Genomic DNA, 57671 nt, shown 5'->3' with positions numbered 1-57671 from the left:
CGGAAAGGGCAACCAGAATAGAGGTGCCGAGGTCAGGTTGTGCAGCAACCAGCAGCGTCGGCATGAAAATCAATACCAGCGCGATGGCGGTATTCTTCAACGACGGTGGACAGACGTCACGGTTGATAAAGCGCGCGACCATCAGTGGGACGGCAATTTTAGCGATTTCTGAGGGCTGAAAACGCACAATACCCAAATCCAGCCAGCGCTGCGCGCCTTTGGAAATGGCGCCGAAGGCGTCTACCGCGACTAACAGAATAATGCAAAAGATATAGAGATAAGGCGCCCAGCCTTCATAAACCCGGGGCGGAATTTGCGCCATTACCACCATGATGACCAGACCCATTGCGATCTGGCCGACTTTGCGCTCCATCATGCCAATATCCTGGCCGCTGGCGCTCCAGATGACTAACGAACTGTAGACCAGCAGTGCCAGTAAGATAAGCAACATTGTGGGATCGATGTGAATTTTGTCCCAAAATGTTTTTTTGTTCGGATTATCCGTCACGATTATTGGTCCTCAGCTGCTGCAACCGCGGGGTTTTCTGCTGGCAGATTGGTGTTGTTGTCGCCCAACATAATGTGGTCAAGGATTTGGCGCATAATGGTGCCTACCGCCGGACCTGCTCCGCCGTTTTCAAGGATCATGGCGACAGCGACCTGGGGTTTATCATAGGGTGCGAAGGCCGTCATCAGCTTGTGGTCACGTAAACGCTCGGCGATCTTATGCGCGTTATAGGTTTCATTCGCTTTCAGGCCAAAGACTTGTGCGGTACCGGATTTCGCCGCAATTTTGTAGGGTGCGCCAGCAAAATACTTGTGTGCAGTCCCGTTCGGGCGGTTCGCTACGCCGTACATACCATCTTTCGCGATTTCCCAGTAACCAGAATGAATATCGCCAACGGGCGGTTCTTGTGGCTGTACCCACGGTACCTGTTTGCCGTTTTCTGCCGTGCTCATCAACAGATGTGGGACTTTTATCAAACCGTCGTTGATAAGGATCATCAGCGCTTTACTCATCTGGATTGGGGTTGCTGTCCAGTAACCCTGACCGATGCCGACCGGAATGGTATCACCCTGGTACCATGGCTTTTTAAACCGTTTTTGCTTCCACTCGCGGGTTGGCATATTACCGGAGCGTTCTTCAGCAAGATCGATGCCGGTATATTTGCCGTAGCCAAATTTACTCATCCACTCTGAAAGTCGGTCAATCCCCATATCATAGGCGATTTGATAGAAAAACGTATCCGCGGACTCTTCCAGAGAGCGGGTGATGTTCAGATGACCATGCCCCCATTTTTTCCAGTCTCGGTAACGTTTCTCAGAGCCAGGTAGCTGCCACCAGCCCGGATCGAACAGGCTGGTATTACGGGTGATAACGCCTGCACTTAACGCAGAAACCGCAACGTAAGGTTTAACCGTTGACGCTGGAGGGTAAACGCCCTGCGTGGCGCGGTTAACCAATGGGGTGTTCGGGTCATTGAGCAACGCGGAGTAATCTTTGCTGGAGATGCCATCCACAAACAGGTTCGGGTCATAGCTTGGCATGGACACTAGCGCCAGTACACCGCCGGTACGTGGATCGGTAACCACCACGGCAGCGCGACTGCCTGCCAGCAACGTTTCAATGTACTGCTGAAGTTTCAAATCAAGGGTAAGATAGATATCATGCCCGGCCTGCGGCGCCACTTCTTTAAGCTGGCGAATGACGCGGCCACGGTTGTTCACTTCAACCTCTTCATAGCCGGTCTGACCGTGAAGCACGTCCTCGTAATAACGTTCAATACCCAGCTTGCCGATGTCGTGCGTCGCCGCGTAGTTGGCCAGCTTGCCGTCTTTGTCCAGGCGATCCACGTCTTTATCGTTGATCTTCGATACGTAGCCGATCACGTGAGTCAGTGCTGAGCCGTATGGGTAATAGCGGCGTTTATAGCCTTTAACTTCGACGCCCGGAAAACGATACTGATTAACGGCAAACCGTGCGACCTGAACTTCAGTCAGGTTGGTTTTTACCGGGATAGAGGTGAAGCGATGTGAACGGGCGCGCTCTTTTTTAAAGGCGGCAATGTCGTCGTCCGTTAGATCGACGACGCTACGTAGCGCGTCGAGCGTATCCTGAATGTTGTCGACCTTTTCCGGCATCATTTCTATTTGATAGATGGTGCGGTTAAGGGCGAGCGGAATTCCGTTGCGGTCATAAATGATGCCGCGGCTGGGGGCGATAGGCACCAGTTTGATGCGGTTCTCGTTCGAGCGAGTCTGGTAATCAGTGAAGCGAACGATTTGCAGATTATAAAGGTTGGCGATTAGCACGCCGGTTAGCAGCAAAATCCCCAAAAAAGCGACCAGCGCCCGGCGCACAAACAGCGCGGACTCAGCCGAATAGTCGCGAAAAGAATTCTGTAGTTTCATCCGCTGCTTAATCTACTCAAGAATCAATGATCACTCACGGTGATAAGGATGGTTGGTGGTAATGCTCCACGCCCTGTACAGACTCTCCGCGACCAGAACTCGAACAAGAGGGTGAGGGAGGGTTAACGCAGAGAGTGACCAGCTTTGTTCCGCTGCCGCTTTACAGGCCGGTGAGAGGCCTTCCGGCCCGCCAATCAGCAGGCTGACATCACGACCGTCCAGTTTCCAGCGCTCTAGTTCGGTCGCCAGTTGCGGCGTATCCCAGGGTTTTCCCGGGATATCAAGGGTGACGATGCGGTTTTTGCCTGCGGCGGCCAGCATCTGCTCACCCTCTTTGTCGAGAATGCGTTTAATGTCCGCGTTCTTGCCGCGTTTTCCTGCCGGGATTTCGATCAGCTCAAAGGGCATATCTTTCGGAAACCGACGCAGATACTCGGTAAATCCGGTTTGCACCCAGTCAGGCATTTTCGTACCGACAGCGACAAGTTGCAGCTTCACGCATTAACTCCAGAGTTTTTCCAGTTCATACAGGCGACGACTCTCTTCCTGCATTACGTGGACAATCACATCGCCGAGGTCAACGACGATCCAGTCAGCGACATTCTCGCCTTCTACGCCGAGCGGCATCAGGCCAGCAGAGCGGGACTCCTGAACAACGTGGTCTGCAATAGACATAACGTGACGGCTGGAAGTACCGGTGCAGATAATCATGCAATCAGTAATGCTGGATTTGCCCTGAACGTCTAAGGCGATGATGTCTTGACCCTTCAGGTCATCAATTTTGTCGATTACAAAATCCTGGAGTGCTTTACCCTGCAAGTGTTCCCCCTGGGTGAAAAAGAGTTAAAAACGTCTGTTAGTATACCTGAACCAGAGGCGATATCGGGACAAATGTCTCCGAAAGCGCTTGTGAAGTGCGCTATCATCCCACCCCACGCCACAGAATGCATCGCCATTTTTGTAAAACAATTTTTGCAAAGCTCTGAAGGGCAGGGAAAGTCAGGTTGCGGAGAATAACAGCCTGTCATGGGGTGTCAATGGGAGAGAGGCCCTTCAACAGAAAAAACAGCGCTTTCACTCGCCTTCACGCCATACGGCCCGGCTATTGAGTACTTTCAGAACCGCAAAATCGTCACAAAAATCAATGGCGCTCCAGCAGCCTTGTTCGACGCGGAAATGCCACATTGCTGCGGCTGGCATGGAAAGCAGGCGGGCTATCAACACACTCAACACGCCCTGATGACTGACTACCAGCAGGTTTTGGCTCGCTTTATATTCAGTAAGTTGGGTAATAAAGCGTTCCACTCGCTGGGAAAACACCTGAAAACCTTCGCCATTGGTGGGCGTCGCATTCTGCCAGTCGTTACACCACACGGCGTAATTTTCGGCATCTTCGTGCGCCAGATCGCGATGGTGGCGCATTTCCCAGTCGCCAAAAAACATCTCATTAAGCTCAGGCATATTACGCACGGGAATCTCGCGATCGCCTAAGATCAACTGCGTTGTATGGCGGGCGCGCTCAAGCTCGCTGCACAGAACGTTATCGACAGGGACATTGCGTAATAGTGTACTCAGCGTTTGCGCCTGAGCTATTCCCCTTTCTGTTAGCGGTGTGGGGGCGTGGCCGCTATATAAACCCGCGACATTGGCTTCTGTTTCGCCATGACGCACTAACCAGAGTCTCATGTTTCCCTCGTAAGGCTATTCGCGCAAAATATGATGTTTGCCCTGATTGCACAGAGATTTTTCACTAAAATATCCTTTTTTATGTGGAGCGGCACGATGTCTTTATTCAAGAGCGCGCATGGCGGTAATACCCGAGAAGCCGCCGAACTGTTGGGCATCTCGCCTGAGCAATTGCTGGATTTTAGCGCGAATATTAATCCACTGGGTATGCCAGCAGGTTTAAAACGCGCAATTATCGACAATATGGACTGCGCGGAGCGTTACCCGGATGTCGATTACGCGCAACTGCACGCAGCGCTGGCGGAGCATCATCAGATTCCGGCCTCGTGGATCCTTGCGGGAAACGGTGAGACCGAGTCTATTTTTACCCTGGTAGATGGCCTGAAGCCACGTCATGCGATGATCGTGACCCCCGGGTTTGCGGAATATCGTCGGGCGCTGCAATGGGGAGACTGTACGATCCATGAATTTGCGCTGCGCGAAGACGATGGCTGGCAGCTTACCGATGCGATCCTCGATGCGTTAACCTCAGAGCTGGACTGCCTGTTTCTCTGCACGCCCAACAACCCCACCGGGTTACTACCGGATAACCGCCTGCTACGTGAGATTGCCGCACGTTGTAAATGGCTTGGGATCAATCTTATCCTGGATGAAGCGTTCATCGATTTTATAGCCGGGGAACCGGGGTTTATTCCGCTGCTGCATGAGAACCCGCATATTTGGGTGCTACGCTCTCTCACCAAGTTTTATGCGATACCGGGGCTGCGTCTGGGATATCTGGTCAACAGTAACGAGCAGGCCGTTGCACAAATGCGCAGCCGACAAATGCCATGGTCAATTAATGCGTTTGCTGCTCTGGCAGGCGAGATTATTTTATGCGACAGCGCTTATCAGCAGGCGACGTGGAAATGGCTGGAACAAGAGGGAGCGCGGTTTGAGCAACAGCTACAAAACCTGCCTGGCCTGACGGTGTATCCCGGCCAGGCAAATTATCGTTTATTACGCTGCGATCGCGCGGATATTGATTTGCAACGGATGTTGCTGGAACAGCATGTCTTGATTCGCAGTTGTGCCAATTACCCTGGGTTGGACGCGCGTTATTACCGGGTTGCTGTTCGCAGTCAGGAAGAAAATGACCGCCTGCTGGCGGCATTAAACAACACGCTTAGCGGTACAACCCCTGCTGATTGATATAGTCAAGCACTGCGCCTGGCATCAGGTCGTCGCACGGCTCGCCTTTTTCCAGGCGCTCGCGAATGAGCGTGGCGGAGATGTTGAACCACGGCGTTTCGGCCAGGTAAATTTTCCCGCAAGGCAGGTTGTGCAGGTCATCCGGAGAATGAGTCAGATGATCCTCCAGCCATTGCTGGTGCTTTTCCTGCACCATTTCGAGCGGATAACCCGGACGTCGGCACACGATGAGATGGGTATTGCCCAGAATCGTGTGGTAGTCGTGCCAGGAAGGGAAGGTCAGCAGCGAATCCTGACCAATGATAAACGCTAACGGCACGTTCGGGCCTTGCTCTTCGCGCCACTCTTTTAGCGTTTGCGCGGTGTAGGAGGCGGTATCGCGTTTCAGTTCGCGTTCATCCAGGGAAAACAGCGGTTTATCAGCAATGGCCAGTTCAACCATGCGCTTACGTTGCTCACTGGATGCTTCAGGCTGTGCGCGATGTGGTGGGACGTTATTGGGCATGATGATGACCCGGGAAAGGCCAATCAGATTCGCCAGAATTTCAACCGGTTTAAGATGACCATAATGCACCGGATCAAAGGTGCCGCCGAACAGAGCCTGCAATGATTTCATATCAACCATCAATAAAAACATCGGCCAGTGATTTATGGCAGAGCAAAAGGGAAAGTCCCTCAAGTTCAGCCCACACTGACTGACCATAGTCTTGTTTAAGCGTAATTTCTGTACGCGTTAACAGCGTTACTGCCTGACGTAGCTGTGCCGGGTTCAGCCGGTTTAGTGCATCACCCATCATGCCCCGGCGATTTTGCCACACCCGGTGTTTATCAAACAACGTGCGCAAGGGGGTATTCGCCGACTGCCGTTTTAGGTTGACCAGCAACAGCAATTCACGCTGTATCGTACGCAGCAAAATAACCGGCTCACTGCCTTCCAGACGTAGCTGTTGCAGAATGTGCAGCGCGCGTTTGCTTTTGCCCATCAGCAGCGCATCCACCCAGTGGAACGGGGTAAAGTGCGCGGCATCGTTAACGGCTTTCTCCACGCGAGGTAGCGTTAGTTTGCCGTCAGGCCAAAGCAATGCTAACCGTTCCAGCGCTTGCGCCAGTGCTAACAGGTTGCCTTCATAGCAATAGCACAATAGCTGATTGGCTGCGTCATCCAGTTGCAGGTTGTTAAGTTTTGCCCTCGCGGCGACCCAACGCGGGAGCTGCGCCTGCTCTGGCGTCTGACAGCTTACCTGAACCGCGTTATTCGCCAGTCCGGTACACCACGCGGCGTTCTCCTGCGCTTTGGTGAGTTTGTTGCCGCGAACAATCAGCAGCAGATCGTCATGTAACAGCGTGACGAGCGAAGCGAGTTGTTCGTTAATGGCAGCGTTAGGCCCATTTTCAGGCAGTTGCAGAAGTAGCGTTTGGCGGCTGGCAAACAGGCTCATCGCCTGGCAGAGCGAAAAAATCTCTCCCCAGTCGGTGCTGTTGTCCAGAGTGAAAGCGTGATGTTCTTCGAATCCTTGCGTTGCGGCAGCCTGACGGATGGCGTCCTGACTTTCCTGCAATAAAAGGGGATCGTTACCTAAGAGTAAATACGCCGCGCGCAGCCCTTCATTGAGCTGTGCGCGGAGTTGTTCAGGGTACAACTTGAGCATCAGTTACCCAGCGTGGTGGAAACACGCGCCGGAGATGACGCCGGCGTCGCGGCTTTATTTACCGCCGGTTCAGCATCAGCATTGGATGACTGAGTATCGGCCAGATGTACGCTTGGCAGCTTACGAATCAACTGTTCAGCCGCTTTGTCATACATCTCTTTGATGATCATGTCCTGCTCGTTATCTTTCGCCAGTGCAGCCTGCGGGTTGTCAAAGAACGAACGATAAACTTTGGCGCTGATTGGGTATATATCATGACCAGGAATCAGCACAGTAGCACTTACGGACAACACCATCTGGTATTCAGCCGTTTGACCGTTCTGGAATACCGACGCCGTATCCTGTGAAATGCTGACCGCGCCAAGACGTAAGGATGTTACGTCTTTACGCATTGTACCGTCTTCAAGCAGCGTCACACCGTTCAGACGCAGCTGGTTACGGACTGCACGGCTTAACGGGCCGTTCGGATCGCCAGAGTTCAGGATCATGGTTTTCATTGAGGGTGGAACCTGCGTAGTGCTACGCAGATGCCAGCCACACCCGGCGGTGACCAGCACCGCCAGAGATAACAACAATGTTGTCAGAAATCGCACGCTTCCTCCCGCGCTTAGCCAACGACCAGATTGAGGAGTTTACCCGGTACATAAATCACTTTACGTACGGTAACGCCATCAAGATATTTTGCCACCAGAGGCTCCTGGCCCGCACGTTCACGAACCTGCTCTTCAGTGGCGTTTACCGGAACGGTGATTTTGCCACGTACTTTGCCGTTTACCTGAACCACAACCAGCGTTGAGTCTTCAACCATTGCGGCGTCGTCAGCTACCGGCCACGGCGCGTTGTCGATATCGCCTTCACCTTTCAGCGCTTGCCACAGGGTGAAGCAAACGTGTGGAGTGAACGGGTTGAGCATGCGTACAACGGCAAGCAATGCTTCCTGCATCAGAGCTCTGTCCTGCTCGTCTTCCTGCGGTGCTTTCGCCAGCTTGTTCATCAGCTCCATAATCGCCGCAATTGCGGTGTTAAAGGTCTGACGACGACCGATATCATCGGTAACTTTAGCAATGGTTTTGTGCACGTCGCGACGCAGCGCTTTTTGATCTTCTGTCAGTGCTGCAACGTTAAGCGCCGGTGCATCACCCTGTGAAGTGTGTTCGTAAACCAGTTTCCAGACACGCTTCAGGAAGCGGTTCGCCCCTTCAACGCCGGATTCCTGCCATTCCAGGGTCATGTCAGCCGGAGAGGCGAACATCATGAACAGACGTACGGTGTCGGCACCATAGCGTTCAACCATAACCTGCGGGTCGATACCGTTGTTTTTCGACTTGGACATTTTGCTCATGCCGGTATACACCAGTTCATGGCCTTCTGCGTCCTTAGCCTTAACGATACGACCTTTTTCGTCGCGTTCAACGATGGCATCAACCGGAGAAACCCAGTTGCGTTCGCCGTTTGCGCCCACGTAGTAGAACGCATCGGCCAGCACCATCCCCTGACACAGCAGTTGTTTAGCCGGTTCGTCAGAGTTGACCATGCCCGCATCGCGCATCAGTTTATGGAAGAAGCGGAAGTAGAGCAGGTGCATGATGGCGTGTTCAATACCGCCAATGTAGATATCAACCGGCAGCCAGTAGTTGGCGGCTTTGGAATCCAACATGCCTTCCTGATACTGCGGACAGGTGTAGCGCGCGTAGTACCATGATGACTCCATAAAGGTATCGAAGGTGTCGGTTTCACGTAGCGCAGGCATACCATTAACGGTGGTTTTTGCCCACTCCGGGTCGGCTTTGATCGGGCTGGTAATACCGTCCATGACCACGTCTTCCGGCAGAATAACCGGCAGTTGATCTTCTGGGGTCGGCAGCACGGTGCCATCTTCCAGCGTCACCATCGGGATTGGCGCACCCCAGTAACGCTGACGGGAAACCCCCCAGTCACGCAGGCGGTAGTTAACTTTACGTTTACCCACGCCTTTATCGACCAGTTTGTCAGCAATGGCGTTGAAGGCAGCGTCGAAGTCGAGGCCGTCAAACTCACCGGAGTTAAACAGCACGCCTTTGTCGGTCAGCGCCTGTTCAGACAGATCCGGCTTTGCGCCTTCAGAAGTCAGAATTACCGGCTTGATGGTCAGGCCGTATTTGGTGGCAAATTCGTAGTCGCGCTGATCGTGACCCGGAACGGCCATGACGGCGCCTGTGCCGTATTCCATCAGGACGAAGTTTGCCGCCCAAACCGGGATTTCTTCGCCAGTCAACGGATGAACGGCTTTAAAGCCAGTGTCGACGCCTTTTTTCTCCATGGTCGCCATTTCGGCTTCAGCAACCTTGGTATTACGGCATTCGTCAATGAAGGCAGCCAGTTCAGGGTTATTTGCAGCGGCTTTCTGCGCCAGCGGATGACCTGCGGCAACGGCCAGGTAGGTCGCACCCATAAAGGTGTCCGGGCGGGTAGTGTAAACGGTCAGCGTGTTGTCGTAACCGTTCACATCAAAGGTGATTTCCACGCCTTCAGAACGGCCAATCCAGTTGCGCTGCATCGTTTTCACGGTGTCAGGCCAGTGATCCAGGTTATCCAGGTCACGCAGCAGTTCGTCAGCGTAAGCGGTGATTTTGATAAACCACTGCGGGATCTCTTTACGCTCTACTTTGGTATCGCAACGCCAGCAGCAGCCGTCAATAACCTGTTCGTTCGCCAGTACGGTCTGGTCGTTCGGGCACCAGTTGACCGCAGACGTTTTCTTGTACACCAGGCCTTTTTTGTACAGCTCGGTGAAGAATTTCTGTTCCCAGCGGTAGTATTCCGGGGTACAGGTTGCCAGCTCACGGCTCCAGTCGTAACCAAAACCCAGCATTTTGAGCTGGTTTTTCATATAAGCGATGTTGTCGTACGTCCACGGTGCTGGGGCGGTGTTATTTTTAACCGCCGCGCCTTCCGCAGGCAGGCCGAAGGCATCCCAGCCAATGGGCTGTAGGACGTTTTTACCCAGCATACGCTGATAGCGGGCGATCACATCACCGATGGTGTAGTTACGTACGTGGCCCATGTGTAGTCGACCAGAAGGATAGGGAAGCATAGACAGGCAGTAATACTTCTCTTTGCTCTCGTCTTCGGTAACTTCAAATGTGCGCTTCTCATCCCAGTGAAGCTGTACTTTGGATTCTATCTCTTCCGGGCGGTATTGCTCTTGCATGGCAGCCAGTGGTCCTGTTTTCAATACAGCTACAAACGTAGCTCTAGATGTGGTGTTTCAGATCCGCATAGCATAGCCCAAACGCCCGCGTCAAAACAGCCTTTCGCGCATTCAGCGTTGAATTCCTGCAAGGATAATTCTTGCACAAATTTACACACTCTGTGGGCAGCCTTGCAAAGCGTTGTGTAAATAACGTCTATTATTATAGACAGTTAACGACCCAGGAGGCGAAGCGATGAACAAGGTTGCTCAATATTACCGTGAACTGGTGGCTTCACTGAGCGAACGTCTGCGCAACGGCGAACGCGATATTGATGCATTGGTGGAGCAGGCGCGGCAGAGAGTTATGCAGACCGGGGAGTTAACGCGAACCGAGGTGGAAGAACTCACCCGGGCCGTCAGACGCGACCTGGAAGAGTTTGCTCTGAGCTATGAAGAGAGCCTTGATGAGGAGACCGACAGCGTCTTTATGCGGGTTATCAAGGAGAGTATCTGGCAAGAGCTGGCCGATATCACCGACAAAACGCAGCTTGAATGGCGTGAGGTATTTCAGGATCTTAGCCATCATGGGGTTTATCACAGTGGCGAAGTAGTGGGACTGGGAAATCTGGTCTGCGAGAAGTGCCATTTCCATTTAGCGGTTTACACGCCGGATGTGCTGCCGCTGTGTCCGAAATGCGGTCACGATCAGTTCCAGCGGCGACCGTTTGAGCCGTGATAATTAGGCGTGCTAATCGTTAATTGCAGGCCTGATAACATGCGCCACCATCAGGCCTGCAGTTTTTATGCGTAGTACCTTAAACGCTCCGCTAGCAGATCGACAAACCCTTCGCGATCCACGTCCACCATCACGGTGGCGTTTGGCTTATTGCCGCTCAGGAAGTAGTAATCCACCACGGTCATGCCCTGCGTGTATTTGCCCTGGGTTTCCACACCAACCCAACGCTCAACGGTAGTAAACAGCTCAGGTTTCAGCAGCCAGGCAACGGTGCAGGGGTCGTGCAGCGGCGCGCCAATGAATCCCCATTTTTCGTCTTTGTGGTATTCGAAGAAGAAGTCGAGTAGTTCAGCAACGATCGTTGAAACAGGATTGCCGATAGCGCGGAACCGCTCGGTATCTTCGCGATGAATTTGCGCTTTATGTGTCACGTCCAGACCAGCCATCACCACCGGAATGCCTGACTGGAATACAATTTCAGCAGCTTCAGGATCCACAAAAATATTGAACTCGGCGGCGGGCGTCCAGTTTCCGAGACCCATTGCCCCACCCATTATCACGATACGGGCGATGTTGGCGTGCAGTTCTGGATGGCTATTCAGCAGCAATGCCACGTTTGTTTGCGGCCCGGTGGAGACGATGGTCACCGGTTCCGGGCTTTCACGCAGTGTTTTCGCCATCAGTTCCACAGCTGTGCATGGCTGCTGCGCAAAGGTTGGTTCCGGGAGCGCCGGGCCATCTAACCCACTCTCGCCGTGGACGTTATCGGCAATAATCAGATCGCGCATCAGCGGTTTCACAGCGCCACCGGCGACGGGAATATCACTACGATTGAGCAGCGTTAGCATGCGCAATACGTTACGCAGCGTTTTGTCGGGCGTCTGATTCCCGGCAGAAGAGGTTATGGCTTTAACGTCCAGCTCAGGTGAGGCGAGGGCGAGAACAATTGCGATAGCGTCGTCATGACCTGGATCGCAATCAAACAGGATAGGAAGTGCCATTGTTGCTCCTTGTAAGTGGGACTCTGTGACAAGGTTAACGCTGGGCTGTATCTGTTTCGAGAAGTGAAGAGGTAAATCGTGAGATGGCGCGCACATGGCGATGCGCGCCAGCAAGATTAGTGCAGGATTTTTGCGAGGAAGTCTTTGGCTCGGTCTGATTTCGGATTGGCGAAGAACTCTTCTTTCGGCGAGTCTTCAACAATCTTCCCTTCATCCATGAAGATCACCCGGTTCGCCACTTTACGCGCAAAGCCCATTTCGTGGGTGACTACCATCATGGTCATCCCTTCATTGGCCAGTTCAACCATGACGTCCAGCACTTCGTTGATCATTTCAGGATCAAGCGCTGATGTCGGTTCGTCAAACAGCATGGCGATAGGATCCATACACAGCGCCCTGGCAATGGCGACACGCTGTTGTTGGCCCCCGGAGAGCTGAGCCGGAAACTTATCGGCGTGCGCTGACAGACCAACGCGTTCCAGTAACTTTTGCGCTTTGTCACGAGCAGGCTTTTTATCGCGCTTAAGCACTTTTACCTGCGCCAGAGTCAGGTTCTCAATGATCGACAGATGCGGGAACAGTTCAAAGTGCTGGAACACCATGCCAACGCGTGAGCGCAGTTTGGCCAGATCGGTTTTTTTATCATTTACCACGGTGCCGTCAACGGTGATGACGCCCTTTTGTACCGGCTCCAGTCCGTTCACCGTTTTGATAAGCGTTGATTTACCTGAACCTGACGGGCCGCAGACCACCACTACTTCACCTTTTTTCACTTCCGTGGAGCAGTCGGTCAGCACCTGAAAGTGACCATACCATTTAGAAACATTTTTCAGGGTAATCATTAAACTGTCCTTTTCTTCAAATAGCTGACCAACAACGATGCGCTCAGACTGAATACAAAATAAACGGCGCCAGCAAACAGGATCATTTCAACCTGCGTGCCGTCACGCTCGCCAATGGTGGAGGCGGTACGGAAGAAGTCTGCCAGACTCAATACATACACCAGCGAGGTATCCTGGAACAGTACGATGCCCTGAGTAAGCAGTAGCGGTACCATTGCGCGGAATGCCTGTGGCAGAATGATCAGCTTCATCGACTGCCAGTGGGTCATTCCCAGCGCCAGCGCGGCACTCGACTGCCCACGAGAAATACTCTGGATACCGGCACGGATAATCTCGGAATAGTACGCGGCTTCAAACATCGAAAACGCGACCATCGCCGAGATCAGGCGAATATCGGTTTTTGGCGACAGGCCCAACACGTTTTGCAGGAAGCCGGGCACAATCAGGTAGAACCACAGCAGTACCATTACCAGCGGAATGGAGCGAAATACGTTGACGTAGCCTTTCGCAAACCAGGCAATTGGCGCGAAGCTGGACAGACGCATGACGGCAAGGATGGTCCCCCAGACGATACCAATGACGACCGCTGTAACGGTGATTTTCAACGTGATGATCAGCCCGTCCAGCAGATACGGCAGGGAAGGGACGATAGAACTCCAGTCAAATTCGTACATTATTTGCCTCCCAAATTGCCAGGCAGGCGGATTTTGCGTTCGACGAGATTCATTACCAGCATGATGACGGCGTTAATCAATACGTAGGCCAGCGTGATGGCGGTAAACGATTCCCACGCGTGAGCGGAGTAATCCAGCAGTTTTCCTGCCTGCGCAGCCATATCCACCAGACCGATAGTGGAGGCGATCGCGGAGTTCTTCACCAGATTCATCATCTCTGAGGTCATTGGCGGAACAATCACGCGGTAAGCGTTTGGCAGCAGGACATAGCGATAGGCTTGCGGCAGCGTTAGGCCCATCGCCAGCGCGGCGTTTTTCTGCCCGCGAGGCAGGGACTGAATCGCTGCACGAACTTGCTCACAGACGCGCGCGGCGGTAAACAGCCCAAGACAAAGCATGGATGAGAGGAAGAACTGAATGTTGGGATCCAGTTCTGACTTGAACCACATGCCAATGTTTTCCGGCAGCAGTTCAGGAATGACCAGATACCAGGTAAAGAACTGGACGATGAGTGGAACGTTACGAAACAACTCAACGTACAGCGTGCCGATCCCGGAAAGGAAACGGTTTGGTACGGTACGTAATATGCCGAATAAAGAGCCTATGAGGAAAGCGATAATCCAGGCGGTGATAGATAACGCGACTGTGACCTGGAAACCACTCCAGAGCCAGCCGAGATAGGTGGTGTTGCCGAACGGGGCCTGTTGTAAAAAAATACCCCAGTTCCAGTTTATAGACATAAATCTACTCCAGAAAAAAAAGGGTAGCAGCGCTACCCTCGAAGATTGTTATTCGGCGTTTTGCGGTTTTCAGGCCTGATGGGGAACGACCATCAGGCTTATAGTCTGTCCGTACCGAATAGCAATCGAGAGGGAGGGGAAGCCTCCCATTTATTTTAGTTAGTTAAGCGCTTTATCATTCGGTTCTTTGAACAGGGCTTTCATCTCGTCTGACAGTTCGAAATTCATGTTCAGGTTCTTGGGTGGAATTGGATTTTTAAACCACTTATCAAACCATTTCTCAGCTTCGCCTGAGGTCTGAGCCTTGGCGATAGTGTCGTCCATCAGCTTTTTGAACTGCGGATCATCTTTGCGCAGCATGCAGCCGTAGGCTTCCTGAGACTGCGGTTTGCCGACGATCTCCCAGTTGTCTGGTTTCTTCGCCTTTGCGCGTTCGCCAGCCAGCAGTGCATCATCCATCATAAAGGCAACGGCGCGACCGCTTTCCAGAGTACGGAAAGAGTCACCGTGGTCTTTCGCGCTGATGATGCGCATATCCATTTTTTGTTCTTCGTTCAGTTTGTGCAGCAGTACTTCTGAGGTCGTACCCGAAGTCACGACCACGGCCTTACCTTTCAGGTCCGCAAAATCTTTGACGTCGCCGCCTTTTTTCGCCAGCAGACGGGTACCGACAACGAAAATAGTGTCAGAGAAAGCCGCTTGTTTTTGGCGCTCAACGTTGTTAGTGGTGGAACCACATTCAAAGTCGAAAGTGCCGTTTTGCAGCAGTGGGATACGGTTCTGTGATGTAATCGGGATCAGTTTCACCTGCAGATCGGGCTTGTTCAGCTTTTTCTTCACCGCTTCAACGATCGCGTTGGAGTAATCCTGTGAATAACCGACCACTTTTTGCTGGTTATCGTAGTAAGAAAACGGCACCGAGGATTCACGGTGACCAACCACGATCACACCGTTTTTGGCGATTTTGTCCAGCGTGCTGCCTGCCGCTGGTGCTGCGTCTTCTGCGTGCGCCAGACCGGCGGACATTCCCATGACCAGCATGGCAGTGGCGAGCTTACGTAATTGCATATCCAACTCCTTTATCGTCTGCGCCAGGGACGCATTGATACCCATTGTGATGTTGTTATTGTTTGCTACTAAAAAGTGCAGTCTTGTATGTGTTTGTTAACATTTAGTTTGGATGAATGTAAAGAATTTGATGTTTTATTGTTTATTTTTGCGAGGTGCGCCGCACCATTTGGGGGCAAAAATATCCTGTTGCACTTTCCAGGTGCTACCTATGCTCAACTTTGGTGCGACCAGGTTGCACATTCAGCCAAAACTACGTTTGCCTTGTAGAACAAAGCAATAGGCGTGCCAGAATGGGATGCGGGAATGTGTGTGGGCCGGATAAGCGAGGTATTATCCGGCCAGGGGAAGAAGGGTTACTTACGACGTTGACGCAGGCTCATTACCACCGCACCAAAGCCAAACAGTGCGGTCAGCAGCCAGAGCGGCCAGTTACCGGTACGGGCATAAGGGGTCAGGCCCGTCGTTGGCGTCACGCTGGTGGTCAGAACCTGACGGGTAAACTGCGGGATCATCGCCTGAATCTCACCCTGAGGACCAATCACCGCCGTAATACCGTTATTGGTGCTACGCAGCAGAGGGCGCGCCAGCTCCAGGGAACGCATCCGCGCCATCTGGAAGTGCTGCCACGGTCCAATAGACTTACCAAACCAGGCATCGTTGGAGATAGTTAACAAGTAGTCCGTATCCGGGCGGAAGTTATCCCGAACCTGTTCGCCAAGAATGATTTCGTAGCAGATGGCTGCCGTCAGCTTAAAGCCGTGCGCATGCAGTTGCGGTTGTACATAAGACCCACGGCTAAACGAAGACATAGGCAGGTCAAAGAACGGCGCTAACGGACGCAGGATCGATTCCAGCGGGACAAACTCGCCAAACGGCACCAGATGGTTTTTGTTGTAGCGATTGTTGGAATCGTAGCTGTACGGACTGTCTTTACCCAGCGTGATGATAGTGTTGTAGGTATCGTAACGATTCTGCTTGTTCAGACGTGCATCTACGATCCCGGTAATTAGCGTGCTGTTTTTCGATTTCAGCAAGTCATCCATCATGCTCAGAAAGCGCTGCTGGTTAATTTCCAGATCCGGAATAGCAGATTCTGGCCAGATGATGAGCTGTGATTTGCCCATCTCGGGCTGGGTGGCGTCGAGATAAATCTTCAGGGTGTTGAGTAACTGACCTTCATCCCATTTGAGTGACTGCGGAATGTCACCCTGCACCATCGATACCTGAGTGGTTTTTTCCGGCTCAAGCGTGTACCACTGGATATAGCGCAACGGAAAGGGCAGGGCAAAGAGCACCAGCGCGGCAATCAGCGGCTTCCAGTTACGCGTCACCAGCGCCAGCGCCAGCAGGCCGCTGACCATCATCAGCAGGAAGTTAATCGCCTCAACGCCCATCACCGGCGCCAGCCCTTTTAACGGACCGTCGATCTGGCTGTAGCCGAATTGCAGCCATGGGAAGCCGGTCAATACCCAGCCGCGCAGGAATTCAGTGATTTGCCAGACTACCGGCGCGGCAATCGCCACGCGTAGCCAGGTGGTTTTCGGCCACAAGCGCGCCAAAACGCCGGCAAACAGACCGGTATAAAGGGAAAGGTATGCGGCAAGCAGAACCACGAGGAAAACATTAACCGGGCCCGGCATACCACCAAACTGCGCGATGCTGACGTAAACCCAGTTAATACCTGAGCCAAACAGCCCTAGTCCCCAGAAGTAGCCGATAGCGGCAGACTGGAGCGGGCGACGGTTGAAGGTAAAAGCCTGCAGGCCCATCAGCGAAACGATCGCGGCGGGCCAGATATCATACGGAGAGAAAGCCAGCGTCCCGCAGGCACCGAATAATAACGCCAGCAGCAGGCGAATGCGCTGGCGTTCGATTAATGGGGCAAATGCCATGTAGTCTTAGATCCAGTTTCGGGTTTATTCGTCCAGTTTGGGCTGGGGTGAGTCGTCCGGAATTCTGACATGAACCTGAATAATACGACGGCTGTCGGCCATTGCCACTTTAAACTGGTAACCATCAATGTCGATAGTTTCCCCACGTGCGGGCAGATGACCAAAGGCCTGCATAACCAGCCCGCCAATGGTATCGACTTCTTCGTCGCTAAAGTGGGTCCCAAAAGCGTCGTTGAAGTCTTCAATCGACGCCAAAGCGCGGATAGTCCAGGTGTGGCGACTGAGCTGACGGAAGTCAATATCGTCTTCTTCGTCGTACTCATCTTCAATTTCACCGACGATCAGTTCAAGGATGTCTTCAATGGTCACCAGACCTGAGACACCGCCAAATTCGTCGATGACGATAGCCATATGATAACGCTGGGAGCGAAACTCTTTCAGCATGCGGTCAACCCGCTTGCTTTCAGGTACGACAACCGCCTGGCGTAACACTTTCTCCATGCTGAAGGCTTCGGCATCGCTGCGCATAAACGGCAGCAGATCTTTGGCCATCAGAATCCCTTCAATGTGATCTTTATCTTCGCTGATCACCGGGAAACGCGAGTGGGCAGACTCGATAATGACATCGAGACATTCATCCAGGGTCTGGTTGCGTTTCAGGGTAATCATCTGAGAGCGGGGGATCATGATGTCGCGCACGCGTTGGTCCGCAATATCCATCACCCCTTCGAGCATATCGCGCGTATCTTCATCGATAAGGTCGTTTTGCCCGGAATCACGGATCAGCTCCAACAGTTCGTCGCGGTTTTTGGGTTCACCGTGGAAAAGTTGGCTCAGTAACAGGGAAAAAAATCCCTTTTTGCTGTTTAAGGTGTCACTACTGTGTGAATTGTCGTCGCTCATGGCGTCGTATGGGTTCTCATGTTAGTTAATAGGTCGCTCAATGCGCGTAAACTCAGCGCATGGCTTTATGGGAAGCCCGGGCTGATGCCCGACGGCTTATTCCTTCTCGGCAATGTACGGATCCTCATAGCCCAGAGCAAGCATAATCTCAGTTTCGAGGGATTCCATTTCCTCCGCTTCACCGTCTTCGATATGATCGTAGCCGAGTAAATGCAGGCTTCCGTGCACCACCATGTGCGCCCAGTGGGCTTCAAGCGGCTTACCTTGTTCCTGCGCTTCCTTCTCGACGACCTGACGGCAGATGATCAAATCGCCCAGCAGCGGCATCTCAATGCCCGGCGGAGCTTCAAACGGGAAAGAGAGCACGTTGGTTGATTTATCTTTCCCGCGATAGGTCAGGTTTAGCTCATGGCTTTCCGCGTCATCGACCAGACGAATAGTTACTTCAGACTCTTCCTGAAACTGCGGGATCACCGCATCGAGCCACCCCTGAAACTGACTTTCTGTGGGTAAACCGGATTCGTCTTCACATGCCAGCTGTAAATCGAGAATAACCTGACTCATTTTTGTTCCTGCTCCTGAGCTTCGCGCTTGCGTTCTGCAGCCTGCTCGGCTTTGCGTTTCTGTTCTGCTTCTTCCCAGGCTTCATACGCCGTGACGATACGGGCCACCACCGGATGGCGAACCACGTCTTCGCTATGGAAGAAATTAAAACTAATCTCGTCGACCTCAGCCAGCACTTCAATGGCATGACGCAGACCGGATTTGGTGCTACGCGGCAGGTCAATTTGGGTGATATCGCCGGTGATAACCGCTTTGGAGTTAAAGCCGATACGGGTCAGGAACATTTTCATCTGTTCGATGGTGGTGTTCTGGCTCTCATCAAGAATGATGAACGCATCGTTGAGTGTACGTCCGCGCATATAGGCCAGCGGCGCAACTTCAATGACGTTACGCTCAATCAGCTTTTCAACCTTCTCAAAACCGAGCATTTCGAACAGCGCGTCATACAGCGGTCGTAAATAGGGATCGACTTTCTGGCTCAGGTCGCCAGGCAGGAAACCGAGTTTTTCACCTGCTTCCACTGCTGGACGGGTCAGCAGAATACGACGGATCTCCTGACGCTCAAGCGCATCGACCGCGGCAGCAACCGCAAGATACGTTTTACCCGTACCCGCAGGGCCAACGCCGAACGTGATGTCGTGGTCGAGGATATTCGCAATGTACTGCGCCTGGTTCGGCGTACGCGGTTTAATGACTCCGCGCTTGGTTTTGATATTCACCGCTTTGCCAAATTCCGGCACGCTGTCTGCGCTTTGCTCAAGCACACGCGCTTCTTTGATTGCCAGATGAATTTGTTCAGGCTCAATGTCCTGCGTCTGACCGCGCATGGGGGCGGTATCGACGTACAGGCTGCGTAAAATATCTGCCGCTGCGGTAACGCAAATTGGGCGACCTGTCAGTTTAAAATGGTTATCACGGCGGTTAATTTCGATGCCGAGGCGACGCTCCAGCTGTTTGATGTTGTCATCAAATGGGCCGCAAAGGCTCAACAGGCGGGCATTGTCTGCGGGTTCAAGGGTGATTTCGCGAGTGTCTATGTTCAAACTGTTCCTCTTATGCATGTCTTGCCGGACGTTGAACATTTACCGGCACCTAAGGAAATTATTCACGCCATGGGGGAAAGGCGCAAGCATTGCAATAAATATGGGGATGCCAGGGCAAATTACAAGGCTCGCCGGAGCAGCGAGCCAGGAAGTTTAGGCCCGATAGGCGTGGTGCCATCGGGCATTGTTTGCGTTTTTCAGCAGGATTAAGGCTGATAAATACCGACGCCCAGATCGTTTTCTTTGCGGGTACGCGCAATAACCGACTCAGGGGATTCTGCGATGCGCAGGCCCATTTCGTCTTCAGTACGTACCACTTTGCCGCGCAGGGAGTTCGTCCAGACATCGGTAATTTCAACATCCACAAACTTACCGACCATATCCGGAGTACCTTCAAAGTTCACCACGCGGTTATTTTCGGTACGCCCTGACAGTTCCATGATGCTCTTACGCGATGTGCCTTCAACCAGAATGCGCTGGGTCGTGCCGACCATACGACGGCTCCAGGCCATAGCTTGCTGGTTAATACGTTCCTGCAGAATGTATAAACGTTGTTTTTTCTCTTCTTCTGGTACGTCATCAACCATATCGGCGGCAGGTGTGCCTGGACGTGCAGAGAAGATAAAGCTGTAGCTCATATCAAAATTGACGTCAGCAATCAGCTTCATGGTCTGCTCGAAATCCTGCGTAGTTTCACCCGGGAAGCCAACGATGAAATCGGAGCTAATCTGGATATCCGGACGTGCTGCGCGCAGTTTGCGGATGATCGCTTTATATTCCAGTGCGGTATGGGTGCGCCCCATCAGATTCAGCACGCGATCTGAACCGCTCTGTACCGGCAGGTGCAGGAAGCTGACCAGTTCCGGCGTATCGCGATAAACTTCCACGATATCGTCGGTAAATTCGATCGGATGGCTGGTGGTGAAGCGGATACGGTCAATGCCGTCGATCGCCGCGACCAGACGCAGCAGATCGGCAAAAGATCCGATCGTGCCGTCGTAGTTCTCACCGCGCCAGGCGTTGACGTTTTGCCCCAGCAGGTTCACTTCACGCACGCCTTGCGCTGCCAGCTGGGCGATTTCAAACAGGATATCATCCGCCGGACGGCTGACTTCCTCACCGCGGGTGTAGGGCACCACGCAATAAGTACAATATTTATTACAACCTTCCATGATGGACACAAACGCGCTTGGACCTTCAGCACGCGGTTCCGGCAGGCGATCGAACTTTTCGATCTCCGGGAAACTGATATCAACCACTGGGCTACGAGTCGTGCTTCCACGCACTTTGTTGATCATTTCCGGCAGACGGTGCAGGGTTTGCGGCCCAAAAATAATATCGACATAGTGGGCGCGCTGGCGAATATGGTCGCCTTCCTGAGACGCAACACAACCACCGACACCGATGATGAGCTTGGGATTCTTCTCTTTTAACAGCTTCCAGCGACCTAACTGATGGAAGACTTTTTCCTGAGCCTTCTCACGGATAGAGCAGGTATTCAGCAGTAGCACATCTGCTTCTTCGGCCACGTCGGTCAGTTGATAGCCATGGGTGGCATCCAGCAGATCGGCCATCTTCGATGAATCGTATTCGTTCATCTGACAGCCCCAGGTTTTAATATGGAGTTTTTTGGTCATCGACTTGCTCTTGCGAAATTGTGGCTGAAATGCAGGGCGCATAGTGTACTGCTTTGGCGCGGTTGTGACCAGTATGACGGATGTCAGCCTCAAGGGGTAAAAAATCCTGTAAACTTAAGCAATACATGTAACAGGATAATTGACCATGACAAATCAACCAACGGAAATTGCCATTGTCGGCGGGGGGATGGTCGGCGGTGCGCTGGCGCTGGGACTGGCGCAGCATGGATTTACGGTAACGGTTATTGAACATGCCGCTCCTGCGCCATTTGTGATTGACGGACAGCCTGATGTCAGAATTTCGGCCATTAGCTCCGCGTCCGTGTCGTTGCTGAAAGGGCTGGGTGTCTGGGATACGATTCAGGGGATGCGCAGTCATCCTTACCGTCGTCTGGAAACGTGGGAATGGGAAAATGCCCATGTAATGTTTGATGCCGCCGAACTTAAGTTACCTTTGCTCGGCTATATGGTCGAAAACACGGTTCTGCAACAGGCACTCTGGCAGGCGCTGGAAGTTCACCCCAAAGTTACGCTGCGCGTGCCTGCATCGCTTCTCTCTTTGCATCAACATCACGATCGGCATGAACTTGAACTGGCAGACGGTGAAAAAATCAGCGCGAAGCTGGTCATCGGTGCGGATGGGGCCAATTCTCAGGTGCGTAAAATGGCCGGGATTGGCATTCATGCCTGGCAGTATGCGCAGTCCTGTATGTTGATAACCGTACAATGCGAGAATTCGCCGGGAGACAGTACCTGGCAGCAATTTACGCCTGACGGTCCGCGCGCGTTTTTACCGCTGTTCGATAACTGGGCCTCGCTGGTGTGGTACGACTCACCGGCGCGCATCCGCCAGTTGCAAGGCCTGAACATGCCCCAGCTGCAGACGGAGATCGCCAAACATTTCCCGTCTCGACTGGGCAACGTGACGCCTGTGGCGGCGGGAGCATTTCCGCTTACGCGTCGCCACGCACTGCAATATGTGCAGCCGGGCCTGGCGCTGGTGGGTGACGCTGCGCATACCATTCATCCGCTGGCAGGGCAGGGCGTTAATCTGGGATTCCGTGATGTGGATGCGCTGATTGACGTGCTGGTGAATGCGCGTAGCTACGGCGAGACCTGGGCCAGCCAACCGGTGCTGAAACGCTATCAGAATCGTCGTATGACTGACAATTTCATTATGCAAAGCGGCATGGATCTGTTTTACGCCGGTTTTAGCAACAACCTGCAGCCGCTGCGTATCATGCGTAATCTCGGGCTAATGGCTGCAGAGCGCGCAGGTGTGCTGAAGCGTCAGGCGCTGAAGTATGCGTTAGGATTATAATTCAGACAGGCCTATAGCAAACGTTGTAGGCCTGATAAGCGGAGTGCCATCAGACAATCAATCCAGGAATGCAGAAAAGCAAAAAGCTCGCCGAAGCGAGCTTTTTTTATATGGCTGGGGTACGAGGATTCGAACCTCGGAATGCTGGTATCAGAAACCAGAGCCTTACCGCTTGGCGATACCCCAACGGGCGCATCCACAAAATGGACGACTTCTTAAAATTGGCTGGGGTACGAGGATTCGAACCTCGGAATGCCGGAATCAGAATCCGGTGCCTTACCGCTTGGCGATACCCCAACAATTTTTTGACTTTATCGAGCGAGTCGACAGGCCTTTAATATGGTGGCTACGACGGGATTCGAACCTGTGACCCCATCATTATGAGTGATGTGCTCTAACCAGCTGAGCTACGTAGCCATGTACTACTTAATCTTCGATGGCTGGGGTACCTGGATTCGAACCAGGGAATGCCGGTATCAAAAACCGGTGCCTTACCGCTTGGCGATACCCCAATGACCGTTGCGGTGAACCGCTATATCGAAGAAAAAATGGCTGGGGTACCTGGATTCGAACCAGGGAATGCCGGTATCAAAAACCGGTGCCTTACCGCTTGGCGATACCCCATCCGTGCAACGCTTACGGGTGAATGGTGCGGGAGGCGAGACTTGAACTCGCACACCTTGCGGCGCCAGAACCTAAATCTGGTGCGTCTACCAATTTCGCCACTCCCGCAAAAAAGATGGTGGCTACGACGGGATTCGAACCTGTGACCCCATCATTATGAGTGATGTGCTCTAACCAGCTGAGCTACGTAGCCATCTTTTTTTCGCGTAACCTTATCGGCGTTGCGGGGCGCATTATGCGTATTGAGCCTTGAAGCGTCAACCCCTTTTTCATTGAAAATAGCTGGAATGTGACTGTTTGGTTAGGTTGCGAACAGCATGACGCAATATTCGGCAATTATTAGTTATTAATTGTTTTTTTGCACAGAAAACAGACATAAAAAAAGAGCCCCGCAGGGCCCTTTTCCAGGGATTAACTTATTTATAAGCGGATTGGTGTACGCCAACTGCACGACCTGAAGGATCGTTCATGGTTTTAAACGCTTCATCCCATTCGATCGCTTTGGCCGAAGAACAGGCAACCGACGGCCCGCCTGGTACACATTCTGCCGCGCTCGCAACCGGGAACAGCTCTTCGAAAATTTCACGATACAAATACGCCTCTTTAGATGATGGCGTGTTGTACGGGAAACGGAAGCTGGCGGTTTCCAGTTGTTGGTCAGAAACTTGTTCAGCAGCGACTTCTTTCAGTGTATCAATCCAACTGTAACCGACACCGTCAGAGAACTGCTCTTTCTGCCGCCATGCGACGCTTGCCGGTAGGTAGGATTCAAAACATTCGCGCAGAACATGTTTTTCCATTTTGCCGTTGCCGCACATTTTATCCTGCGGGTTGATGCGCATCGCCACATCAAGGAATTTCTTATCCAGGAAGGGCACACGAGCCTCCACGCCCCAGGCTGACATGGCTTTGTTGGCGCGAGCGCAGTCGAACATATGCAGCGCCTGTAGCTTGCGCACGGTCTCTTCATGCAGCTCTTTTGCATCCGGCGCTTTGTGGAAATAGAGATAGCCGCCAAACACTTCGTCCGAACCTTCACCCGACAGCACCATTTTAATGCCCATCGCTTTAATTTTACGCGACATTAAGTACATTGGCGTCGAGGCGCGAATGGTTGTGACATCGTAAGTTTCAATGTGATAAATCACGTCGCGGATAGCATCCAGACCTTCCTGCACGGTGAAGTGGATCTCGTGGTGCACGGTACCCAGATGGTTCGCCACTTCTTGTGCGGCTTTCAGATCTGGTGCGCCCTCCAGGCCGACGGCGAAGGAGTGCAGTTGCGGCCACCATGCTTCGCTACGTTCCTGATCTTCAACACGACGCGCCGCGTATTTTTTGGTGATTGCGGAAATGACCGAAGAATCCAGACCGCCGGACAGCAATACACCGTAAGGAACATCTGACATCAGGTGACTTTTCACCGCATCTTCCAGCGCCTGACGCAGCTCGTTTTTATCGGTAACGTTGTCTTTAACCGCATCATATTCAAACCAGTCGCGCTGGTAGTACTGACGAATTTCGCCGTCTTTGCTCCATAAATAGCTACCTGCCGGGAATTCTTTGATCGTGCGGCATACAGGAACAAGGGCTTTCATTTCAGACGCGACGTAGAAGTTACCGTGCTCGTCGTAACCCATATATAGCGGGATGATCCCAATATGATCGCGACCGATCAGATAAGCGTCCTGCTCGCTGTCGTACAGGGCAAAAGCAAACATGCCTTGCAGGTCATCCAGGAATTCTGGGCCTTTTTCCTGGTACAGCGCGAGGATAACTTCGCAGTCGGAACCGGTCTGGAACTGGTAGCGATCGCCGTATTCAGCGCGCAGCGCCTGATGGTTATAAATTTCACCGTTAACTGCCAGGATATGCGTTTTCTTTACGTTGTACAGCGGTTGAGCTCCGGCATTGACGTCGACGATGGACAGACGTTCATGCGCCAGAATGGCGTTATCATCGGCGTAAATACCCGACCAGTCCGGACCGCGATGGCGCATCAGACGAGACAATTCCAGGGCTTTTTTACGCAGTTCAACTGCGTCAGTTTTAATATCGAATACGCCAAAAATAGAACACATAACCTTCTCCGTTAACCTGTTGCGTGATGCTTTTTATGTTTGCTTGATAAAGAAAATGCCGCAAAGCGGGAGAGGGCGCAAGCGAATTACGGGTCAGAAAATAAAAAACGCAATGGTCATTGTGGATTGGTGAAAAAAGATTATGTAATGAACATTGTTATTGATGAATCAGCAATGAAATGGTGATTTTATTGAATGGATGGATTTTTCAGGCCGGGTAACTTGCAGGTGGTGTTATCCGGCCAGGGGGATTAAATGACGTCTATCTCAGCAACGGACGGGTAAATCCAGCTCGGTCTGAACGGCATGCTGTCGATGTCATCAAGCGTCGATACGCCAGACAATACCAGGATGGTTTCGAGACCCGCCTGGAAGCCCGCCAGAATATCGGTACGCAGGTTGTCGCCAACGATAACCGTCTCTTCCGAGTGCGCCTGCATTTTGTTGAGCGCTGCACGAATAATCCACGGGCTGGGTTTCCCCACATAAAACGGCTTACGGCCAGAGATTTTTTCGATACCGGCGCACAGCGCACCGCAGGCAGGATAAAAGCCACGGCCGTGAGTATCCGGGTTTGTGGCGATGAAACGGGCGCCGTTAGCCACAAAATAGGCGGCTTTATGCATCATGTCCCAGTTATAGGAACGCGTCTCGCCAACAATCACAAAATCCGGGTTCACGTCGGTAATCGTAAATCCGGCTTTATACAGTTCGTGGATCAGCGCTCCTTCACCTACCACGTAGGCCTTTTTACCTTCCTGGCGACGAAGAAAATCAGCGGTAGCCATGGCAGAAGTATAAAAGACGCTATCGGGGACATTCACACCTGCGGTGGCGAAGCGGTTGGCCAGATCTTGCCCGGTCTGTGAAGGGTAGTTAGTCAGCAAAACGAGCGGCAGACCTTTTTCCAGAATCCCGGTCAGAAATTCTGCCGCACCCGGTACGGCAACATTGTCGTGCATCAGCACGCCGTCGATATCACAAATTACATTCTTAATGGCCATGGACAATCCGACATTAAAAAAAGAAGGCATTACTATACACAAAATACACGACATCATTCGAGTTGCATCAAGGCGGCAAGTCTGCGAACCCCTGGAGCTTACTGAAGTAAGTGACCGGGCTGAGCAGATGCAGCTAACGCAGATGCAGCTAACGCAGAGGCAGCTTGAAGGATGACATGTATTAGCTTTCCAGCAAACGTTGCAGCAAAGTCCCGTTGAGCATTGCACGCTTCACCAGCGCAAAGGCGCCAATGGCGGAGCGGTGATCCAGCGTGGAACGAACCACCGGTAAATTGTGACGAAACGCCTTCAACGCCTGCGTGTTGATACAGCTCTCTATGGCTGGCAGTAGCACTTTATCCGCTTCGGTAATTTCGCCTGCAATGACGATTTTTTGCGGGTTAAACAGGTTGATGGCGATAGCGATGGTTTTACCCAGGTGTCGACCAACGTGCTCGATGACTTCTGCTGCCAGATTGTCGCCTTTATTCGCTGCCCTGCAGATGGCTTTGATACTGCAATCATCCAGCGTGAGCCGACTTGGATAGCCTTGTTTTAGCAAGTTTTGTACGCGGTGTTCGATAGAAGCATTAGCCGCAATGGTTTCCAGACAGCCGAAATTACCGCAGTGACAGCGCTCACCCAGCGGTTCTACCTGAATATGACCAATCTCACCTACGTTGCCATTGCGACCGATGAAAATGCGACCATTGGAAATAATTCCCGCGCCGGTTCCGCGGTGAACACGCACCAAAATGGAGTCTTCGCAATCCTGACTTGCCCCGAAATAGTGCTCGGCCAGCGCCAGACTGCGAATATCGTGACCGACAAAGCAGGTGACCTTAAAGCGTTTTTCAAGCGCTTCGACCAGCCCCCAGTTTTCAACCTGAATGTGTGGCATATAGCGAATAACACCGCTTTCAGGGTCAACCAGGCCTGGCAGGATGACGGAAATCGCAATCAGCTCGCGGATTTTCCGCTGGCAGCTCTCAATAAAGGAGGCAATGGTGTTGAGCAGCGCATACTCCAGCGTTTCCTGGGTACGCTCCGGGAGAGGGTAGTGCTCTTCAGCGACCACTTTACTGCTCATGTCATAGAGCGTGAGCGTGGTATCGTGACGGCCCAGTCGCACACCAATCGCGTGGAAATTGCGGGTTTCGGTGACGATGGAGATAGCGCGGCGGCCCCCGGTGGAGGCCTGCTGATCGACTTCTTTGATCAACCCGCGTTCGATCAACTGTCGCGTAATTTTGGTTACGCTGGCGGGGGCAAGCTGGCTTTGCTCGGCAATTTGAATTCGCGAGATTGGCCCATGCTGGTCAATCAGGCGATAAACCGCCGCGCTGTTAAGCTGTTTTACGAGGTCAACATTACCTATTTGAGCTTGTCCGCCTGGTGTCATTCTTTCTCTTACTCAGTAACGACCTCGTTGCCATTAACGATGGTCTTGATAATTTTAAAGTCGTGCGTGAACGCAGTCAGGTTGGCTACTTTGCCTGGCGCGATGCTGCCGAGTTGTTTGTCGACGCCAATGGCGCGAGCAGGGTAGAGCGTTGCCATGCGCAGGACTTCGTCGAGAGCGATATTCGCATGTTCGACCAGATTGCGTACGCCTTCAATCATGGTTAATGATGAACCGCTCAACGTACCGTTCTCATCAACGCACAATCCATTGCGGTAGTATATTGTTTTACCAGCGAAAATGAACTGTTCAATGTTTGCACCTGCTGGCGCGGTCGCGTCGGTGACCAGGCACAGCTTGTCGCCTTTCAGGCGCTTGGCATTACGAATGTTAACGTAGTCAACGTGCAGGCCATCGGCGATGATACCGCAGTAGATATCGGCTTCATCAAGAATTGCGCCCGCCAGTCCCGGTTCACGACCGGTAATGTACGGCATCGCGTTGAACAAATGGGTCGCAAAGGTGATGCCTGCGCGGAAGCCGATTTTTGCTTCTTTGACCGTTGCATTTGAGTGACCCGCAGAAACCACAATACCGGCATTCACCAGTTTGGTGATGACCTCTACCGGAACCATTTCTGGCGCCAGCGTCACTTTAGTGATGACATCGGCATTATCGCACAGGAAATCGACAAGCGCAGCGTCCGGTTGACGGACAAATCCCGGATTATGCGTGCCTTTTTTCACCAGATTCAGCCACGGACCCTCCAGATGAAGCCCTAATGCCTGATTCGGGTGTTTCGCCAGGTATTCACGCATGACGCGAACGCCCTGCTTCATCAGGTCATCGCTGGTGGTGATAAGCGTTGGCAGGAAGCTGGTGCAGCCCGATTTTTCATTGGCTTTCTGCATGATTTCCAGCGTTTCAACGGTTACGGCTTCTGCCGTATCGTTAAACTGTACGCCGCCGCAGCCGTTTAGCTGTACATCGATAAAACCGGGGGAAATAATGGCCCCATTCAGTGAGCGCTGTTCAATTCCTGACGGTAACTCAGCCAGTGGGCAAACGCTGTCAATCAGGCCATTGGCGACAACAATCGCATGGTCATCAAGAATTTCGTGACCGGTAAAGATCCGGCCCTGGGTTAAAGCATACATTCCGACCCCCGATTTCAAAAAATGCCGCCCTGCAACTCATCGACAGGGCGGAGACATCAATTACAGACCTTTAATATTTTCCGCTTCTAACTCGTTAAAGTATTTCAGCGTTTTCACTTTCAGTTCCATGGTGGAAGGCTCATCGCAGACCACAACGGCTTTCGGATGCAACTGCAGGCAACTGATGGTCCACATATGGTTAACATTGCCTTCAACGGCGGCTTGTAGGGCCTGCGCTTTCTGGTGACCCAGAACCAAAATCATCACTTCTTCAGCATCCAGCAGAGTACCCACGCCAACGGTCAGCGCATATTTAGGCACCTGGTTTACGTCACCGTCAAAGAAGCGTGAGTTAGCAACACGCGTGTCGTGAGTCAGCGTTTTGATGCGGGTACGGGAAGCCAAAGAGGAGGCCGGTTCGTTGAACGCGATGTGACCATCATTACCTACACCGCCCATGAACAGGTGGATTTTACCGTAAGAACGGATTTTTTCTTCGTACTGACGGCATTCTGCATCAATATCCGGCGCATTACCATTGAGGAGGTTGATGTTTTCTGCTGGAATATCAACGTGATCAAAGAAGTTACGATGCATGAAACTATGATAGCTTTCCGGATGTTCCTTCGGCAGGCCTACATATTCATCCATGTTGAAAGTGACAACATGTTTGAAGCTCACCTGGCCCGCTTTGTGCATTTCGACTAATGCTTTATAGGCTGTCAGCGGAGTACCGCCAGTCGGCAGGCCCAAAACGAACGGACGATCTGCCGTTGGTTTGAACGCGTTAATACGGTTAACGATATGGCGAGCAGCCCATTTGCCGACTTGTTCAGCGGTATTCAGGGGGATCAGTCTCATTCTTCACCTCAAAAGTAAATGTAAGCAATTGGCGGATTGAGTCTCTGTGCAGTATTAAGCGTAACCTGGTTTTGCATCGGTAAGGATCAATCCGTTTCGATTTTTTGAATGATAAAATAAGTTTTCGTAGTTAGCCAGTGAAAGGGAGGGTTAATAACGATATTTGGTGACTGGAATCACAAAAAACATGCTTTTAATTTGCGATACGAATTAAATTTTCACACACTCTGAATGTAGATGAATGGTTAATATCGTTGTTCCAGAATCTTGTTGTCAGGAATGGTCGCACAATAAAAATATGGCTTCAAAGAAGCCTAATCGGGGTCTCGTAGGGGGAATAAAATGAATATTTTAGGTTTTTTCCAGCGGCTGGGTAGGGCGTTACAGCTCCCCATCGCTGTGCTGCCAGTCGCGGCACTGCTGCTGCGATTCGGCCAACCAGATTTACTTAACGTACCCTTCATCGCGCAAGCGGGTGGGGCCATTTTTGATAACCTCGCGTTAATTTTCGCGATCGGTGTGGCATCCAGCTGGTCAAAAGACAGCGCAGGTGCGGCAGCGCTGGCGGGTGCGGTCGGTTATTTCATATTGACCAAAGCAATGGTTACCATTAACCCAGCCATCAACATGGGTGTGCTGGCGGGTATCATTACCGGTCTGGTCGGCGGCGCCGTCTATAACCGCTGGTCTGGTATCAAACTGCCTGACTTCCTGAGCTTCTTTGGCGGCAAACGCTTCGTGCCGATCGCCACTGGCTTTTTCTGTCTGGTGCTGGCTGCAATCTTTGGCTACGTGTGGCCGCCGGTGCAGAACGCCATCCACGCGGGTGGTGAGTGGATCGTAGGCGCTGGCGCGCTGGGTTCAGGTATCTTTGGTTTCATCAACCGTCTGCTGATCCCAACCGGTCTGCATCAGGTTCTGAACACCATCGCCTGGTTCCAGATTGGCGAATTTACTAACGCCGCAGGAACCGTATTCCACGGTGACATCAACCGCTTCTATGCGGGTGACGGTACTGCGGGTATGTTCATGTCTGGCTTCTTCCCGATCATGATGTTTGGTCTGCCGGGTGCGGCGCTGGCGATGTACTTCGCGGCTCCAAAAGCACGTCGTCCGATGGTTGGCGGTATGCTGCTGTCCGTGGCGATCACTGCATTCCTGACTGGTGTTACCGAGCCGCTGGAATTCCTGTTCATGTTCCTGGCTCCGCTGCTGTACCTCCTGCACGCAGTGTTAACGGGTATCAGCCTGTTCGTTGCGACACTGCTGGGGATCCACGCGGGCTTCTCCTTCTCCGCAGGTGCTATCGACTACGTGTTGATGTACAACCTGCCGGCAGCAAGTAAGAACGTCTGGATGCTGGTGGTGATGGGGCTGGTGTTCTTCGTTATTTACTTCGTGTTGTTCAGCGCGGTTATTCGTCTGTTTAACCTGAAAACGCCGGGCCGCGAAGATAAAGAAGACGATATCGTCACTGAAGAAGCGAACAGCAATACTGAAGAAGGTCTGGCTCAACTGGCAACCAGCTACATTGCAGCGGTTGGCGGTACCGATAACCTGAAAGCGATTGATGCCTGTATTACCCGTCTGCGTCTGACCGTTGCCGACTCTGGTCGCGTAAATGATGCGATGTGTAAACGCTTAGGCGCTTCTGGTGTGGTTAAGCTGAACAAGCAAACTATTCAGGTCATCGTGGGTGCAAAAGCTGAATCCATTGGCGATGAAATGAAGAAAGTTGTCGCGCGTGGTCCGGTGGCGGCAGCGTTTGGTGAAAGTGCGCCAGCGGCGGCAGCTCCAGTTGCAAAACCGCAGGCTGTCGCGAACGCGGTCACCGTTGAAGCGTTGGTTTCTCCTATTACCGGTGATGTGGTTGCACTGGAACAGGTTCCTGATGAAGCCTTCGCCAGCAAAGCAGTAGGTGACGGCGTGGCGGTAAAACCGACCGATAAAATCGTGGTTGCTCCGGCTGCGGGCACTATCGTGAAAATCTTCAACACTAACCATGCGTTCTGCCTGGAAACCGTGAAAGGCGCGGAAATTGTGGTCCATATGGGCATCGATACTGTAGCGCTGGAAGGTAAAGGCTTTAAGCGTCTGGTTGAAGAAGGTGCGGAAGTAACGGCAGGTCAACCGATTCTGGAAATGGATCTGGAGTTCCTGAACGCCAACGCACGTTCCATGATTAGCCCGGTTGTGTGCAGCAACAGCGATGATTTCGGCGCGCTGGTCATTAAAGCCGAAGGTCATGTGGTTGCTGGTCAGACACCGCTGTATGAGATTAAAGGTAAATAACTGCTCCTGAGTAAAGTAAGTTAAGTGCCTCAAGCGGCGGGGGATAATCCTCCGCCGCTTTTTTTTACAGCAAATACCCTCATATATCCTGCTGAAACACCTTTTTTGTGCAACTAATAGTTGTCTCCTGACGTCGCTTATAAGATCATGTTCCGTTATACGTTGTTTACGCTTTGAGGAATCCACGATGAGTGAGGCTGAAGCCCGCCCGAGTAACTTTATTCGTCAGATCATCGATGAAGATCTGGCCAGTGGTAAGCACACCACTATCCATACACGTTTTCCGCCGGAGCCAAATGGCTATCTGCACATTGGCCACGCGAAATCCATTTGTCTGAACTTTGGCATTGCGCAAGATTACCAGGGCCAGTGCAACCTGCGTTTTGATGATACGAACCCGGTTAAAGAAGATATCGAGTACGTTGAGTCGATTAAAAACGACGTTGAATGGTTAGGTTTCCACTGGACTGGCGACATTCGCTACTCGTCGGATTACTTCGATCAGCTTCACGCCTATGCGGTAGAGCTTATTAATAAAGGTCTGGCGTACGTTGACGAACTGTCAGCAGACGAAATTCGCGAATACCGTGGCACGCTGACTCAGCCGGGCAAAAACAGCCCGTTCCGCGATCGCAGCGTCGAAGAGAACCTCGCGCTGTTCGAAAAAATGCGTACCGGTGGTTTTGAAGAGGGTAAAGCCTGCCTGCGCGCGAAAATCGATATGGCTTCGCCATTTATCGTGATGCGCGATCCGGTGCTGTACCGTATCAAGTTCGCTGAACACCACCAGACCGGCAATAAGTGGTGCATCTACCCGATGTACGACTTTACCCACTGCATCAGCGATGCGCTGGAAGGCATTACGCATTCACTGTGTACGCTGGAGTTCCAGGATAACCGTCGTCTGTACGACTGGGTGCTGGACAACATCACCATTCCGGTTCATCCGCGCCAGTACGAATTCTCGCGCCTGAATCTGGAATACACTGTAATGTCCAAGCGCAAGCTGAACCTGCTGGTTACCGACAAGCACGTTGAGGGCTGGGACGATCCGCGTATGCCAACGATTTCTGGTCTGCGTCGTCGCGGTTATACCGCTGCCGCTATCCGTGAATTCTGCAAACGCATTGGTGTGACCAAGCAGGACAACACCATTGAGATCGCTTCTCTGGAATCCTGTATCCGCGAAGATCTGAACGAAAACGCTCCGCGCGCGATGGCGGTTATCGATCCGGTGAAACTGGTTATCGAAAACTACCCGCAGGGCGAAAGCGAGCTGGTCACTATGCCTAACCATCCGAACAAACCGGAAATGGGCAGCCGTGAAGTACCGTTTAGCGGTGAAATTTGGATCGATCGTGCAGACTTCCGCGAAGAAGCGAACAAGCAATACAAACGTCTGGTGATGGGCAAAGAAGTGCGTCTGCGTAACGCTTACGTGATCAAGGCCGAACGTGTCGAGAAAGATGCGGAAGGGAATATCACCACCATTTTCTGCACCTATGATGCCGATACCCTGAGCAAAGATCCGGCTGATGGTCGTAAAGTTAAAGGCGTTATTCACTGGGTGAGCGCGTCCCATGCGCTGCCGATTGAAATCCGTCTGTACGATCGCCTGTTTAGCGTTCCAAACCCAGGCGCGGCGGAAGACTTCCTGTCCGTCATTAACCCGGAATCGTTGGTCATTAAGCAGGGCTACGGTGAGCCATCGCTGCAGGCTGCGGTTGCAGGCAAAGCGTTCCAGTTTGAGCGTGAAGGTTACTTCTGTCTGGACAGCCGCTATGCAACAGCAGACAAGCTGGTGTTTAACCGCACCGTTGGTCTGCGCGACACGTGGGCTAAAGTCGGCGAATAAGTCGCAATACCTCCAGTCTAAACGCCGCGTCATGCGGCGTTTTTTCGCAAAAAACCGTACGCCAGGCTCCGTTTGCGGAGCGAATTAATTACATGTCTGTAATAATGGAATGGCTGAATATTTTTACGTTTAAATAACTTACCTCAATATGAAATAGGCTGAAACCGATTTCATCCTCATGGAAAACAAGCGATTTTTTCAACTTTTCAACGCTTTTTTATCTGTCGATGAAAATGTAACAGAAAGCAATCAAATATGTGCGGTTGCTCATACTATTACATACTCGTTACAGAAAGAGATTGATAATTCGCGTCGCGAAAAATAGTCTATTCATTGTAGTCACTGAGGTTTTCTTAGCGCTACTTTTTTTATTTTTTTCGCTGTCCGCTTTTGTCGGCAGCATTTTTATGTCAAAGAGGATTAACATATGCGTACGTTTAGTGGCAAACGTAGTACGCTGGCGCTGGCTATCGCCGGTATCACAGCAATGTCGGGTTTTGTTGTCGCTCCCCAGGTACACGCCGAAGGATTTATTGATGACTCTACCTTAACCGGCGGCATCTACTACTGGCAGCGTGAGCGTGACCGTAAAGATGTGACCGATCACGACAAATACAAAACCAACCTTTCTCACTCCACCTGGAATGCTAACCTCGACTTCCAGTCCGGTTACGCGGCTGATATGTTTGGTATTGATATCGCAGCATTCACTGCTATTGAAATGAACGAAAGTAGCGAAAGCGGCCATCCAAACGAAATTGCATTCTCTTCCAAAAATAAAGGCTATGACGAAGATTACTCCGGCGATAAGAGCGGGATTAGCCTTTATAAAGCAGCAGCTAAATTTAAATATGGTCCAGCCTGGGCGCGTGCCGGTTACATTCAACCAACCGGACAGACTTTGCTGGCTCCGCACTGGAGCTTTATGCCAGGTACCTATCAGGGTGCTGAAGCTGGCGCCAACTTCGACTATGGCGATGCTGGTGCGCTGAGCTTCTCCTATATGTGGGCCAATGAATATAAAGCACCGTGGCACACCGAAGTGGATAAATTCTATCAGGCCGATAAGAAAACCAGCGTAGATTACCTGCACTCAATCGGTGCGAAATATGATTTCAAAAATAACCTGTTACTGGAAGCAGCATTTGGCCAGTCAGAGGGCTACGTCGATCAGTACTTCGCCAAAGCCAGCTACAAATTCGATTTAGGGGGTAATCCGTTTACCACCAGCTATCAGTTCTACGGCGCACGTGACAAAGTTGACGATCGCACCGTGAACGATATTTATGACGGTACGGCCTGGCTGCAGGCGCTGACCTTCGGTTATAAAGTAGCGGAAGTGGTTGACCTGCGTCTGGAAGGTACCTGGGTTAAAGCGGACGGGCAGCAGGGCTACTTCCTGCAGCGTATGACCCCGACCTACGCTTCATCAAACGGTCGCCTGGATATCTGGTGGGATAACCGTTCTGACTTCAACGCCAACGGCGAAAAGGCAGTTTTCTTCGGCGCAATGTATGATCTGAAGAACTGGAACCTGCCTGGCTGGGCAGTGGGCGCGTCCTACGTTTACGCATGGGATGCCAAACCAGCGACCTGGCAGCTCAACCCGGATGCGTACTACGACAAAAACCGCACTATCGAAGAGTCCTCTTACAGCCTGGATGCGGTCTACACCCTGCAAGATGGTCGTGCTAAGGGCACTATGTTTAAACTGCACTTCACCCAGTACGACAACCATTCAGACATTCCGAGCTGGGGCGGTGGTTACGGCAACATCTTCCAGGATGAGCGCGACGTGAAGTTCATCGTTATTGCTCCATTCACCATCTTCTAATGCCAATAGCGGCAGGCCGGGCGCCTGCCGCCTCGTTGAGGAAAGTGCTATGAAAAAACTGATACTCATCGCCGTTATGGCATCAGGGCTGGTGGCTTGTACGCAATCCCCTGCACCGAAAGAAGACAGCCGCCTGAAAGAAGCCTACAGCGCGTGTATTAATACCGCGCAAGGATCGCCGGAAAAAATAGAAGCCTGCCAAAGCGTGTTGAATGTACTGAAGAAAGAAAAACAGCACCAGCAGTTTGCCAATGAAGAAAGCGTACGTGTGCTGGATTATCAGCAGTGTATCCAGGCCACGCGTACGGGGAACGATCAGGCCGTTAATGCTGATTGTGACAAAGTTTGGCAGGAAATTCGCAGCAAGAATGCCGCGCAGTAATTCAAAAAATGAAAAAGACAACGGGCGGAGATTTCTCCGCCCGTTTGCATTTCAGAGTTTATGTTCGAGCGGCTGATAACCCCGGTTCAACCGGATAAACAGCATTGCTGTAGCGGCGAGTCCGCAAAGTGCCGCACACATCAGCCACCATCCTGGTGAACTTTTATCCCCGGTTAGCTGGACCAGCGCTGTAGATATAACGGGTGTAAGGCCGCCAAAAATAGCTGTGGCAAGGCTGAATGCCAGTGAAAAACCCACTGTACGGACGTAGACAGGCATCACCTCGGTGAGTGCGGCAACCATTGCCCCGTTGTACATACCAAAAAAGAACGAAAACCAAAGCAGAACCAGTGTCATGCGCGTGAAATCTGGCGCGGCGGTGAGCCAGTGCATTACCGGCCAGGTGGTGATCAGTGCAAGTACAGTTATACCCATCAGCACCGGACGACGACCAATTCGGTCAGAAATCGCTCCGCCAATCGGCAGCCAGATAAAGTTAGAAATACCGACCAGCATAGTGACTACCAGGCTGTCGCGCGCGCTCAGGTGGAGTACAGCCCTGCCGTAGGTCGGGGTATAGACGGTGATGAAGTAAAACGTCGTTGTGGTCATCGCCACCAGCAGCGTGCCTGCAGCGATGAGACGCCAGTTTTTGACGATAGTGGTGAAAATTTCCCTGGTGTCGGGACGGTGCGTGCGTTGTAAAAATGCCTCGGTTTCCTGCAGCGAGCGGCGGAGCACGAAGATCAAAGGAATAATCATGCAACCAATAAAGAAGGGAATGCGCCAGCCCCATTCCGAGATCTCATCATGTCCCAGGGTGGCGTTCAGGCCATAACCAATCAGCGCCGCCACCACAATGGCGACCTGTTGACTGGCGGATTGCCAGCTGGTGTAGAAGCCTTTATTGCCAGGCGTGGCGATTTCAGAAAGATAAACTGAGACGCCGCCTAACTCCACGCCTGCAGAAAATCCCTGTAATAATCGTCCAAGTAATACCAGCACGGGAGCCAGCAGACCAATACTGTGATAGCCGGGTACCAGGGCAATCAGCAGAGTACCGCAGCCCATAATCGCCAGCGTTACCATCAGACCTTTACGACGACCAATTCTGTCGATGTAAGCACCCAGTACAATGGCGCCAACGGGTCGCATTAAGAAACCCGAACCAAAAACGGCGAAAGTTAACATTAGCCCGGCAAATTCACTCTCCGCGGGAAAGAAGGTCTTTGCGATATAGGTGGCGTAAAACCCGAACAGAAAAAAGTCGAACTGTTCGAGGAAATTACCGCTGGTTACCCGCAGTATTGCGCCGAAAGTTCCGGCACGCGATGGATGTTGTGTCATTGGGTTTGCTCCACTGTCTTATCATAATATTTATAGAGGTAAGAGTGTGCGGGTTAGTTGTCTGTGATCCCCGCCTGTTTGCCGCGCCGTTTCTCAATCGCCCACTTGAGTAAGGCTGCGCAGCGGTAAAATCCATGGGCAAATTTTCCGTAAGGAATGGTCAGAAAGAGCGCCATGACCACGCCGAGGTGAATGGCGAGTAAAACAGCCATCCATGACGTGTCTCTTCCCGCCAGAAGCGCTAAACCGGTCAGACTGGTCAGCAGCAGCAGTAAAATAAAACCGCGATCCATCGGTTTTTGCCGTGCGTCGCCATGCAGCGGTGAACGCTTAACGTTCAGCCATAACAAACCCGCTGGGCCGATAATCAGGCCAATACCGCCTAATGTGCCCAATATTACCGGCACGCTGAGGAACGGATAGGGCGCTTCAATACCTGCGAAATAGTGATAGCCCGTCGCCACCACGGTGGCGGCAAAACAGAGCATAAAACCGTAGAAGGTAAAGTGATGGTAACGGCGGCGCATCAGGGTGAAGGCATCATCTGCTTCGTTACACCCTTTGCCGTGCCCACCATCGAGATATTTCAGCGTCAGCGCATTGTGTGAGGCTTCAGCAATGTCGGTGGAAAGCGGTATTCCCGGAGAAATTTCGCGCCAGAATCGGATAACGCCCGCCATCAGCAGAACGATTGCCAGAATAAAGACCGAACCAAACATCCAGGCCAGCAGGTTATGCGGGAAAATTTGATAGAAATCCCCGGCCAGTGGAGGATGGAGTAACGAGCCCTTTAACCCCATGGCGAGAAGTAAAAACAGGATCAGACCGAAAACCAGTGCCAGCGTCACGGTGACGCCAGCACGACGATAAAGCGCACCAAAGGCGGCGGGTTGTGCGTAGTGCTGATAGGTTTCCAGCCGGACTTCCGCCATTGCCTTCGGCACGTTGATGGCAAATTCATGAGGCGGGGCATACTGACACGCGTGCAGGCAGGCGCCGCAGTTATGGCACAGGTTCGCCAGATAGTTGATATCCGCTTTACCGAATTCCAGACGCTGCGTCATTGCCGGGAACACGGCGCAAAATCCTTCACAATAGCGGCAGGCGTTACACACCTGCATCACACGTTCAACTTCAGCTTCCGACTCGGTGATGATTTGCGCGTCGATGATCAATTTCTCAAGCTGTTTCATAACGTACCTCCTTCTGTGCTGCCAGAGCAGCCTCCTTTCCGGCAATGCGGCCAAAAGTGGTGCCGATCGACATCCCCACGCCTGCGGTGTAGCCCTTGCCCAGCACATTGCCTGCCATCATCTCTCCGGCGACGAACAGGTTGCGGCTTGGAAGCCCTGCAAAGTGTACGGCAGCGCGTTCATTCACTTTCAATCCGAGATAGGTGAAGGTGATCCCTGGCCGCAGGGCATACCCGTAGTAAGGCGGCTGGTCCAGCGGTCGCGCCCAGTGTGTCTTTGCGGGGGCTAACGCTTTCGTCGTGCAGTTATCCAGAATGGTATGGTCGAAATGGCCTGGCTGGCAGGCGTTGTTATACTGCGTTACGGTGTGGGTAAAACGTTCAGCATTGAGACCCAACTGATGCGCCAGATCCGCCAGCGTATTGGCCTGTGCGCCAGGAAAGACCGGTGGCATGAAGTGGCCGATGGCCTTACTGTCGATAATGGAGTAACCAATCTGCCCTGGCTGTTGGGCGACCAGTCGTCCCCAGATGGCGTAGCGTTTGGGCCAGAAATCTTCGCCTTCATCATAAAAACGCTCAGCGTCACGGTTGACGACAATGCCAAGCGAAACGCAGTCCACGCGGGTGCAAATTCCGCCGTCATATAATGGTGCTCTGGCATCAATGGCTACACAGTGTGACTGGGATGGGTCGCCGATGATGTCCGCCCCGGCGTCGATCATAAATTTGAGCAGTACGCCCTGATTAAAGCGTGTGCCGCGAATCAGGAAGTTATCCGCAGGCCACTCACCGCGTTCATTTTCCCCCCAGGCTTCACGTAGCCATTCGCGGTTTGATTCAAACCCGCCAGCGGCAAGCACGCAGGATTTCGCTGTAATACGCTCTTTGCCCGCCAGCGCCGCCACGAATTCGCCGTTATGCAGTTCAAGCGCCTGTACCGGGGTGTTATAGCGGATTTGCACACCTAACTTTTCTGCGCTGCGATAATAGGCATTCACGAGGGCTTTCCCGCCGCCCATAAAAAAGGCGTTGGTTCGCGCCACGTGTAAAGCGCCAGAGAGGGGAGGTTGAAAATTCACGCCATGTCGGCGCATCCAGTCGCGGCATTGTGAAGAGGTGCGGATCACCAGACGTGCCAGGGCTTCGTTGGTATTTCCCTCCGTGACGCGCTGCAGATCCTGCCAATACTCCTCTTCAGGGTAGCTTTCCACCAGCACATCCTGCGGCGCATCATGCATACAGCGCAGATTACGCGTGTGTTGGGAGTTTCCCCCGCGCCATTCCCGGGGGGCTGCTTCGAGCAGGAGTACCGAAGCTCCTTGCTCCCGGGCGGTTAGGGCAGCACATAACGCGGCATTGCCACCGCCAATCACCAGAACGTCAACCATCGTATACTCCATTACCATTTAACTAATTGTTAAATTTGTAATTGAAATGTATACGTGCAGCTTGTGCGGGCGCTATAACGCAGTGCTAAAGGGGGTTTTAGTTATTGTAAAGGATAGCGCCAGGCCAGCGTCCCGCTTCTACCAGTTGATGCATCACTTTCGTCAGCACCACGCGGGCTGCGAGCCCCGCCGGGGTGAGTTCATCGTCAGAGAGGCTGACCAGAAAGTTGGGGCGACTCAGTATTGGATTATGGACGCCGATCACTCTTAGCGTCTCTTTATCGAGATGGGAAATTGCCGCGCCGGGCTGGAGGGTAGCGCCGATCCCACTGCGAACGGCGCGCATTAGTAGCGCCAGACCATCAATTTCTGTTGCGATCTCAATGCGTAGCGCGTGTTCCTGACAAATCGCTTCCAGCCTGCCGCGCAGACCGTGGCCTGGGCTAGGCATTATCAATGGAATATGTGCCAATTGGGCTGGAGCAATATTGTCATCAGTAATATCAGCCAGTAAAGCATGAGTGCCAATTAAAAACAGCCGCTCTTCGAGAATCGGTCTGGCGCTCCAGCGCAGGAGCTTTTCTTTTTGAAACACAACGGCCAGGTCAATCTGACGAGTGCTGATCATTCGTTCCAGGTTACCAGAGAGGCTTTCCACCACATGCAGACGGACATCACTATAGGTTTCTCGCATGGCGTTGATAAAAGGCATGCCGAGAATGGAAGCGGTACTGGGGGCCATGCCGACGCTGACGTGTCCGGAAAGGCGGGATTCTCGTGCGGCGAGGATTGCATCGTCTGCGTGACGGAGCGCCAGCTGCGCCTGGGCGTAAAATGCCAGCCCGGCGCTGGTGGGCGTCACGCCACGCGAGGTGCGTTGCAGCAGGCGAATAGCAAGTTCATTTTCCAGGCGGGACATTTGCTGGCTGAGTGCCGAAACCCCAATATTGAGATCGAGCGCCGCACTACCCATGCTGCCAGTTTCGACAATGCGAACAAAATAACGTAGCTGGCGAAGTTCCATTTCGATTCTCCGGAAGGGACAATTGATTTTTACATTAAAGCAACACAAGAGTGGAGGGAAGGGGGGAACGGGCTGAAAACGTGCATAAAAAAAGCCAACCGGATGGTTGGCTTTTCAGAAAGCATCACATTACTTGCCGTCGTGCGCGTGCTCATCTTCGCGACAATCACCTTCGGCGCAATGACCGTAAAGATACAGGCTATGGTTGGTTAAACGAATACCATGTTTAGCCGCAATCTCACGCTGGCGCGCTTCGATGGAATCATCGCTGAACTCGACCACTTTGCCGCAGTCGAGGCAAATGAGGTGATCGTGATGATGCTGTTGAGTCAGTTCGAAGACGGATTTACCACCTTCAAAATTATGGCGGGTCACGATACCGGCATCATCAAACTGGTTCAGCACGCGATACACGGTCGCCAGACCAATTTCTTCACCCATATCGATCAGGCGTTTGTACAAGTCTTCCGCACTGACGTGATGGTTATCCGGTTCCTGAAGAACTTCCAGAATTTTTAAACGAGGAAGCGTTACTTTCAGGCCAGCCTTCTTTAATGCGGTATTGTTGTCAGTCATGCGGAATCTGTCCTGTAGCTAAACGATTCACTTCATTAACAGAAGTGACAGAAATTGCACTTGAGATAATGCGATTCATTATAGAACTGCCATGGCTAAATGAAAACTGCAAGTCTCTGGCAAATATTGTTAATCAAAACGTGGTATCGCCGACAAACACACTGTGCAACACCCGATTGGCATCCAGCCATTGTACAGGGTCAGACGGAAAAGTTACAAATTTGTAGCAATTATTTTGATTGGTTTTATCTATTGATGCGGCGCAGATAGAAATCTACGCCGTACAAAATCAGGCATTGATGATTTCGTCGAGGTGCAGCTCTTCAGAGATCTGCTTAACCCATTTTTCTACGCGCTCTGCGGTCAGCTCAGGCTGACGGTCTTCATCGATAGCCAGCCCGACAAAGTGGTCGTCGTCAGCCAGACCTTTGGACGCTTCAAAGTGATAACCTGCAGTCGGCCAGTGACCAACGATGGTTGCGCCGCGCGGTTCGATGATGTCGCGAATGGTACCTAACGCGTCGCAGAAGTATTCTGCGTAATCTTCCTGGTCGCCGCAGCCGAACAATGCAACCAGTTTGCCGTTAAAATCAATGTCTTCGAGGGTAGGGAAGAAATCGTCCCAATCACACTGTGCTTCACCGTAGTACCAGGTTGGAATGCCAAGCAGCAGAATGTCATACCCTTCGAGATCTTCTTTGCTGCTTTTTGCAATGTCATGAACGTCGGCAACGTCTTTACCAAGCTGTTTTTGAATCATTTTTGCGATATTTTCGGTGTTACCGGTGTCGCTGCCGAAAAAGATGCCAGTGATTGCCATGAGTAAAATAACCTCTTGAAACTTATTGAAATGGTGGTGGCGCATTGCCCACGGATAAGGGCAATCATAGCAGAACAGTCAGGCATGCGGAAACAGCAAACACACAGGACTGCACTCTGTGCTACACGATTTATGATTTAGAGCAGAAATTCAGACTATGCCTGATCGCGCAACGCGCTGAGTTGGGTCATCAGCATCTCTTCGATGAGTTCACTGCGACTCATGTTGCGCGCCTCGGCCAGCTCGTTCAGAGCGTCAACGGCATCAGCGTTCAGTTTCAGTTCGACACGCTTAAGCCCGCGAACTTTATCGCGTTTAAGCTGATTACGTTTGTTAATACGTAACTGTTCATCACGCGAGAGCGGATTAGTTTTGGGTCGTCCCGGGCGACGCTCCTGCGCGAACAGATCTAATGTCGTACGGTCCGTTTGTTCTTTGGCCATGATCTTGGTGACTTCGGGGAAACAATCAGCCAGGCGTCTGCCCGGATGGATAGCGCGCCATAATACATCAGCAGGGGAGACACGCCAACGTCCACGCGCGTAATCGCGCACAGACGCTGAGTTTTTAATCAGTTAGCCTGTTCATTCAGATAACGACGGATGGCGCGCAGCACCGCCTCCGGTTTTTCTGCATGCACCCAATGCCCGGCACCTGCTATAACGTGCGCCCGAGCCTGCGGGAATTGCGCCAGCAGTTGGTCACGATACGCTTCGGTAACATACGGTGAATTGCCACCCGGGATAAACAGCGCCGGGTGCTCCCATGCCGGAATGGTCTCCCAACCGACGATATGAGGATATTGATCCCACAACACAGGAACATTAAAGCGCCACTCGCCGTCAACAAAGGATTTCAGCAGAAACTGGATCACACCTTCTTCTTGCAGGTGCTGACGCATAACGCTCGCCGCCTGCTGACGTGAAGAGGATTGCGCGTCAGTTACCGCGTTAATGGCAGCAAAAATCTTATCGTGGCGGCGAACATGGTAGTCAACGGGAGCAATGTCGATGGCGACCAGCCGTTCGACACGTTCAGGGGCCAGCGCGGTCAGCGCCATGACGGCTTTGCCACCCATCGAGTGACCAATAAAGATCGCTTTTTCGATCTGCCGATCGTCCAGCGTATCCAGCAGATCTTGCGCCATAGCCGGATAATTCATCTCAGGTGAACGAGGGGAGAGGCCATGATTTCGCATATCAACCTGGATGATATCGTGATCGGCCACTAGATCGCGTGCCAGGATCCCGAGGTTATCCAGACTGCCAAACAGGCCGTGAACCAGGACGATGGGAGAATTATTGTGCAGGTTTTGCGCAGATTGCGCTCGGATATTCAATTTCATGGCAAAGTTCTTTTTTTCACACTGACGGGTTAGGGTATCATGTTGACCATTCTGCCACATGGCTGCAACAACTACGGTTACTCCGAGTTTTGCGTGCCACCAGGCTTGACGCTATCCGCTGTTGGGATTTGCCTTTACACTACGCGTGTTGACCCAACAACTTGTATTCAGCTAAACACTGCACTGGATTAAGATGAAAACGATTGAAGTTGATGATGAACTCTATAGCTATATTGCCAGCCACACCAAGCATATCGGCGAGAGTGCATCCGACATTTTACGGCGTATGTTGAAATTTTCCGCCGCATCACAGCCTGTCATTCCGGTAGTAAAAGAAGTCCGCGCTGTGCAAGCTGTCGTGGAAGCCAAGCCGGTTAACCCCGTAAAAGATAAAGTGCGCGCGATGCGTGAACTGCTGCTGTCCGACGAATACGCTGAACAGAAGAAAGCAGTAAATCGCTTTATGCTGGTGCTGTCTACACTCTATTCACTGGATCACAACGCGTTCGCCGAAGCAACGGAATCGTTGCACGGACGTACGCGCGTTTATTTTGCAGCGGATGAACAGACGCTGTTGAAAAATGGTAATCAAACCAAACCGAAGCACGTGCCAGGCACGCCGTACTGGGTGATCACCAATACCAATACCGGCCGTAAATGCAGCATGGTTGAGCACATCATGCAGTCAATGCAATTCCCTGCGGAATTGATTGAAAAGGTTTGCGGAACAATTTAATCCTTGCATTAGAAGGACCAGGCAATGGCAATCCACAACCGTGCAGGTCAACCTGCGCAACAGAGTGATTTGATTAACGTCGCCCAACTGACGGCACAGTACTACGTACTGAAACCAACGGCAGGGAACGCTGAGCACGCCGTCAAGTTCGGTACGTCCGGACATCGCGGCAGTGCAGGTCGTCATAGTTTTAACGAGCCGCATATTCTGGCTATCGCTCAGGCGATTGCTGAAGAGCGTGCGAAAAACGGGATTACTGGCCCGTGCTATGTGGGCAAGGACACCCACGCGTTGTCTGAACCGGCTTTCATCTCTGTACTGGAAGTGCTGGCGGCGAACGGCGTTGATGTCATCGTGCAGGAAAATAATGGCTTTACGCCAACGCCTGCCGTGTCGAATGCAATCCTGGTCCATAATAAAAAAGGCGGCCCGCTGGCTGATGGCATTGTGATCACGCCGTCACACAACCCGCCGGAAGACGGCGGTATTAAGTACAATCCGCCTAACGGTGGTCCGGCTGATACTAATGTTACCAAAGTGGTTGAAGACAGAGCCAACGCGCTGCTGGCCGACGGTCTGCAAGGCGTGAAGCGCATGTCGCTGGATGCTGCGTTGGCATCCGGTCATGTTAAAGAACAGGATCTGGTGCAGCCTTTCGTGGAAGGACTGGCTGACATCGTCGACATGGCGGCGATTCAGAAAGCGGGCCTGACGCTGGGTGTCGATCCGCTGGGCGGTTCCGGTATCGAATACTGGAAGCGTATTGCGAAGCACTACAACCTGAACCTGACTATTGTTAACGATCACGTTGATCAGACTTTCCGCTTTATGCATCTCGACAAAGACGGTGCGATCCGTATGGACTGCTCCTCCGAGTGCGCGATGGCGGGCCTGCTGGCGCTGCGCGACAAGTTCGATCTCGCTTTTGCCAACGATCCGGATTACGACCGTCATGGCATCGTCACGCCCGCTGGTCTGATGAACCCGAACCACTACCTGGCGGTGGCGATTAACTACCTGTTCCAGCACCGTCCACAGTGGGGCAAAGACGTTGCCGTCGGTAAGACGCTGGTTTCTTCGGCGATGATTGACCGCGTGGTGAATGCTTTAGGGCGTAAACTGGTTGAAGTCCCGGTTGGCTTTAAATGGTTCGTTGACGGTCTGTTTGATGGCAGCTTTGGTTTTGGCGGTGAAGAGAGCGCGGGTGCCTCTTTCCTGCGTTTCGATGGTACACCGTGGTCAACGGATAAAGACGGCATCATCATGTGTCTGTTGGCGGCTGAAATTACCGCAGTGACCGGTAAAAACCCGCAAGAGCACTACAACGAGCTGGCTGCTCGTTTTGGCGCGCCGAGCTACAACCGCCTGCAGGCCAGCGCGACCTCTGCGCAGAAAGCGGCGCTGTCTAAGCTGTCTCCGGAAATGGTGAGTGCCAGCACGCTTGCGGGTGACCCGATCACCGCACGTCTGACGTCGGCACCGGGTAACGGTGCTTCTATCGGTGGTCTGAAAGTGATGACCGACAACGGCTGGTTTGCCGCACGTCCTTCCGGTACAGAAGACGCTTACAAGATCTACTGCGAAAGCTTCCTCGGTGAAGAGCACCGCAAGCAGATCGAGAAAGAGGCGGTCGAGATTGTCAGCGAAGTGTTGAAAAACGCGTAAGTACTGTTCGCACTGACGCGTTTTATAGGCCCGGTAAACTAGCGCTACCGGGCTTTTTTGTGCCGATATTTAACTATGTTTATTTTTCAGTTCAAAACGCGGTGAGACCAGGCCATACAGCGTCCAGCCGATGAAAGTCACGATAGAACCATACAGCATTGCTTCTTCGCCAGAGGAGTAGAGTGCATAGAAGCTGTATAATGCGCCAATAAACGCGACAAAGTTTGCTGGTTTCGCTTTTGACGATGGGACATTCGCCATCTTCTGAATAATAACCAGTGCGGCCATCGACAAGATATACGGGATGATATTCGTCACGACAGCCAGGTTGACCAGCACGTTGAACTGGCTGTTCAGCGACGGGCTGATGGTCATCAGCGATAAGCCACTCTGGATTATTACGATGGTCAGCATTCCCTGAACCGGCGCATCCACTTTAGTTACACGGGAGAAGATTTTCGGGAAGTAACCTTCATCAGCCGACGATTTAAAGACCTGAGCGATAGTAAACTGCCAGCCCAGCAGTGAACCACAGCAGGACATCACCATCAACGCCATGATCACTTTACCGACTTCCGGGGTGAACATCTGCGCAAAGGCCAAACCGAAAGGCGCAGTGGAGTTAGCCAGATCCATATTTGGCACAATCCCGGCGATCACATTGGTCGAAATGATGTAAATCACTGCCGCGCCCAACGTACCGCCCAGTACAGCGATGGGTACGTTGCGCTCCGGATTTTCAACCACTTCGGCGTTAGCGCAGGCCGATTCCAGACCGAGAAAAGCCCACAGGGTCATCGCAATCGAAGAACCGACCGCCGTGAAGAACGGGACGTGGTGTGGGTTCCAGGAGTTAGCGTACAGCGTCGGACTGAACCAGAACCAGCCGATGATGCACAAACCGACAACCGGAATAATAACGCCCCAGACGGTGATACTGCTGAGCTGCCCAGTAATACGTGCCCCGCCAAAGTTAGCGACGGTGCAGATCCACAGCACGCCGATAGTGGCCAGGCCAATCTGCACGGGTGTCAATGTGGCACCAAACAGTTCGGTACCGTAGCCCACGGCGGAGATAGCGATAGCCACGTTGGCAATTAACAGCGAAACGCCATAGGTGTAGTTCGCCATAAAGTTACCGGATTTGCCAAAGGCATATTCAGCATAACCGCCCATACCACCGGATTTACGACTGAACATACCGCATTTTGCGAAGGCCCACGCCAGTGCCATTGAACCGACAGCGGTCACCAGCCACGAGATGATCGAAATGGTGCCGACTTCTGCAAGTTTGGTAGGCAACATGATGATCCCTGAGCCCATCATATTGACCATGGTCAGGATGGTGAGCTGGACGACACCCATTTTGTTGGATTTGGCTTTGCTCATAACATTTCCCCTTTCAACAGATCGTCTTGCGCGTCTTTTGGCTTAATGACATAGCACCACACCTGTTTACGCCCGTCGTGTTCTTCGATGTAGACACCCTGAAGTTCAGGCGCAAAACCCGGCAGCAGATTGATTCCCTCTTCCAGCGCGCTAAAGTAACGCAATACTGAACCACCCCAGATTTCACCCGGAACCACACACAGCACGCCAGGAGGATAAGGCAACGCACCTTCCGCGGCGATTCGGCCTTCCGCGTCCGGTAGTCGCACCAGCTCAACTTCACCACGCAGATAGGCGTAGTTGGCCTCCTGGGGATTCATGCTGACGCGCGGGAAATGATCCTTACGGAACATCTCTTTCTGTAGCTGTTTCACGTTGTGACGGGCGTACAAATCGTGCATTTCCTGACACAGCTGACGCAGGGTATAACCGGCATAACGGGCTTCATGTTGTTTGTAGAGAGAGGGCAGAACCTCAGCCAGCGGGGCATCGGCTTCCAGCAGTTTTTCGAAACGCACCAGCAGGGCGACAAGTTGCTGCATCTTCGCCATATCTTCTGCCGGGGTCATCAGGAACAGGATGGAGTTAAGGTCGCATTTTTCGGGAACTACGCCATTTTCCCGCAGGAAGTTAGCCAGAATGGTGGCCGGAACGCCGAACGTGTCATATTCGCCGTTACGCGTTTTGATCCCCGGTGTGGTGAGCAGCAGTTTGCATGGATCCACAAAGTACTGGTGTTCGGCGTAGCCTTCAAAGGCATGCCAGTGTTCACCAGGAACAAAATGGAAGAAACGTAGATCGCTGGCAATTTCAGCGGTGGAATAAGCCTGCCACGGTTTACCTTCCACCATCTCAGGCACAAATGGCCGGATATGGTGGCAGTTTTCCAGGATCAATTTACGCGTATCAATTCCGTTGACGACGCAGTCCATCCACATGTTGCGCCCGCTGATGCCTTCATGCATTTTGGCGTTGATGTCGAGCGCGGCAAAGAGCGGATAGAACGGGCTGGTGGAGGCGTGCATCATGAACGCGTTATTCATTCGTTTATGGGGCACGTAGCGAGACTGGCCTTTAATATGGCTGTCTTTTTTGTGGATCTGCGATGTCTGGGAGAAACCCGCCTGCTGTTTGTGTACCGACTGGGTGACCAGAATACCAGGATCGTTTTCATTCAGATCCAGCAACAATGGAGAACAATCGGCCATCATCGGAATGAACTGCTCATAGCCCACCCACGCGGAGTCAAACAGGATGTAGTCGCACAGGTGACCGATGTTATCCACTACCTGACGCGCGTTATAGATAGTGCCATCGTAGGTACCTAACTGAATCACGGCCAGTCGGAATGGACGGACATCATTTTTACGTTTTGGCGCGACTTCACCGATCCTTTCTCGCAGATAGCTTTCTTCAAAGCAGTGAGCGTCAATCCCGCCGATAAAGCCGTACGGGTTGCGTGCAGTCTCCAGATAGACCGGCGTGGCCCCAGCCTGTAATAACGCGCCGTGGTGGTTTGACTTGTGGTTGTTGCGGTCAAACAACACCAGATCGCCTGGGGTGAGCAGCGCGTTAAGCACCACTTTGTTTGATGATGAGGTTCCGTTCAGGACAAAGTAGGTCTTATCCGCGTTGAACACTTTGGCCGCATGCTGTTGGGCGATGCAAGGCGCACCTTCGTGGATCAACAAATCACCCATTGCCACATCGGCATTACACAAATCAGAGCGGAAAAGCGTTTCGCCGAAGTACTCCACAAACTGATTACCCGCAGGATGGCGACGGAAAAATTCGCCCCCCTGATGACCTGGACAATCAAATGCGCTGTTACCCTGATTGACGTAATCGACCAATGCGCGGAAGAACGGGGGACGTAGCTGCGTTTCGTAGTGGCTGGCGGCGGTTTCTAACTGACGACCATAAAATGCTGAGCGGGCTTCATTGCATTCGAATACGCCGGAGATCCGTGGCAGATACTCTGCTGGAACACGCTCTTCATTTTCGGTGGCGATAAAAACGGGAATGCCGTAGCCGGTGGCGTCAATTTCATCGAGTTTTCCTCGTTCAATATCATTGATGGATAACACGATGGCAGCAACATCAATGAAATTACTTTCATCGATATTTACGCAGGAACGCTGCGTAGAAAAACAATCAGGACAGGAACGGCTTACGGCAATTTTTAATTCAGACATTTTCATCTCTTTATTTTAGGTAATAGCAGGTCCTCAATTTCTCAAATGAGAAATTGATAACTCCGGAAAAAAAAGCAAAGTAATACCGCTGATAAATAAATCAGTAAATTGCTTTTTTGAAGATGCAATAAACCCTAACCGGTCCGGTCACAGGTAATACAGGGTTATGCAGGGAGAGCACTGTGGATACAGGCATTATACCCGTCGTCTTTCAAGCTGCATCTGTGTTGGCTTTACTCGCTTATCCCAGTCACGTACTGATGTACGCTCCCGGGCTTCGCTGCATCGCCGTCTTGATGCAACTCGAAATCTATTGGGTATATATCTGCGATACAGAGAGTCAGGATGACCTGTATACTGGAGTGCCCTTAGTCGGAAGACTAACGGGCATTAAAGAAATGAAAGTCGAAACTATTGCGGTGGGCAAACATCATAATATGCGTTGTTCGCCTTATATGTGGCATTGTACGGCTATTATTTTCCATTTTGGTTACCTTTACTGGATAAGTGGAAGGTGTGGGTATTTTATCCAGGAAATGGCTATGAACTGTGAAGAAGATCAATAAAAAATGATCGTTTCCAAAATATTTAGTCGCCGATTATGCATATCGTGAGATAAGATACTGTTTTGTTGTTTATATGTTATTTATTTGTATTTTATTATTTTGAGTATAACCTTATCGGCTGCGTAATAAATATTATGCAGCCTTAAGGATAATAGATAATATATTTGTTATTTAATCAAAATAAATGAATAAAAATTCAAGGCATAAACCGATAACCAATTCCGGTCTCGGTCAGAAAATGACGCGGGCGGGCCGGGTCCAGTTCCAGCTTCTGGCGCAAGTGTCCCATATAAATGCGCAGATAGTGACTGTGTTCGACGGCGTTTGGTCCCCAAACCTGATTCAATAACTGACGTTGCGTCAGTACCTTCCCGGCATTATTCAGCAGTACCGCCAACAGGCGAAACTCAATCGGCGTCAAGTGAATTTCTTCATCACCTCGGTGTACGAGGCGAGCAGCGATATCCACTTTAACATTAGAAAAATGTACGACCGGTTCGGGAGACGTCCCACTGGCGTGGCGACGCAATGCCACGCGCAATCGCGCCTGTAGCTCGCCAATACCAAAAGGTTTGCTGAGATAGTCATCGGCTCCGGCATCCAGCGCGGCGATTTTATCGCTTTCCTCACTGCGGGCTGAAAGCACAATCACTGGAATCGCGCTCCATTGACGCAGGTCGCGAATAAAATCAATGCCGTCGCCATCCGGCAGGCCAAGATCGAGAATGATGAGATCGGGTTTTCGCGTGGCGGCTTCCAGCAGACCGCGTTGCAGCGTTTCCGCTTCAAATACACGTAGGCCATCGGCCTCCAGCGCGGTGCGCAGAAAGCGGCGAATGGCCTGTTCATCTTCAACAATCAGTACGTTCGTCACATATCCTCATGAAAATCTTCAAGTTGAGGGGGGATTTCCTGGGGCAGTGTAACACGAAAACATGCTCCTCCCTGCGCGCGATTGTGGACAGAAATAGTCCCGCCATGCACGTCCACAATGGCCTGACAAATTGCCAGCCCCAGCCCGACGCCTGGCACCGATGACTCTTTATTCCCTCGGGAGAACTTGTCAAAAACGCGCTGTTCCATACCCGACGGAACACCCGGCCCATTATCCCAGACGTCTAATTGCAGGTGTTCTCCATTGACGCTGGCATCAATACCGATCTGCGCCTGTGGACCCGCGTATTTGACGGCGTTTTCCAGCAGGTTAATCAGCACCCGTTCAAAGAGTGGGCCATCGACGTGAATCAATGTCAACGGTTCTGGTAACGACAGATTTATTGGGGCAGAGAGACCTGGCTCCAGCATCTGCAGGGCGCTACCCACCACCTCTTCCAGCGTTAACCACTCCTTCTTAAGATTAAAGCCGCCAGACTGAATTCGCGCCATATCCAGCAGGTTATTCACCAGTCGGGTCGTGTTCAGAACGTGCTGGCGAATCTCGCTGGCCTGGCGTGCGTGCGGCGATCCCTCGCTTGCCAGATCCAGCGTTAAGATTTCTGCCTGGCCGAACAACACCGTCAATGGCGTGCGCAAATCGTGGGACAGGGCTGCAAGCAGGGCGTTGCGAATACTTTCGCGCTCGCTGGCAAAGCGAGCCTGCTCTTCGCTGGCAGTCAGCGTCAGGCGCTCCAGCGCACTGGCGACCAGCAACGTGAAGGTTTCCAGCAGGCGTTGCTGTTCAGGGATCATCAGTTGGCGTAAATTTCCCGGTTCCACGATCAGCAATCCATGCGTTTTGTCGGCGCTTTTTAACGGTAAAATTTGATACGGCACGCCGGGTAACGTATCGGTGCCTGCGCCGGCGGGTTGCCCTTTATCAAAGCTCCATTGAGCAATGGCGTCATCCCACGGTGTCATGCCCTGTTGATGAGTGAGAGGGGCCAGCTTACCGTTTTCGCCGGGCAGTAAAACCTGGCTACGGGCCTGAAACGTTGAAGCGATAAACTGTTCGCTGGTGGCGGCGATATCCGTCTGACTGCGTCCGACGGCCAACGCTTTGGACATCTCATACAAATGACGCGTACGCTGTTCACGATAACGCGCTACCCGTGCCTGATACCGCACCCCGGCGGTCAGATTACCGATAACCAGCCCTACCGTGAGCATTACGGCAAAGGTAAGCAGGTACTGGACGTCGGAAACGGCCAGCGTCCCGCGCGGAGCAATAAAGAAGAGATCGAAGCTGGCGACGTTAATAAAAGTGGCCAGAACGGACGGCCAGCGTCCGTAAAAGAGTGCGATAACCACCACGCCCAATAAATAGATCATCACCAGGTTGGCGGCGTCAAACGCCATCAGCCACTGCATGGCGATTAGCGTAATGATGGCGCACAGCGCAACAGCGACCACGCACCCCTGAATTTGTACCCGCCATTTATCCTTAAAGGTACGGCTGTCTGCGGTTTGCAGCACAGGACGTGAAGGGGGCTCATCGAGGGCGACAATCATCAGGTCGAGATCGGGTGCGCGGTGGGCCAGTTTGTCGGCAAAGGAGTCGCTGCGCCACCAGCGTCGCGTCGTTGGACGCCCGAGCACAATTTTTCCCAGATTATGCTCGCGGGCATAGCGGATTACCGCTTTGTCTTCGGCGGGATCGGAAAGGGTGGCGGTTTCTGCGCCTAACTCCTGGGCCAGTCGCAGAGCGCTTAAAATCGCGCGGCGCTGTTTTTCAGGCAGTCGGTGCAGCGCTGGCGTTTCGACATACACCGCATGCCAGACGCTACCCAGACGCGCTGCCAGACGTGCGGCGGCACGTACCAGTTTTTCGCTGCCGGTGTTGTGCCCAATGCACAGTAAAATAGCGTCGCGGGTATGCCAGACTTTTTCTTCACCCGGACGTCCCCGCCAGGCGCGCATCTGATCGTCCACCCGATCGGCCGTACGGCGCAGGGCCAGTTCACGTAGTGCAATCAGATTACCTTTGCGAAAGAAATGCTCGATGGCTCTTTCCGCCTGGCCGGCGATGTAGACCTTGCCTTCGTTCAGACGCTGGCGTAAATCGTCGGGGGGAAGATCGACCAACACCACATCGTCGGCGGCATCGAAAAAAGGATCGGGGACGGTTTCGCGAACCTGAATGCCGGTAACGCCGCTGACCACATCATTGAGACTTTCCAGATGTTGCACGTTGACGGTAGTAAAAACGTCAATGCCAGCTTCCAGCAGCTCTTCAATGTCCTGCCAGCGCTTAGGATGCCGTGAGCCTGGCGCATTACTGTGCGCCAGTTCATCCATCAAAATGAGCGCCGGACGGCGGGCCAGCGCAGCGTCGAGATCGAACTCGCTGATATGACGACCATGACGTGACTGCCGCTTGAGCGGCAGGATGCTGAGACCGTCCAGCAGCGCGGCGGTCTCTTTGCGCCCGTGGGTTTCCACCACGCCAATCAGCACATCTAACCCTTGCGCCCGCAGTCGCTGGGCCTCCGCCAGCATGGCCCAGGTTTTGCCGACGCCCGCGCAGGCACCGAAGAAAATTTTCAGTTTTCCCCGGTGCGGAGCGGTGGTCTGCTCCAGCAGGCGATCGGGGTCGGGGCGTAACGGTTCGTTATGCATGTCCTTTTTCTCAGTGCTTATCCAGCGCTAAATTAAGTTCCACCAGGTTCACCACCGGCTGGCCGATAAAACTGACCAACGGCTTTTGCGTATATTGTGCAACCAACCGCGTAACCTCTTCAACGCTGAGGTTGCGAGCCTGCGCCACGCGGGGAATTTGCCAGGCTACTGCGGCTGGCGTCAGGTTGTTATCCAGTCCGCTGGAAGAAGCTGTTACCAGTTCAACCGGAACCGCAGGATTTGCCTGCGGGTTGGCGGCACGCAGCGCGGCAATCCGGCTTTGTAGCTGTTTATCCAGTTCCGGGTTGCTGGCTGCCAGATTACTGCCGCCTGAAGCCATTGGATTATAGGGCATTTCCGCTGTCGCTGAGGGGCGTCCCTGAAAATAACCGGCAGCGGTAAACTGTTGCCCAATAAGCTCAGAGCCGCGAACAGTCTGACCTTCGCGCAGAAGCGAACCGTTAGCCTGGTGGGGAAACCACCATTGCCCCAACGCAGTGGTCAGCAGCGGATAAGCACCACCGGTGATAAGCATCAGGAACATCAATGTTGATAATGCAGGACGTAATCCACTCATCTGAAACCTCACACCAGACCCAGCAGGGTCAGCAGTAAATCAATCGCTTTGATACCGATAAACGGCACAACCAAACCACCCAGACCATAGATCCACAAATTGCGGCGCAACATCGCGGATGCGGACAACGGTTTGTAGCTCACGCCTTTCAGTGCCAGTGGGATTAGAAAGACGATGACCAGCGCGTTAAAGATGACCGCGCTGAGGATCGCCGAGTCCGGCGAATGCAGCCCCATCACGTTCAGTGCGTTGAGCTGCGGGTAGGTGGCGGCGAATGCGGCCGGGATGATGGCAAAATACTTCGCTACGTCGTTGGCGATACTGAAGGTGGTCAGCGAACCGCGCGTCATCAGCATCTGTTTACCAATGTGCACCACTTCAATCAGTTTGGTGGGATTGGAGTCGAGGTCCACCATGTTGCCCGCTTCTTTCGCTGCCTGGGTTCCGGAGTTCATGGCAACGGCAACATCGGCCTGCGCAAGGGCTGGAGCATCGTTGGTTCCGTCGCCGGTCATCGCCACCAGACGACCTTCCGCCTGATACTGACGAATTAGCGCCAGCTTGGCTTCCGGTGTGGCTTCCGCTAAGAAGTCATCCACACCGGCTTCTGCGGCGATTGCTGCGGCGGTCAGGCGGTTGTCACCGGTGATCATCACCGTTTTGATCCCCATTTTACGCAGTTGGGCAAAACGTTCTTTAATTCCGCCTTTTACGATATCTTTCAGGGCAATCACACCCAGTACGTGAGAGCCTTCGGCCACCACCAGCGGCGTTGCGCCAAGACGAGCGACGTTTTCGACCTTCTGCTCCACATCGGCAGGAAAGTGGCCGCCGTTGGCTTCAACGTGACGACGAATGGCATCAACCGAGCCTTTGCGGATCATACGGTTGTCAATGTTGATGCCGCTCATCCGGCTTTGGGCGGTAAACGGCACAAAGGTGGCATGCAGCGATTGCACGTCGCGAATACGCAGATTAAAGCGCTGTTTAGCCAGGACAACAATGCTGCGGCCTTCCGGTGTTTCATCGGCCAGGGATGAAAGCTGCGCGGCATCGGCCAGCGTTTTGACGTCCACACCCTGAGCGGGCAGAAAATCAGAAGCCTGACGATTACCCAGCGTAATAGTGCCGGTTTTATCCAGCAGTAGTACGTCCACATCACCTGCCGCCTCTACGGCACGTCCGCTGGTGGCGATGACGTTCGCGCCCAGCATACGGCTCATCCCGGCGACGCCAATCGCGGAGAGCAGCCCGCCTATCGTCGTAGGGATTAAACACACCAGCAGCGCAACCAACACCGTGACGCTGACTGCGCTTCCTCCCCAGGCGGAAAACGGCCATAGCGTGGCGGTCGCCAACAAAAAGATAATGGTCAGGGCAATCAGCAGGATTGTCAGGGCGATTTCATTGGGCGTTTTACGCCGCTGTGCGCCTTCAACCATGGCGATCATCCGGTCGAGGAACGTTTCACCGGGGTTTACGCTGCATTCGATAACCAGCCAGTCGGAGAGAATGCGGGTGCCGCCAGTGACGGAGGCGAAATCACCACCGGATTCACGAATCACAGGTGCGGATTCACCGGTAATGGCACTTTCATCTACCGACGCGCCGCCTTCGATCACCTCGCCGTCACACGGAATAATATCGCCAGCTTCCACCAGCACGATGTCGCCTTTACGTAAATCATCTGCGGGGACGTGATCCATCGCCGCGCCGTATTTCGGTTCGCGAAGTTTGCGGGCGAAGGCGGTTTTTTTGACGCCTTTCAGGCTGTTGGCCTGAGCTTTACTGCGTCCTTCCGCCAGCGCTTCAGCAAAATTGGCGAACAGAACGGTAATCCACAGCCACAGACTTATCGCGCCGGTAAACCTCGGGCTGCCCGGCATATGGCCTGTTGCCATCGCCACGGTTAACAGGGTCGTTAACAGACTGCCCAACCAGACGATAAACATCACCGGATTACGCCACTGGGTATGTGGGCTTAATTTTTTCACGGCGTCCATCAGCGCTTGTGCGACCAGAGAGGGTTCGAACAGCGCCAGTTGCTTGCGACTCATAGTAATGTGCTCCGCATCACTTAGTGTAATGACAGGTATTCTGCGACTGGGCCAAGCGCCAGGGCAGGAACAAAGGTGAGAGCGCCAACCAGTAACACCGTACCGATTAACAACCCAACAAACAGTGCGCCATGGGTAGGTAGCGTGCCGGGGCTTGCTGGCTGGATCTTTTTACTTACCAGCGATCCGGCAATCGCCATCACGGGAATGATCACGCCGAAGCGGCCGAAGAACATGCACAAGGCCAGCAGGCAGTTCCAGAACGGGCTATTGGCGCTTAATCCGGCGAATGCGCTACCGTTGTTGTTCGAGGCAGACGACACGGCATACAGCACTTCGCTAAACCCGTGTGGACCCGGGTTTAGCATGGCGCTGCGGCCAGCTTCGGACATCATCGCTATCGCCGTACCGAGCAGAACCAGCGTAGGGGTGACCAGAATCGCCAACGCGGTCATTTTCATTTCGCGCACGTCGATTTTCTTACCCAGATATTCCGGCGTGCGGCCAATCATTAACCCAGCGATAAATACCGCCAGCAACACGAATAACAGCATGCCATACAGACCTGAACCCACACCGCCGAAGACCACTTCGCCAATCTGCATTAACCACATCGGTACCATGCCGCCCAGTGCAGTGAAGGAGTCATGCATCGCATCAACAGCACCGCAGGATGCGGCTGTCGTGACGACGGCAAACAGACTCGTGGCCAGCACGCCAAAGCGGTTCTCTTTACCTTCCATGTTGATATTGCTGTCTGCACCGAATGCCATCAGGTGCGGGTTGCCCTGAACTTCGGCCCACATCACGACGGCTACGCAGACCACAAAAATCAGTGACATGGCCCACAGTAGGGTCCGCCCCTGGCGGCGATCGCCCACCACATCACCAAAGGCAAAACACAAGGCGGTGGGAATTAAGAAAATGGCCAGCATTTGGACCAGGTTGGTCAGCGCGGTTGGGTTTTCAAACGGATGTGATGAGTTTGCATTAAAGAAACCACCGCCGTTTGTACCGAGCATCTTAATCGCTTCCTGTGAGGCGACCGGCCCCATTGGCAGCAGTTGTTTCACCCCTTCAAGGGTGGTAATGGGCTGATAAGGCAATAGATTTTGCAACGTACCTTGCTGAATGAAGAACAGAGCAATGATCAACGCGATGGGAACCAGGATCCACAGCGTAATGCGAACCAAATCGACCCAGGCGTTGC

At 52.6% G+C, this 57671-nt stretch carries 50 protein-coding genes and 7 tRNA genes (2 of these 57 running past the window's edge); 9 read left to right on the top strand and 48 right to left on the bottom strand.

Going from position 1 to position 57671, the window contains the following annotated elements; all coding sequences use genetic code 11:
• The 5 genes from mrdB to NMD08_RS18625 form a co-directional block, all read right to left on the bottom strand.
• Positions 1–508, bottom strand: partial view of a peptidoglycan glycosyltransferase MrdB gene (gene mrdB, locus NMD08_RS18645; RefSeq protein ID WP_006685529.1) — the 5' portion only. 605 nt of this gene lie to the left of the window's left edge; the window shows 508 of its 1113 coding nt (coding positions 1–508); the start codon lies at positions 506–508; its stop codon lies off the left edge, out of view.
• A 2-nt stretch (positions 509–510) separates the two neighbouring features.
• Positions 511–2412, bottom strand: a complete 1902-nt coding sequence (gene mrdA / locus NMD08_RS18640; RefSeq protein WP_187252818.1) for a peptidoglycan DD-transpeptidase MrdA — start codon at positions 2410–2412, stop codon at positions 511–513.
• Between the two features lie 30 nt (positions 2413–2442).
• A complete protein-coding gene (rlmH, locus tag NMD08_RS18635; protein ID WP_003022725.1) occupies positions 2443–2910 on the bottom strand; it encodes a 23S rRNA (pseudouridine(1915)-N(3))-methyltransferase RlmH in 468 nt (155 codons plus the stop codon).
• 3 nt (positions 2911–2913) lie between these two features.
• Positions 2914–3231 (bottom strand): ribosome silencing factor, encoded by a 318-nt coding sequence (rsfS, locus tag NMD08_RS18630; protein WP_151224921.1) that lies wholly within the window; start codon positions 3229–3231, stop codon positions 2914–2916.
• A gap of 255 nt (positions 3232–3486) precedes the next feature.
• Positions 3487–4098 (bottom strand): adenosylcobalamin/alpha-ribazole phosphatase, encoded by a 612-nt coding sequence (locus NMD08_RS18625; protein ID WP_151218755.1) that lies wholly within the window; start codon positions 4096–4098, stop codon positions 3487–3489.
• A 96-nt stretch (positions 4099–4194) separates the two neighbouring features.
• Between NMD08_RS18625 and cobD the strand changes: the two genes are divergently transcribed.
• The gene (gene cobD / locus NMD08_RS18620) at positions 4195–5289 is read left to right on the top strand and encodes a threonine-phosphate decarboxylase CobD (protein WP_370618746.1); all 1095 of its coding nucleotides are present in this window, start codon (positions 4195–4197) and stop codon (positions 5287–5289) included.
• On the opposite strand, the gene nadD is transcribed toward cobD, so the two are convergent.
• From nadD to leuS, 4 genes are read right to left on the bottom strand one after another with little or no spacing between them, the layout of a single operon-like run.
• Complete coding sequence (nadD, locus tag NMD08_RS18615) at positions 5264–5905, bottom strand: nicotinate-nucleotide adenylyltransferase (RefSeq protein ID WP_151218757.1); 642 nt, start codon at positions 5903–5905, stop codon at positions 5264–5266. The two genes, cobD and nadD, sit on opposite strands and share 26 nt — an antisense overlap.
• 1 nt (position 5906) lies before the next feature.
• Positions 5907–6938, bottom strand: a complete 1032-nt coding sequence (gene holA, locus NMD08_RS18610) for a DNA polymerase III subunit delta (protein ID WP_151218758.1) — start codon at positions 6936–6938, stop codon at positions 5907–5909.
• Positions 6938–7531 (bottom strand): LPS assembly lipoprotein LptE, encoded by a 594-nt coding sequence (gene lptE, locus NMD08_RS18605; RefSeq protein WP_151218759.1) that lies wholly within the window; start codon positions 7529–7531, stop codon positions 6938–6940. Before lptE ends, holA begins: the two co-directional genes overlap by 1 nt.
• A 14-nt stretch (positions 7532–7545) precedes the next feature.
• The gene (leuS, locus tag NMD08_RS18600) at positions 7546–10128 is read right to left on the bottom strand and encodes a leucine--tRNA ligase (protein WP_370618744.1); all 2583 of its coding nucleotides are present in this window, start codon (positions 10126–10128) and stop codon (positions 7546–7548) included.
• Positions 10129–10363: 235 nt separating this feature from the next.
• Between leuS and NMD08_RS18595 the strand changes: the two genes are divergently transcribed.
• The gene (locus tag NMD08_RS18595; RefSeq protein WP_003022748.1) at positions 10364–10846 is read left to right on the top strand and encodes a zinc ribbon-containing protein; all 483 of its coding nucleotides are present in this window, start codon (positions 10364–10366) and stop codon (positions 10844–10846) included.
• A 65-nt stretch (positions 10847–10911) separates the two neighbouring features.
• On the opposite strand, the gene rihA is transcribed toward NMD08_RS18595, so the two are convergent.
• The 10 genes from rihA to miaB all read right to left on the bottom strand — a co-directional run bounded on the left by rihA (position 10912) and on the right by miaB (position 21213).
• The gene (rihA, locus tag NMD08_RS18590; protein WP_370618742.1) at positions 10912–11847 is read right to left on the bottom strand and encodes a pyrimidine-specific ribonucleoside hydrolase RihA; all 936 of its coding nucleotides are present in this window, start codon (positions 11845–11847) and stop codon (positions 10912–10914) included.
• A 116-nt stretch (positions 11848–11963) separates the two neighbouring features.
• A complete protein-coding gene (gene gltL, locus NMD08_RS18585; RefSeq protein ID WP_151218761.1) occupies positions 11964–12689 on the bottom strand; it encodes a glutamate/aspartate ABC transporter ATP-binding protein GltL in 726 nt (241 codons plus the stop codon).
• Positions 12689–13363, bottom strand: coding sequence for a glutamate/aspartate ABC transporter permease GltK (gene gltK, locus NMD08_RS18580; protein WP_003022757.1), 675 nt, complete (start codon positions 13361–13363; stop codon positions 12689–12691). The genes gltL and gltK overlap by 1 nt, the downstream gene beginning before the upstream one ends.
• Positions 13363–14103 (bottom strand): glutamate/aspartate ABC transporter permease GltJ, encoded by a 741-nt coding sequence (gltJ, locus tag NMD08_RS18575; RefSeq protein ID WP_187252813.1) that lies wholly within the window; start codon positions 14101–14103, stop codon positions 13363–13365. The genes gltK and gltJ overlap by 1 nt, the downstream gene beginning before the upstream one ends.
• 159 nt (positions 14104–14262) lie before the next feature.
• Positions 14263–15171: a glutamate/aspartate ABC transporter substrate-binding protein GltI gene (gltI, locus tag NMD08_RS18570; protein WP_016152242.1), complete on the bottom strand. Its 909-nt coding sequence runs from the start codon at positions 15169–15171 to the stop codon at positions 14263–14265.
• 356 nt (positions 15172–15527) lie between these two features.
• Positions 15528–17066: an apolipoprotein N-acyltransferase gene (gene lnt, locus NMD08_RS18565; protein WP_370618740.1), complete on the bottom strand. Its 1539-nt coding sequence runs from the start codon at positions 17064–17066 to the stop codon at positions 15528–15530.
• Between the two features lie 24 nt (positions 17067–17090).
• On the bottom strand, positions 17091–17969 hold the full coding sequence (corC, locus tag NMD08_RS18560; protein WP_048212288.1) for a CNNM family magnesium/cobalt transport protein CorC: 879 nt from the start codon (positions 17967–17969) through the stop codon (positions 17091–17093).
• A gap of 96 nt (positions 17970–18065) precedes the next feature.
• Positions 18066–18533, bottom strand: a complete 468-nt coding sequence (gene ybeY / locus NMD08_RS18555) for an rRNA maturation RNase YbeY (RefSeq protein WP_151218763.1) — start codon at positions 18531–18533, stop codon at positions 18066–18068.
• Positions 18530–19576 (bottom strand): PhoH family protein, encoded by a 1047-nt coding sequence (locus NMD08_RS18550; RefSeq protein ID WP_003022776.1) that lies wholly within the window; start codon positions 19574–19576, stop codon positions 18530–18532. Before NMD08_RS18550 ends, ybeY begins: the two co-directional genes overlap by 4 nt.
• A 206-nt stretch (positions 19577–19782) precedes the next feature.
• On the bottom strand, positions 19783–21213 hold the full coding sequence (gene miaB, locus NMD08_RS18545; protein WP_003022779.1) for a tRNA (N6-isopentenyl adenosine(37)-C2)-methylthiotransferase MiaB: 1431 nt from the start codon (positions 21211–21213) through the stop codon (positions 19783–19785).
• 145 nt (positions 21214–21358) lie between these two features.
• Here miaB and ubiF point away from each other — a divergent pair, with 145 nt between their 5' ends.
• Positions 21359–22534 (top strand): 3-demethoxyubiquinol 3-hydroxylase, encoded by a 1176-nt coding sequence (gene ubiF / locus NMD08_RS18540; RefSeq protein WP_187252812.1) that lies wholly within the window; start codon positions 21359–21361, stop codon positions 22532–22534.
• A 111-nt stretch (positions 22535–22645) separates the two neighbouring features.
• On the opposite strand, the gene NMD08_RS18535 is transcribed toward ubiF, so the two are convergent.
• The 12 genes from NMD08_RS18535 to nagB all read right to left on the bottom strand — a co-directional run bounded on the left by NMD08_RS18535 (position 22646) and on the right by nagB (position 29663).
• Positions 22646–22720 (bottom strand) — tRNA-Gln (locus tag NMD08_RS18535).
• Between the two features lie 36 nt (positions 22721–22756).
• Positions 22757–22831, bottom strand: a tRNA-Gln gene (locus NMD08_RS18530).
• A 43-nt stretch (positions 22832–22874) separates the two neighbouring features.
• Positions 22875–22951 (bottom strand) — tRNA-Met (locus tag NMD08_RS18525).
• A 20-nt stretch (positions 22952–22971) separates the two neighbouring features.
• A tRNA-Gln gene (locus NMD08_RS18520) sits at positions 22972–23046 on the bottom strand.
• Positions 23047–23083: 37 nt separating this feature from the next.
• Positions 23084–23158, bottom strand: a tRNA-Gln gene (locus tag NMD08_RS18515).
• Between the two features lie 23 nt (positions 23159–23181).
• Positions 23182–23266, bottom strand: a tRNA-Leu gene (locus tag NMD08_RS18510).
• Positions 23267–23274: 8 nt separating this feature from the next.
• Positions 23275–23351 (bottom strand) — tRNA-Met (locus NMD08_RS18505).
• A gap of 223 nt (positions 23352–23574) precedes the next feature.
• Entirely contained in the window at positions 23575–25239 is a 1665-nt protein-coding gene (gene asnB / locus NMD08_RS18500; RefSeq protein WP_151219516.1) for an asparagine synthase B, read from the bottom strand.
• A gap of 251 nt (positions 25240–25490) precedes the next feature.
• Complete coding sequence (gene nagD, locus NMD08_RS18495; RefSeq protein ID WP_005121413.1) at positions 25491–26243, bottom strand: ribonucleotide monophosphatase NagD; 753 nt, start codon at positions 26241–26243, stop codon at positions 25491–25493.
• A 181-nt stretch (positions 26244–26424) separates the two neighbouring features.
• The gene (locus tag NMD08_RS18490; protein WP_151219518.1) at positions 26425–27645 is read right to left on the bottom strand and encodes an N-acetylglucosamine repressor; all 1221 of its coding nucleotides are present in this window, start codon (positions 27643–27645) and stop codon (positions 26425–26427) included.
• A gap of 8 nt (positions 27646–27653) precedes the next feature.
• Positions 27654–28802 carry an N-acetylglucosamine-6-phosphate deacetylase gene (gene nagA / locus NMD08_RS18485; protein WP_151224925.1) on the bottom strand — a complete coding sequence of 383 codons (1149 nt, stop codon included), beginning with the start codon at positions 28800–28802 and terminating at the stop codon, positions 27654–27656.
• 60 nt (positions 28803–28862) lie between these two features.
• Complete coding sequence (gene nagB, locus NMD08_RS18480) at positions 28863–29663, bottom strand: glucosamine-6-phosphate deaminase (protein ID WP_085047509.1); 801 nt, start codon at positions 29661–29663, stop codon at positions 28863–28865.
• Between the two features lie 342 nt (positions 29664–30005).
• On the opposite strand from nagB, the gene nagE reads away from it, so the two are divergent.
• From nagE to chiQ, 4 genes are all read left to right on the top strand, one after another.
• Positions 30006–31955: a PTS N-acetyl glucosamine transporter subunit IIABC gene (gene nagE, locus NMD08_RS18475; protein ID WP_151219520.1), complete on the top strand. Its 1950-nt coding sequence runs from the start codon at positions 30006–30008 to the stop codon at positions 31953–31955.
• A 187-nt stretch (positions 31956–32142) separates the two neighbouring features.
• Positions 32143–33810, top strand: coding sequence for a glutamine--tRNA ligase (gene glnS / locus NMD08_RS18470; RefSeq protein ID WP_210904821.1), 1668 nt, complete (start codon positions 32143–32145; stop codon positions 33808–33810).
• A 427-nt stretch (positions 33811–34237) separates the two neighbouring features.
• Positions 34238–35644: a chitoporin gene (gene chiP / locus NMD08_RS18465; protein ID WP_151219521.1), complete on the top strand. Its 1407-nt coding sequence runs from the start codon at positions 34238–34240 to the stop codon at positions 35642–35644.
• A gap of 49 nt (positions 35645–35693) precedes the next feature.
• Positions 35694–36026 (top strand): ChiQ/YbfN family lipoprotein, encoded by a 333-nt coding sequence (gene chiQ / locus NMD08_RS18460; protein WP_003022817.1) that lies wholly within the window; start codon positions 35694–35696, stop codon positions 36024–36026.
• A gap of 51 nt (positions 36027–36077) precedes the next feature.
• Here chiQ and NMD08_RS18455 read toward each other — a convergent pair whose 3' ends face one another.
• The 9 genes from NMD08_RS18455 to ybfF form a co-directional block, all read right to left on the bottom strand.
• Entirely contained in the window at positions 36078–37373 is a 1296-nt protein-coding gene (locus NMD08_RS18455; protein ID WP_370618737.1) for an MFS transporter, read from the bottom strand.
• 53 nt (positions 37374–37426) lie between these two features.
• Positions 37427–38566 (bottom strand): tricarballylate utilization 4Fe-4S protein TcuB, encoded by a 1140-nt coding sequence (tcuB, locus tag NMD08_RS18450; RefSeq protein WP_151219522.1) that lies wholly within the window; start codon positions 38564–38566, stop codon positions 37427–37429.
• A complete protein-coding gene (tcuA, locus tag NMD08_RS18445) occupies positions 38553–39956 on the bottom strand; it encodes an FAD-dependent tricarballylate dehydrogenase TcuA (protein WP_210904824.1) in 1404 nt (467 codons plus the stop codon). The genes tcuB and tcuA overlap by 14 nt, the downstream gene beginning before the upstream one ends.
• A 97-nt stretch (positions 39957–40053) precedes the next feature.
• Entirely contained in the window at positions 40054–40980 is a 927-nt protein-coding gene (tcuR, locus tag NMD08_RS18440; RefSeq protein WP_151219523.1) for a tricarballylate utilization LysR family transcriptional regulator TcuR, read from the bottom strand.
• A gap of 129 nt (positions 40981–41109) precedes the next feature.
• Complete coding sequence (gene fur, locus NMD08_RS18435; RefSeq protein WP_003022836.1) at positions 41110–41556, bottom strand: ferric iron uptake transcriptional regulator; 447 nt, start codon at positions 41554–41556, stop codon at positions 41110–41112.
• Complete coding sequence (locus tag NMD08_RS18430) at positions 41549–41635, bottom strand: ryhB-regulated fur leader peptide (RefSeq protein ID WP_049259739.1); 87 nt, start codon at positions 41633–41635, stop codon at positions 41549–41551. Before NMD08_RS18430 ends, fur begins: the two co-directional genes overlap by 8 nt.
• 210 nt (positions 41636–41845) lie before the next feature.
• Entirely contained in the window at positions 41846–42376 is a 531-nt protein-coding gene (fldA, locus tag NMD08_RS18425; RefSeq protein ID WP_003022839.1) for a flavodoxin FldA, read from the bottom strand.
• A gap of 155 nt (positions 42377–42531) precedes the next feature.
• A complete protein-coding gene (gene ybfE, locus NMD08_RS18420) occupies positions 42532–42819 on the bottom strand; it encodes a LexA regulated protein (protein ID WP_151225090.1) in 288 nt (95 codons plus the stop codon).
• A gap of 128 nt (positions 42820–42947) precedes the next feature.
• Positions 42948–43721, bottom strand: coding sequence for an esterase (gene ybfF, locus NMD08_RS18415; RefSeq protein WP_151224947.1), 774 nt, complete (start codon positions 43719–43721; stop codon positions 42948–42950).
• Between the two features lie 193 nt (positions 43722–43914).
• On the opposite strand from ybfF, the gene seqA reads away from it, so the two are divergent.
• On the top strand, positions 43915–44457 hold the full coding sequence (seqA, locus tag NMD08_RS18410) for a replication initiation negative regulator SeqA (RefSeq protein WP_151219526.1): 543 nt from the start codon (positions 43915–43917) through the stop codon (positions 44455–44457).
• A 24-nt stretch (positions 44458–44481) separates the two neighbouring features.
• Entirely contained in the window at positions 44482–46122 is a 1641-nt protein-coding gene (gene pgm, locus NMD08_RS18405; protein ID WP_187252807.1) for a phosphoglucomutase (alpha-D-glucose-1,6-bisphosphate-dependent), read from the top strand.
• A gap of 69 nt (positions 46123–46191) precedes the next feature.
• On the opposite strand, the gene potE is transcribed toward pgm, so the two are convergent.
• The 8 genes from potE to kdpA all read right to left on the bottom strand — a co-directional run.
• On the bottom strand, positions 46192–47511 hold the full coding sequence (potE, locus tag NMD08_RS18400; protein ID WP_370618735.1) for a putrescine-ornithine antiporter: 1320 nt from the start codon (positions 47509–47511) through the stop codon (positions 46192–46194).
• Complete coding sequence (speF, locus tag NMD08_RS18395; protein WP_252838003.1) at positions 47508–49706, bottom strand: ornithine decarboxylase SpeF; 2199 nt, start codon at positions 49704–49706, stop codon at positions 47508–47510. The genes potE and speF overlap by 4 nt, the downstream gene beginning before the upstream one ends.
• Positions 49707–50086: 380 nt before the next feature.
• Positions 50087–50191, bottom strand: coding sequence for a leader peptide SpeFL (gene speFL / locus NMD08_RS18390; RefSeq protein ID WP_114149115.1), 105 nt, complete (start codon positions 50189–50191; stop codon positions 50087–50089).
• A 277-nt stretch (positions 50192–50468) separates the two neighbouring features.
• Positions 50469–51146, bottom strand: coding sequence for a two-component system response regulator KdpE (gene kdpE / locus NMD08_RS18385; RefSeq protein WP_005121396.1), 678 nt, complete (start codon positions 51144–51146; stop codon positions 50469–50471).
• Positions 51143–53827 carry a two-component system sensor histidine kinase KdpD gene (gene kdpD, locus NMD08_RS18380; protein ID WP_210904826.1) on the bottom strand — a complete coding sequence of 895 codons (2685 nt, stop codon included), beginning with the start codon at positions 53825–53827 and terminating at the stop codon, positions 51143–51145. The genes kdpE and kdpD overlap by 4 nt, the downstream gene beginning before the upstream one ends.
• Positions 53828–53837: 10 nt before the next feature.
• Positions 53838–54404, bottom strand: a complete 567-nt coding sequence (gene kdpC / locus NMD08_RS18375) for a potassium-transporting ATPase subunit KdpC (protein ID WP_151219530.1) — start codon at positions 54402–54404, stop codon at positions 53838–53840.
• 8 nt (positions 54405–54412) lie between these two features.
• Entirely contained in the window at positions 54413–56461 is a 2049-nt protein-coding gene (gene kdpB / locus NMD08_RS18370; protein WP_151219531.1) for a potassium-transporting ATPase subunit KdpB, read from the bottom strand.
• A gap of 20 nt (positions 56462–56481) precedes the next feature.
• Positions 56482–57671, bottom strand: the 3' portion of a protein-coding gene (gene kdpA, locus NMD08_RS18365) for a potassium-transporting ATPase subunit KdpA (protein ID WP_151219532.1). The gene runs 490 nt beyond the window's last position; the window shows 1190 of its 1680 coding nt (coding positions 491–1680); its start codon lies beyond the right edge, outside the window; its stop codon occupies positions 56482–56484.

Source organism: Citrobacter meridianamericanus, from assembly GCF_041320245.1.
Lineage (GTDB): Bacteria > Pseudomonadota > Gammaproteobacteria > Enterobacterales > Enterobacteriaceae > Citrobacter > Citrobacter meridianamericanus.
This window is presented reverse-complemented; position numbering and strand designations above follow the sequence as displayed.

Excerpts from the sequence above, each read along its gene's own strand:
- mrdA (WP_187252818.1), bottom strand. The coding sequence starts at position 2,412 with ATGAAACTACAGAATTCTTTTCGCGACTATTCGGCTGAGTCCGCGCTG.
- NMD08_RS18625 (WP_151218755.1), bottom strand. The coding sequence starts at position 4,098 with ATGAGACTCTGGTTAGTGCGTCATGGCGAAACAGAAGCCAATGTCGCG.
- cobD (WP_370618746.1), top strand. The coding sequence starts at position 4,195 with ATGTCTTTATTCAAGAGCGCGCATGGCGGTAATACCCGAGAAGCCGCC.
- nadD (WP_151218757.1), bottom strand. The coding sequence starts at position 5,905 with ATGAAATCATTGCAGGCTCTGTTCGGCGGCACCTTTGATCCGGTGCAT.
- holA (WP_151218758.1), bottom strand. The coding sequence starts at position 6,938 with ATGCTCAAGTTGTACCCTGAACAACTCCGCGCACAGCTCAATGAAGGG.
- leuS (WP_370618744.1), bottom strand. The coding sequence starts at position 10,128 with ATGCAAGAGCAATACCGCCCGGAAGAGATAGAATCCAAAGTACAGCTT.
- NMD08_RS18595 (WP_003022748.1), top strand. The coding sequence starts at position 10,364 with ATGAACAAGGTTGCTCAATATTACCGTGAACTGGTGGCTTCACTGAGC.
- rihA (WP_370618742.1), bottom strand. The coding sequence starts at position 11,847 with ATGGCACTTCCTATCCTGTTTGATTGCGATCCAGGTCATGACGACGCT.
- gltL (WP_151218761.1), bottom strand. The coding sequence starts at position 12,689 with ATGATTACCCTGAAAAATGTTTCTAAATGGTATGGTCACTTTCAGGTG.
- gltK (WP_003022757.1), bottom strand. The coding sequence starts at position 13,363 with ATGTACGAATTTGACTGGAGTTCTATCGTCCCTTCCCTGCCGTATCTG.
- gltJ (WP_187252813.1), bottom strand. The coding sequence starts at position 14,103 with ATGTCTATAAACTGGAACTGGGGTATTTTTTTACAACAGGCCCCGTTC.
- gltI (WP_016152242.1), bottom strand. The coding sequence starts at position 15,171 with ATGCAATTACGTAAGCTCGCCACTGCCATGCTGGTCATGGGAATGTCC.
- lnt (WP_370618740.1), bottom strand. The coding sequence starts at position 17,066 with ATGGCATTTGCCCCATTAATCGAACGCCAGCGCATTCGCCTGCTGCTG.
- corC (WP_048212288.1), bottom strand. The coding sequence starts at position 17,969 with ATGAGCGACGACAATTCACACAGTAGTGACACCTTAAACAGCAAAAAG.
- ybeY (WP_151218763.1), bottom strand. The coding sequence starts at position 18,533 with ATGAGTCAGGTTATTCTCGATTTACAGCTGGCATGTGAAGACGAATCC.
- miaB (WP_003022779.1), bottom strand. The coding sequence starts at position 21,213 with ATGACCAAAAAACTCCATATTAAAACCTGGGGCTGTCAGATGAACGAA.
- ubiF (WP_187252812.1), top strand. The coding sequence starts at position 21,359 with ATGACAAATCAACCAACGGAAATTGCCATTGTCGGCGGGGGGATGGTC.
- asnB (WP_151219516.1), bottom strand. The coding sequence starts at position 25,239 with ATGTGTTCTATTTTTGGCGTATTCGATATTAAAACTGACGCAGTTGAA.
- nagD (WP_005121413.1), bottom strand. The coding sequence starts at position 26,243 with ATGGCCATTAAGAATGTAATTTGTGATATCGACGGCGTGCTGATGCAC.
- NMD08_RS18490 (WP_151219518.1), bottom strand. The coding sequence starts at position 27,645 with ATGACACCAGGCGGACAAGCTCAAATAGGTAATGTTGACCTCGTAAAA.
- nagA (WP_151224925.1), bottom strand. The coding sequence starts at position 28,802 with ATGTATGCTTTAACCCAGGGCCGGATCTTTACCGGTCACGAAATTCTT.
- nagB (WP_085047509.1), bottom strand. The coding sequence starts at position 29,663 with ATGAGACTGATCCCCCTGAATACCGCTGAACAAGTCGGCAAATGGGCT.
- nagE (WP_151219520.1), top strand. The coding sequence starts at position 30,006 with ATGAATATTTTAGGTTTTTTCCAGCGGCTGGGTAGGGCGTTACAGCTC.
- glnS (WP_210904821.1), top strand. The coding sequence starts at position 32,143 with ATGAGTGAGGCTGAAGCCCGCCCGAGTAACTTTATTCGTCAGATCATC.
- chiP (WP_151219521.1), top strand. The coding sequence starts at position 34,238 with ATGCGTACGTTTAGTGGCAAACGTAGTACGCTGGCGCTGGCTATCGCC.
- chiQ (WP_003022817.1), top strand. The coding sequence starts at position 35,694 with ATGAAAAAACTGATACTCATCGCCGTTATGGCATCAGGGCTGGTGGCT.
- NMD08_RS18455 (WP_370618737.1), bottom strand. The coding sequence starts at position 37,373 with ATGACACAACATCCATCGCGTGCCGGAACTTTCGGCGCAATACTGCGG.
- tcuB (WP_151219522.1), bottom strand. The coding sequence starts at position 38,566 with ATGAAACAGCTTGAGAAATTGATCATCGACGCGCAAATCATCACCGAG.
- tcuA (WP_210904824.1), bottom strand. The coding sequence starts at position 39,956 with ATGGTTGACGTTCTGGTGATTGGCGGTGGCAATGCCGCGTTATGTGCT.
- tcuR (WP_151219523.1), bottom strand. The coding sequence starts at position 40,980 with ATGGAACTTCGCCAGCTACGTTATTTTGTTCGCATTGTCGAAACTGGC.
- fur (WP_003022836.1), bottom strand. The coding sequence starts at position 41,556 with ATGACTGACAACAATACCGCATTAAAGAAGGCTGGCCTGAAAGTAACG.
- NMD08_RS18430 (WP_049259739.1), bottom strand. The coding sequence starts at position 41,635 with ATGAATCGCATTATCTCAAGTGCAATTTCTGTCACTTCTGTTAATGAA.
- fldA (WP_003022839.1), bottom strand. The coding sequence starts at position 42,376 with ATGGCAATCACTGGCATCTTTTTCGGCAGCGACACCGGTAACACCGAA.
- ybfE (WP_151225090.1), bottom strand. The coding sequence starts at position 42,819 with ATGGCCAAAGAACAAACGGACCGTACGACATTAGATCTGTTCGCGCAG.
- ybfF (WP_151224947.1), bottom strand. The coding sequence starts at position 43,721 with ATGAAATTGAATATCCGAGCGCAATCTGCGCAAAACCTGCACAATAAT.
- seqA (WP_151219526.1), top strand. The coding sequence starts at position 43,915 with ATGAAAACGATTGAAGTTGATGATGAACTCTATAGCTATATTGCCAGC.
- pgm (WP_187252807.1), top strand. The coding sequence starts at position 44,482 with ATGGCAATCCACAACCGTGCAGGTCAACCTGCGCAACAGAGTGATTTG.
- potE (WP_370618735.1), bottom strand. The coding sequence starts at position 47,511 with ATGAGCAAAGCCAAATCCAACAAAATGGGTGTCGTCCAGCTCACCATC.
- speF (WP_252838003.1), bottom strand. The coding sequence starts at position 49,706 with ATGTCTGAATTAAAAATTGCCGTAAGCCGTTCCTGTCCTGATTGTTTT.
- speFL (WP_114149115.1), bottom strand. The coding sequence starts at position 50,191 with ATGGAAAATAATAGCCGTACAATGCCACATATAAGGCGAACAACGCAT.
- kdpD (WP_210904826.1), bottom strand. The coding sequence starts at position 53,827 with ATGCATAACGAACCGTTACGCCCCGACCCCGATCGCCTGCTGGAGCAG.
- kdpC (WP_151219530.1), bottom strand. The coding sequence starts at position 54,404 with ATGAGTGGATTACGTCCTGCATTATCAACATTGATGTTCCTGATGCTT.
- kdpB (WP_151219531.1), bottom strand. The coding sequence starts at position 56,461 with ATGAGTCGCAAGCAACTGGCGCTGTTCGAACCCTCTCTGGTCGCACAA.